This is a genomic window from Marinobacter salinus, assembly GCF_001854125.1.
Taxonomy (GTDB): domain Bacteria; phylum Pseudomonadota; class Gammaproteobacteria; order Pseudomonadales; family Oleiphilaceae; genus Marinobacter; species Marinobacter salinus.
In genome coordinates this window covers 918,326-975,996 of sequence record NZ_CP017715.1, presented here as the reverse complement: position 1 = coordinate 975,996, position 57,671 = coordinate 918,326, and the positions used below count along the sequence as shown (strand labels likewise).

Here is a 57,671-nt window from a genome sequence, read left to right as displayed (position 1 = left end):
GAAGAAAACTATCCGCAATCTGGAAGGCGACCTTAAGCTACTCAACATCTCCTATACCAACCTTGAATCAAAGGATCTGTTTGGCCTCATTCTCAGAAAAGCTGGCCTGAAGGTAGAGGATGACAGCAAGGTCGCCATGCTTTTTCAGATCACTGAATATCTTGAGCGCATGGCGTCGGCGGGCACGCCCGTTGTTCTGGCGATTGACGAAGCGCAAAACCTGACCCGGGAAAACCTGGAAGACATTCGCATGCTGACGGGCATGGAGAGTATGGGCGGCCCCTCCATGCGGGTGATTCTGCTTGGTCAGCCGGAGCTCAAGCAGGCCGTTGCCGCAATCCCGCAACTTTCCCAGCGGGTTAAGCTCTTCTTCCACCTCGAGGGATTGAGCCAGGCTGAAACCGCTGAATACATTGATTATCGCCTTCTGGTCTCGGGCCACGGTGGAAACAAACTTTTTGATGAAGATACGGTGCGCGAAATACATAAGCTGAGTAAGGGCATTCCGCGCCTGATCAACAAACTGTGCGACGGAATGATGATGTGCGCCTATTCGGAGGACCGCCCATTCATTGATCCCTACGACCTGCAGAGCATCCGGAGGGATTTGCTCGGCGAAGATCTTCCCAAGAACACACCCAAGCCGCAAACACGCAAAAAGAAATCAGCAAGCCCGGCACGTTCGCAAAGCACCGACCGGGATGAGTGGTCTAATGCTGCAACTGCGCTTGGCCGCATCGCCGATGCGCTTGAAAGAATCGACACCCGCCTGGCGAAGGTTTTTCCCGAGGAACCGAAGAATCGCGGCGAATCATTCAGGCCCGGGGATAATGTCAAGCCTCTGTCTCCGGGCAGAACCAAGTAACGGTGGTCTAACCGAGGTTGTTCAGGCCTTGCAGGCAGCGGACCTCCGACAGCTCACCGAATGCGATAGCACGGGCATAGGCTTCGCCACCGGCCAATGTTGTTGCCATGGGGACATTCAGCCTGGAGGCGAGTTTTCTAAGCTCGGCAGAAGCGGTAATTGTTGCCCGCCCGTCGCTGGTGTTGATCACCAACTGCACGTCACCATTCTTGATGATATCCAGTACGTGAGGACGACCTTCCTCAATCTTGTTAACCCTCAGGGCTGCAACCCCCCGCTGCTCAAAAAATGATGCTGTTCCGCTGGTCGCAACCACTTCAAAACCCTGATCTATCAAACACTTTGCGATAGCGACAGCGCCAGATTTATCTTCATCCCGAACCGACATAAAAGCCTTTCCTGAACGCGGCAGGATTTCACCGGCGCCCAGCTCTGCCTTGGCAAAAGCCTCATCAAAGCTGTCACCCAGGCCCATCACTTCGCCGGTCGACTTCATTTCCGGCCCGAGGATCGGATCCACCGCCGGGAACTTGTTGAACGGGAACACGGACTCCTTCACCGCGTAATAGGTGGGCACGATTTCCCGGGTGAAGCCCAGCTCTTTGAGGGTCTTGCCGGCCATCACTCGGGCCGCCACCTTGGCCAGGGAAACGCCAATGGCCTTGGACACGAACGGCACGGTCCGGGACGCCCGCGGATTCACCTCGATGACGTAGATCTCGTCATCCTGCCACGCCAGCTGGACGTTCATCAGGCCGATGACCTCAAGCTCGATGGCCATTTTCTTCACGGCCTCGCGCATCTCGTCCTGCACCGCCTTGGGCAAGCTGTACGGCGGCAGGGAACAGGCGGAGTCCCCGGAGTGAACACCGGCCTGCTCGATGTGCTGCATGATGCCGCCGATGACCACGTCGGTGCCGTCGGAGATGGCGTCGATGTCCACCTCGATGGCGGCGTTCAGGAAGTGGTCCAGCAGCACCGGGCTGTCGTTGGAGACCAGCACCGCGTTGCGCATGTAGCGCACCAGTTCGGTTTCGTCGTAGACGATTTCCATGGCCCGGCCGCCCAGTACGTAGGACGGACGCACCACCAGCGGGTAACCGATTTCCCGGGCCGCCAGTATGCCTTCCTCGTGACTGCGCACGGTGGCGTTTTCCGGCTGCTTCAGGCCCAGGCGGGTAATCATCTGCTGGAACCGCTCACGGTCTTCGGCGCGGTCGATGGCATCCGGGCTGGTGCCGATGATGGGCACCCCGGCCGCTTCCAGGCCACGGGCCAGTTTCAGCGGGGTCTGACCACCGTACTGGACAATCACACCCTTGGGCTTTTCGACGTGAATGATTTCCAGCACGTCTTCCAGGGTGATCGGCTCGAAGTACAACCGGTCGGAGGTGTCGTAATCGGTGGACACGGTCTCCGGGTTGCAGTTGATCATGATGGTTTCGTAGCCGTCCTCACGCATGGCCAGGGCCGCGTGCACACAGCAGTAATCGAACTCGATGCCCTGGCCGATCCGGTTGGGGCCACCGCCGATGACGACAATCTTCTCGCGATTGCTGGCGTCCGCCTCGCACTCCTCCTCATAGGTGGAGTACATGTAGGCGGTGTCGGAGGCGAATTCGGCGGCGCAGGTGTCCACCCGCTTGTACACCGGGCGGATGTCCAGATCGTGGCGCAGCTTGCGCAGGCTGACTTCGGAGAGACCCAGCAATTTCGCCAGACGGCCGTCCGAGAACCCCTTACGCTTGAGCCGGAACAGCGTGGCCTGATCGATGTCGGCCTTGCCGGCACTCTTGAGTGCCTGCTCTTCTTTGATCAGGTCTTCAATCTGCACCAGGTACCAGGGATCGACGTGGGTATTGGCGAAGACTTCCTCAACCGTCATGCCGGCGCGGAAGGCGTCGCCGATGTACCAGAGCCGTTCCGCGCCCGGCACATTCAGCTCCTGGGTGAGGGTTTCCTGCCCGTCAGTCGTGGCCAGATCCACCTTCTCCTCAAAGCCTTCGGAGCCTACCTCAAGGCCACGCATGGCTTTTTGCAGGGATTCCTGGAAGGTCCGGCCGATGGCCATGACCTCACCCACGGATTTCATCTGGGTGGTCAGGCGGGCGTCGGCCTGGGGGAACTTCTCGAAGGTGAACCGGGGAATCTTGGTGACCACGTAGTCGATGCTGGGCTCGAACGAGGCCGGGGTGACGCCGCCGGTGATTTCGTTGCGCAGTTCGTCCAGGGTGTAGCCGATGGCCAGTTTCGCGGCCACCTTGGCAATCGGGAAGCCGGTGGCCTTGGAGGCCAGGGCCGAGGAACGGGACACCCGCGGGTTCATCTCGATGACGACCATGCGGCCGGTGTCCGGATTAATCCCGAACTGGACGTTGGAGCCGCCGGTTTCCACACCGATCTCACGCAGGACCGCCAGGGAGGCGTTCCGCATGATCTGGTATTCCTTGTCGGTGAGGGTCTGGGCCGGAGCCACGGTGATGGAGTCACCGGTGTGCACGCCCATGGCGTCAAAGTTCTCGATGGCACAGACAATGATGCAGTTGTCCGCCTTGTCGCGGACCACTTCCATCTCGTATTCCTTCCAGCCGATCAGGGACTCGTCGATCAGCAGTTCGTTGGTCGGCGACAGGTCCAGGCCACGGGTACAGATTTCTTCAAACTCGTCCCGGTTGTAGGCGATACCGCCCCCGGAGCCGCCCATGGTAAACGACGGGCGGATGATGCACGGGAAGCCGATGTCGTCCGCCACATCCCAGGCTTCCGCCATGGTGTGGGCGATGGTCGCGCGGGGACACTCCAGGCCGATTTTCTTCATGGCCTTGTCAAAGCGGTCCCGGTCTTCGGCCTTATCAATGGTGTCGGCGTTGGCGCCGATCATTTCCACGCCGTGTTCGGCCAGAACCCCGTGCTTTTCCAGGTCCAGGGCGCAGTTCAGGGCCGTCTGGCCACCCATGGTGGGCAACAGCGCGTCCGGCTGCTCTTTCTCGATGATCTTGGCGACGGTTTTCCAGGTAATCGGCTCAATGTAGGTGGCATCGGCCATCACCGGATCGGTCATGATGGTCGCCGGGTTGGAGTTGACCAGAATGACCCGGTAGCCTTCTTCCCGCAGCGCCTTGCACGCCTGGGCGCCGGAGTAGTCAAACTCGCACGCCTGGCCGATCACAATCGGGCCCGCGCCCAGGATCAGGATGCTCTTGATGTCAGTACGTTTTGGCACACTTCCCTACTCAGATAACAAACAATGCTGCGAACTCATGGACAGGCGTATTCTCCAGAGTTTTCTGATCCTTGCATAGCTCCAAAATACGGTCACATTGCTGCGCCGGAAACCGGGTTGCAAGGTTGGCGATAAACTTTTCCTCCAGCAACGGCATCCCCTCCTTCCGGCGCCTTCGATGGCCTATCGGGTATTCCACGACGACCTTGTCTGTACTGGAGCCATCGCTGAAGAATACCTGAACCGCATTGGCGATAGAGCGTTTCTCCGGCTCAAGGTATTCCCGCGTATACCTCTCATCTTCAATCACCTCCATTTTGTCCCTGAGCTGATCAATGATCGGATTGGCCTTATGAAAGCTGTCTTCATAATGCTCCGCAGTGAGATTACCGAACACCAGCGGCACAGCAGTCATGTACTGCAGGCAATGGTCCCGGTCTGCGGCGTTAGCAAGTTTTCCGACCTTCGAGATAATGCGAATAGCGGATTCATGGGTTGTGATGTCGATTCTGTCGATCTCATCCAGTCGGTCTTTTACTTCCGGGTGTAGAGTGACTGCCGCTTCGGCGGCTGTCTGGGCATGGAATTCGGCCGGGAAAGAAATCTTGAACAGAATGTTTTCCATCACGTAGGAACCGAAGTCCTGCGGAATCGAAAACTGCCTTTGATCCTCGGGTTTGAGTTTCTGGTTTTTGTTAGTCTTGCTGAACAGTACATCATAGAAGCCCCACTGGGGCGCGGTCAGAACACCGGGAATGCCCATTTCACCGCGCATGGCAATGTCCGCAAGTCTTACCGCGCGGGAGGTAGCATCGCCCGCCGCCCAGGACTTTCTGGAACCTGCATTGGGTGCGTGGCGGTAGGTTCTGAGGGACTGTCCATCTACCCAGGCGTGGGACAGGGCCGAAAGAAGCTGCTCACGATCTGCCCCCAGTAACCGGGAGGCGACCGCCGTTGATGCCGCTTTTACCAGCACTACGTGATCCAGCCCTACCCGGTTGAACGAGTTTTCCAGCGCAAGCACACCCTGGATTTCATGGGCCATAATCATGGCTTCCAGCACGGCCCGCATGGTGAGGGGCTCTTTGCCTTCGGCAACTCGTTTTTGGGAAAGGTGATCGGCAACCGCCAGTATGGCACCGAGGTTATCAGATGGATGCCCCCACTCGGCTGCCAGCCAGGTATCGTTGTAATCCAGCCAGCGCACGATACAGCCGATATCCCAGGCAGCTTTCACAGGGTCAAGGCGAAAAGACGTTCCCGGCACCCGGGAACCGTGAGGTACGGTCGTCCCCTCAACCAGCGGGCCGAGGTGCTTCGTACACTCGGGAAAACGAAGCGCCAGCAAACCACAGCCGATGGTATCTATCAGGCAGAACCGGGCAGTCTTCCAGGCCTCGTCGCTGTCGATCCGGTAGGTGAGTACGTAGTCTGCAATTTTCTGCAGGATGTCGTCGTAATCAGGGCGTTCGTTGAGATCAAATGTGGCTGACATAGTGGGGCCTCCTTGCCCCAACTATAGGTTCAGTCAGAAGCTGTCGCCAGGCACCCTCACCCAACCTTCCATTAAAATCCGCGCACTGCGGCTCATAATGGCTTTGGTGGCGGTCCACTGCCCTGCCACCTGTTTTGCCTCGGCGCCAACCCGGAGGGTTCCGGACGGGTGGCCAAAGGTAACGTGAGTGCGGTCACCACCACCGACCGCCAGGTTCACCAGCGTTCCGGGCACGGCCGATGCGGTGGCAATCGCAACTGCTGCGGTCCCCATCATGGCGTGGTGAAGCTTGCCCATGGACAGCGCCCGAACCAGCACGTCTACGTCGCCTGCCCCGATGTTCTTGCCGCTGGACGCGATATAGCCCGAAGGTTTTGCCACGAATGCCACCTTCGGCGTGTGCTGGCGATTGGCGGCTTCTTCGATGTCCTGGATCAGCCCCATTTTCACCGCACCGTGGGCACGGATGGTTTCGAACATGGCCAGCGCTTTCGGATCGCTGTTGATGTCGTCCTGAAGCTCAGTGCCCTTGTAACCGATCTCGTCAGCATTGACGAAGATGGTCGGAATGCCGGCGTTGATCATGGTGGCTTTCAGAGTGCCCACACCAGGCACGTCCAGATCGTCCACCAGGTTGCCTGTTGGGAACATGGAACCCTCGCCATCGGCCGGGTCCATGAACTCTACCTGAACCTCGGCTGCCGGGAAGGTGACGCCGTCCAGCTCAAAGTCTCCGGTTTCCTGCACTTCACCGTTGGTGATGGGCACATGAGCAACAATCGTTTTCCGGATATTGGCCTGCCAGATCCGCACGGTACAGGTGCCATTTTCCGGGATACGATCCCCGTCAACGAACCCGCCGTTAATAGCAAACGCGCCGACCGCTGCGGTCAGGTTGCCGCAGTTACCGCTCCAGTCCACAAACGGCCTGTCGATGGAGACCTGACCGAACAGGTAGTCTACATCGTGATCCGGCCGGGTGGGCTCGGCCAGGATGACGGTTTTGCTGGTGCTGGAGGTGGCTCCTCCCATGCCATCCGTCTGCTTCTGGTAGGGGTCGGGGCTTCCGATCACTCGCAGCAGGAGCTTGTCCCGGGCTTCACCCGGGACCTGGGCCGGTTCCGGAAGGTCCTGCAACCGGAAGAAGACACCCTTGCTGGTGCCGCCACGCATGTAGGTTGCGGGGATTTTTATCTGCGATGCATAGCTCATGCAACACCTTCCGATTGCAGGAAATCCTCGGCAAAGCGCTGCAACACGCCTCCGGCCTTGTAGATCGACACTTCCTCCGCGGTATCCAGGCGGCAAATCACGGGCACGTGTTCGGTGCTGCCGTTCTTGCGATGGATAACCAGAGTCAGCTCTGCCCGTGGCGAAGGTTGGCCTTCAACGTCAAAGGTCTCAGTGCCTTCGATAGCCAGAGTCTTGCGGGTCGTGCCTTCCTCGAACTGCAGGGGCATAACGCCCATGCCGACGAGATTGGTACGGTGAATACGCTCGAAACCTTCCGCCACGATGGCTTCCACACCGGCCAGCGCAACGCCCTTGGCGGCCCAGTCACGGGAAGACCCCTGACCATAGTCCGCACCTGCAATGATAATCAGCGGCTGCTTCCGCTCCATGTAGGTTTCAATCGCTTCCCACATCCGGGTCACTTTGCCTTCCGGCTCGATCCGGGCCAGCGAGCCCTGCTTCACGTTGCCGTTTTCGTCCCGCACCATTTCGTTAAACAGTTTCGGATTGGCAAAAGTGGCTCTCTGAGCCGTCAGGTGGTCACCCCGGTGCGTGGCGTAGGAGTTAAAGTCTTCCTCCGGCACGCCCATCTTGTGCAGGTATTCGCCTGCTGCACTGTCCATCAGAATGGCGTTTGATGGCGACAGATGGTCGGTGGTGATGTTGTCTGGCAGCACCGCCAGCGGGCGCATTCCCTTGAGGGTCTTCTCGCCCACCATGCCACCTTCCCAGTAGGGCGGGCGTCTGATGTACGTGCTCTGAGGACGCCACTCGTAGTTCGGACTGACGTTCGCGTGCGCATCCCGGGTGATATCGAACATGGGGATGTAAGTGCTTCGGAACTGTTCCGGCTTCACACTCGCCTTCACGATCGCGTCGATTTCCGCATCATCCGGCCAGATGTCTTTCAGGGTAACGGGGTTTCCATCTTGATCGTAACCCAGGGCATCTTTCTCGATGTCGAAGCGGATGGTGCCGGCGATGGCGTAGGCTACCACCAGCGGTGGCGACGCCAGGAACGCCTGCTTGGCATAGGGGTGGATGCGGCCATCGAAATTCCGGTTGCCCGAGAGCACCGCGGTGGAATACAGGTCGCGGTCGACAATTTCTTTCTGGATCTTCGGATCCAGGGCACCACTCATGCCATTACAGGTGGTGCAGGCGAAGGCGACAACACCGAAGCCGAGGTTTTCCAGTTCGGAAAGCAGGTTCGCTTCTTCCAGGTACATTTTGACGGTTTTGGAGCCCGGCGCCAGAGAACTCTTAACCCACGGCTTACGGGTAAGACCCAACTTGTTGGCATTCCGGGCAATCAGGCCGGCGGCCACCATGTTGCGCGGGTTGGAGGTGTTGGTGCAACTGGTAATGGCAGCAATGATCACTGCGCCGTCCGGCATTTTGCCCTCCTCCTGTTCCCATTCTCCGGCAATGCCACGCTTGGCCAGCTCGGACGTTGGCAGGTGGGCATGGGGGTTGGAAGGGCCAGCCAGGGTTCTCTCGACCTTCGACAGGTCGAACTTGAGAACACGCTCATAGTCTGCGTTTTTCAGGCTGTCTGCCCACAGGCCGGTATGCTTGGCGTAGGTCTCAACCAAGGCCACCTGATCGTCTTCACGACCGGTCAGTTTCAGGTAGTCAATGGTTTGGCCATCGATGTAGAACATCGCCGCAGTCGCGCCATATTCCGGCGTCATGTTGGAGATAGTGGCCCGGTCCCCTACCGTGAGGCTGTCCGCGCCTTCACCGTAGAATTCAAGGTACGCCCCCACAACGCGTTCTTTGCGCAGGAATTCGGTGAGCGCAAGTACCATATCGGTACTGGTGATGCCGGGTTTCAATCTGCCCGACAACTCAACCCCAACGATATCCGGGAGACGCATCATCGAAGCGCGACCAAGCATAACGCTCTCGGCCTCGAGACCACCCACACCCACGGAGATAACACCCAGTGCATCCACCATCGGTGTATGGCTGTCGGTGCCAACACAGGTATCCGGAAAGGCGACATGCTTGCCTTCCCCGTCCGGACGGTTCTGTACAACCGGCGACATCTTTTCCAGGTTGATCTGGTGCATGATGCCATTGCCCGGCGGGATCACGTCCACGTTCTTGAACGCGGTCTTGGTCCAGTTGATGAAGTGGAAGCGGTCATCGTTACGGCGATCTTCAATCTGTCGGTTCTTCTCGAACGCGTCTTTCTCAAAACCGGCATGCTCGACCGCCAGGGAATGATCGACGATCAACTGGGTGGGAACCACAGGGTTGACCTCGGCAGGGTCACCGCCCTTCTCTGCGATGGCATCCCGCAGACCGGCAAGATCAACCAGCGCCGTCTGGCCAAGAATGTCGTGGCAGACAACGCGGGCCGGATACCAGGGGAAGTCCAGATCCCGCTTGCGTTCGATCAGTTGCTTCAGGGAGTCTGTCAACGCTGCCGGATCACAACGGCGAACCAGCTGCTCTGCCAGAATTTTGGAGGTGTAAGGAAGTTTTTCATACGCGCCAGGTTGGATGTCTTCCACTGCCTGGCGGGTATCAAAATAGTCCAGGTCGGTACCTGGAAGGGATTTACGGTATTCAGTATTCATGTGCTGGCACTCTGATTCGGGTTTGTCGGATTACGGCCGCTCGTCGATCGGCACCCACTTCGCATCTGCCGGGCCGGTATAATCGGCACTGGGGCGAATGATGCGGTTGTTTTCACGCTGCTCTTTCACGTGGGCTGTCCAGCCAGACACCCGGGACATCACGAAGATCGGGGTAAACAGCTCTGTGGGAATGCCCATAAAGTGATAGGCCGACGCATGGAAGAAGTCAGCGTTGCAAAACAACTTCTTCTCGCGCCACATCACAGCCTCACAGCGCTCGGACACCGGGTACAGCACGGTATCTCCCACTTCGTCCGCCAGCTTCTTTGACCACTGTTTGATAATGGCGTTGCGCGGGTCGGACTCTTTATAGATCGCATGACCGAAGCCCATGATCTTCTCTTTACGTTCCAGCATGCCCATCAGGCCCGCTTCCGCCTCTTCCGGCGTCTGGAATTTCTGGATCAGGGCCATGGCCGCTTCGTTTGCACCGCCGTGCAGGGGGCCGCGCAGCGTGCCGATGGCACCGGTTACGCAACTGTGGATGTCCGACAACGTGGATGCGCAAACCCTCGCGGTGAAGGTTGAGGCGTTGAATTCGTGCTCAGCGTAGAGAATGAGTGACACGTTCATCACGCGTTCATGCAGTTCGCTGGGCTTCTTGCCATGGAGCAGTTCCAGGAAGTGACCACCGATGGAATCTACATCGCTGTCAGTTTCGATACGCACACCTTCTTGGGCGAAGCGGTACCAGTAAGTGATGATTGACGGGAAGACTGCGAGCATGCGGTCGATCTTGTCGTCCTGCTCGCTGAAGTCCTGCTCGGTCTCCAGGTTGCCCAGCATGGAGCAGCCGGTACGCATCACGTCCATCGGGTGCGCGTCTTTGGGGATCTGCTCCAGCACGGTTTTCAGGGCAGCCGGCAGGCCACGGAGGCTCTGGAGCTTTTTCTTGTAGGCGTCCAGTTCCTGACGGTTCGGGAGTTTGCCGCGCAGCAACAGGTAGGCGATTTCCTCAAACTGGGCTTTTTCTGCCAGATCGGCGATGTCGTAGCCTCGGTAGGTGAGGCCTGCGCCGCTCTTACCGACGGTACACAGTGCGGTTTCGCCAGCTACCTGGCCGCGAAGGCCCGCACCGCTCAGTTTTTTTGCTTCAGCCATTGTTGTCTCCCATCTCTATCTTGTTTGGGTTGTCGGATTGCGCCTTTGGCTAATCCGACCTACTGATTTGTTACTGGATTTCGGGACTGGTTGTCGGATTAACCCTTGCTCTGCTGGAACAGCTGGTCCAGCTTCTGCTCAAACTCGTGGTAGTTCAGGAAATCGTACAGTTCCATCCGGGTTTGCATCAGGTCGACCACGTCTTTCTGGTCACCCTTTTCAAGAATGTTCTGATAAACCGTTACCGCTGCCTTATTCATGGCGCGGAAAGCGCTCAATGGATACAGGACCATATCGGCGCCTGCGTCGGCCAGTTCTTTGCGGTTATAAAGAGGTGTGGCACCAAACTCGGTGATGTTGGCCAGGATCGGCACGTCCAGCGCTTCGGAGAAGGCCTTGTAGTGTTCCAGTTCGGTCACCGCTTCGGCAAAGATGCCATCTGCACCGGCCTCAATGCAGGCTTTTGCTCGCTCAATGGCCGCCTCCAGGCCTTCCTTCTGAAAAGCGTCGGTGCGGGCCATGATAAAGAAGTCATCATCTTCACGGGCATCTACCGCCGCTTTAACGCGGTCCACCATCTCTTCCTGGGAAACAATTTCCTTGTTCGGGCGATGACCGCAACGCTTCTGGGCCACCTGATCTTCGATATGGACAGCGGCTGCTCCGGCACGTTCCATCTCTCGAATAGTGCGAGCAATGTTAAAGGCGCCGCCCCATCCGGTATCAATATCCACCAGCAGAGGCAGCTCTGACGCGGCGGTAATACGACGTACATCTTCGACGACGTCGTTCAGGGTGGTCATGCCAAGGTCCGGCAGACCGTAAGAAGCATTGGCTACGCCACCACCTGACAGGTAAATTGCCTGGTGCCCCACTTTTTCAGCCATCATGGCGGCGTAGGCGTTAATGGTGCCGACAATCTGCAGCGGCTGGTTTTCTTTCAGGGCCTTACGGAAACGTGCGCCCGGGGAAAGCTTGCTGGACATAATGCTTTTCCTTTTTTATCAGATGGTTAAAACGCCTTCCTGAATTCTTTTTTCAAAATTCTGGCGAGCGGCGTTAATGTGTCGTTTCATGAGGAATTCGGCGAGTTCACCATCGCGCTGGGCAATGGCTTCGACGATACGGCGGTGTTCACCAAGCGCCCGATGGGGGCGCCCGGTCGCGGTGCTTAACCGGTAACGATACATCCGCACCATGTAATACAGATCGCCCAGTAGCATCTGGGCCAGTTTGGTATTGCGACAACCGGTGGCAATCCGGTGATGAAAATCGTAGTCGCCCTCCGCCTGATAGTAGGCTTCGCCCCGGGCTTCTTCAATCATCTGCTCATGGGTATCGAGTGTCGCCTGAAGGTCCGCAATTTCTTCATCCGTCATGCGCTCTGCCGCCTGGCGGGCCGCCAAACCTTCCATCACCTCTCGTATCCGGTAAAGCTCCATAAGCTCTTCCGTACTCACAGAGACAACTTTGACACCGGCATGAGGGCGACGGACAAGCAGGCCACGAGACTCCAATCGGCCGAGCGCTTCGCGCAACGGTCCGCGGGTCAGATTAAAACGGGAACACAACTCCACTTCCCCGATTTTCTCGCCGGGCGCAAGGTCGCCTTTTACAATGGCTGTTTGCAGACAATCAAACGCTTCATCTGCTCGGGTCTGGGACTGAACTACTGGCTGAGACATCATTTTGTTAACAATTGACTAGTGAATGAGTGGAAAATTACGCCGGATAGCCCACATTGTCAACAATATCTGAAGAAGAATTCTTTGAAACCGTTATTGGATTTTAGGCATAACGCATTAAAAACAATATGTTATTCCGATAACGTAGAGAAAACCCTTCATTGTTAACAAAAAGCCCAAAATTGTTGGCCGAAATACCAGCGGTTGGGGAAACAAAAATGCACCATAATCGGGCAAAGAAAACGGGAATTTTCAGAAAACCAGAATACCAGCGCCAAAGCTGTGCAGATAACGACAGCATGCAACCGAGCACAGTCATCCTGTGTCTTCCGCCAAATCCCTGCCCGGCACTGCATTTAATCAATCAACTTGGTTACACTCGGCATACTTTGTGAATGTAGTATCAGATGCACAGCTGTGGCTCATGGCAGACACCAAAACCAAAGGACAATTCGTATGATCAAAAAATGCCTGTTTCCCGTTGCCGGTTATGGGACCCGCTTCCTTCCCGCGACCAAGGCCATGCCCAAGGAGATTCTGCCAGTCGTTAACAAGCCGCTGGTACAGTATGGCGTTGAAGAGGCCGCGGAAGCCGGCATTCATGAATTCGGGTTTGTCACCGGCCGTGGCAAGCGTGCCATCGAAGACCACTTTGACATCAGTTATGAGTTGGAGCACCAGATTGCGGGTTCCGGAAAGGAAGACCTGCTCGCTTCGATTCGCGACCTGATTGACCACAACAGCTTCGCCTTCACTCGCCAGAACGAAATGAAAGGGCTTGGGCATGCCATTCTGACCGGTCGTAATCTTGTGGGGGACAACCCTTTTGCCGTGGTGCTTGCGGATGATTTCTGCATCGGCCCTGAAGGGGACGACGGGGTGTTGGCGCAGATGGTGAAACTGTACAACCAGTTCCGCTGCTCTATCGTGGCCATCGAGGAAGTACCGGCAGACGAGACTCACAAATATGGCGTGATTGCCGGGGAATCCATGAAAGACGGACTCTTCCGAATCACCGACATGGTAGAGAAGCCCGCTCCTGAGGATGCCCCCAGCAACCTGGCGATTATCGGGCGTTACATTCTGACGCCGGACATATTCGAAATCATTGAACGTACCCCGGCGGGTAAAAACGGTGAGGTCCAGATCACCGATGCCCTACTGGAGCAGGCGAAAAATGGCTGCGTGCTCGCTTATCAATTCAAGGGCCGCCGCTTTGACTGCGGAAGCATCGACGGGTTCGTCGAAGCGACTAACTACGTTTATGAGAATATTTACAAGAAAAACAAGTAGGTCCGGATCGCCCCCGGTTAGCGCCCCAGTATCTGAAGGACCATACGCCGGTTTTCCACAGACGTTTTGCGGAACCGGCGTAGCAGTTCGCTCTCTTCATCGGATAACTGGACCCGGTTCAGTTCCTGTTCGAGTTCTTTTATTGCAACCGAGAGGTCGTCGCTGTTACTGAACGCCAGTCCGGGCAATTCAAGCTGTCCGCTATCTGCGGCCTCATCCAGGTCAAGCAGGCTCTCCAATGGTGTTTCGGTCCGGATACAGAAGTCGAGCAGCTGAGTCACGTCCGGATAGCTGCGCTGTCTGGCATCGATCGCCTCCCAGCTTCTGACCCGGGCTTCGTCCACCCCACACATCTGTGCCACATCCCAGCATGAGAGCTTCCCAGACTCACGCATCTGTCGGAGACGACGATTGAACGTTTGCAGGTACCGCATAGCTGATTGCCTCTACCCTCTGCAGGGACGCCAGGACACCTGGAGCCCGAAACGGTCCGAGAACCCGTGAAAAAAGTGAATCAAACAGGAAATGTAACGTACATATAGCTTTGCACACAATCTGCCTATAATGAATCAAAGGCAAAGGAACAGGATGTTTATGGCTGCACAACCGCTGGACACCGACGCTGCCTGGGAACTGGTGCTACAGGCCGTCAATCGCACGAACGTAACACTTCCAGCTGCAGGTGACGCAGCAATCAGTCTGAACGGCCATGGTAGCTGGCAGCTTTTACACCCGGCCACAGAAGCCGCAAAGAACCTGCTAACGGTGTTTCTGCCTCTTTGCAGGCCACTTCCCCGGGACTCGGCACCTCGGGTCGTGGGTCAGCTGGGACAGAGCCTGGACGGGAGAATTGCGACGGTTAGCGGGTGCTCCCGTTTTATCAATGGCGACGACGGCATTACCCACCTCCACCGCATACGGGCCGTATCTGACGCAGTGGTGGTCGGCGCAGGCACGGCAGAAACAGACAACCCACGCCTGACGGTTCGCCGCTCCAGTGGCCCTAACCCGGTGCGGGTTGTTATTGACCGCAATCGAAGGGTGCCGGAAAGCCATCACCTGTTTACCGATGGTGAAGCTCCGACACTCAGATTGGTTGCCGGGAGTTACCAGGCTTCATTCACCGAGCTGGCCCGGAATGCTGTGATGGAAGTGCCCTGTCTCGGAGATACCGGCGACGGCGTTCCTGCAGACCCCGCCATTATTCTCAGGGTGTTGAGTGATTTCGGCTTAAAGAAGATTTTTATTGAGGGCGGTGGAATTACCGTCTCTTCGTTTCTTAATGCCGGGTTACTGGACCGCCTCCACGTGATGGTTGCGCCGATGATTATCGGCAGTGGCCGCCCGGCATTTTCCTTGCCGGAAATAGACCTTCTGGATGACGCATTGCGACCAAAGGCGCAGCTGATAAACCTGGGCAGCGACATGCTGTTCGATCTGGACTTCTCTCACTGAATCTTTAGTCTTGGGCCGGTGGCCAGTCTCCGTCTTCCCAAAAGCAGAATCACAAGCCCCGGGAAGCCGGAAACAAACACCAGCACCCCATAGGCTACGCTTAAAGCCACGCCCTGTTCTGACGGCAGGCCAGCCAGGGCCCAAAGGACAGCAGCAGTACCTTCACGGACTCCCCAGCCGGCGACAGTGACCGGAATTACCATGCTCATCAGCAGGAAAGCACACAACGCGGTCAGCAATAACAGAGCGGGCATATCGTCGACATAGCCGGCACCGAATGCCAGCGTCAGAAACACGGCCAGATAACTGGCCAGTAAAAGTAGCGAACTCCCGAATTGAACCGGTAACGCTGGCCAGCTGAACAGTGAGCGCCTGAGGTCGACGCGAAGCTGATGCAGGTATTCGGCCAACCGTTTACTGGACTGACTCAGAAAAACAAGGCTGCCAACGGCCGCAACCAGCACAATAAGGACCAGCCAGACCCGGTTGAACGATGCAACCAGAAGGCGGTCTGTACTGATCAGCCAGACACTTGCGAACACAACCGTCAGGGCCAGCACAAGCTGGCCGGAAAGGCGCTCAATGGCGACGCCATGCAGAGCAGCAAGACGCTGGCCACTATTGGCACTATGGCGCCAGGCGCGATTGACGTCACCGAGCACGCCCCCTGGCAGGACCTGGTTCAGAAAGATTGCGAGATAGTACTCCCGGACAGCGAACCCGAAAGGCAATGACAGACCCAGTTTTGAAAGGGTATAACGCCAACGCCACGCGGAAAGGAAAACCTGGAATACGGTCATGGAAAGAGCAATCGCGAACACCGCTGGGGAAAGGTTCGCCAGCTCCTTCACCAGAAAAGGCACATCGATAGCTGACAAAACAACCCCGAGCAGCAGGACGGCGACAGCCCAGCGCAGCATCGGGTGGCTCCAGGTCCGCGGAGCCGTCACCGCGAGTCCTCACCATTTGGCAAAGCCAGCAGATCCTGGTGGTGAACGACGACTGAAAGCCCAACTCCGGCCAGCTGCTGCTTCCGTTCAGCAAGCCATGCAAACAACCGGCTTCGTTGAGCGGGATCCTGCTCAACAGCAGCGTCAACCCAACCCTCCATCAGCCGTTCTGTCAGTTCCGAATCTGCCGCACCCAAATGCCAGGGGCTCTCAGCGAGTGTCACGAGGTAGCCTGCCCGTTCCATTCTATTCTTTAAAACCAGGGTTGCCTCGGGCCCGAGTGCGGCCCCTGCGCCCTTGTCTCCATGCTGATGCTGGTTAACCAGATTCTGCAATAACCCGTCATCGGGGTGCGGCGGATCGAGCTCAAACGAACCACTGTAACTTAACACCACCAGCAATGCGGCCTGCCGCGCCCGGGTAGCACCGGCCAGCGCTTCAAGCCAGTCTTCTGAAACCAGGTCAATCAGAGCCGACGCGGTGATTAATTTTGCGTCACCCGGCAGGCACTCACCCAGAGAAGCCGCAGTGAGAGACGCCTGCACAATGCAATACGGTACATCCAGCCGCCTAAACCGCTTTTCAGCCTCTTTCAAAAGGTCCGCGTCCTGATCCAGTAACACCCATTGCTGAGGCAACTCGAGACGAGATACGAGGAAGGCTGCATTCGAGCCGCGCCCGGTGCCGATATCTACAATTTCTACCGGCGCCTGCCTGTTACTGCCGCTCTGTTCCGAATACGAAGCCTGAAGCCAACGATTCAGGGAGTCTGTGAGCAACGCTGAACGAGCTCTATGATCAGCGCCCTCACGCAACACCAGCCAACGACTGTCAAAAGTACTGTGTTCAGAGTACGGTGCGAAACGGGCTAAAGCATTTAAAACATCGGTTGCCGTATCGGCCCAACGTCTTACCTTCGAGGATTCCCGCACGGCCAGCTCGGTGGCATGCTCAAGCTCTTTCGGATTTTCCAGCCAGTCCCTGAGACGTGCAGCAAGAGCTCTTTCATCCCCGGCGCTATACTGAGCCACACCCGGCCGTGCGGACGTCTGCGCAAGCGCCCCACCGGTGGATGATATGATTGGCAAACCGGCCGCCAGCGCTTCATCAATGACCATCCCGTACCCCTCGTAAAGAGACGGCAAAACAAACAGCTGCGCCGATTGATAAAGCTGTGCAAGCACCTTGCTGCTTACTTCACCCGCAAGCACTATCCGATCCGTTAAACCACGTGCGCTAATCATGTCCTGCACTTTCCGGCTGTAGCGGGGATCTCGATCCAAAGAGCCAACCAGAGTACATTGCCAGTTCAAATCGGCCAGACTCGTGAGCGCCTCAACCAGCTGGTGTTGGGCTTTGCGCGGCGTGAAATGACCCACAGACAGAATTTGAGCCCCTTTACCGACGTATTTCTGGTCGACAGAGCCAACTGACCGGGAGCGTTTCTCTCCCCACCCCTCGACCCCGGGTTCGGCAATGCCAATATGTTCTGCACCGATACCAAAATCTGCCAGCCGTGCGGCGGTGAAACGGCTGGTCGTAATAACCTTACCCACCACGTCAAGAGCAGAGCGCTCAGCATCAAAAAACCACACCCTGTCGGCCTCGGAAAGGCCTGTTTCATCGGCGAGCGGGTGATGAATCATGGCTATCAGATTCAAACGGGCAGCGTGTTTTCTGAGAACCTCCGACGGCATGCCACTCATGGCCAGGCCATCCAGCATCACGACAGTACCCGGCAAAAAACCAGCCAGACACCGATCCATGGCGGCGATAGCCTGTTTATCCGGCCGAGGGAACCGACCGGGCAGGCCGGTGACGCGGGCGCCATGACCCGCTTCATTAAGCGCATGGGCCAGCATCCGGACATAGCGGTACCCGCCGGTATTCTGGTCCGGGTCACCCGGCACCACTAACACGACGGAAGGAGGTACCTCAGATGCTGGCATGGTAGCTTGCCCAGGCGATATGAGACTCCGACAAAGTAACTTTCAGGCTGGAAATGCCTTTGCCGGATTCTCCGAGACGCCCTGACTTCACTGCCTCTGCCAAACGGTCAAACACAACACCCGCCATGAACTCGGTGGTGGTGTTCCGCCCAGCAAAGACGTCCAGCTCATCCAGATTCTGCATGTTGAATTCGCCCAACACCTCCTTGAGCACTGTTGACGCCAGTCCGATATCCACGACCAGATCATCATGATCCAACTGCTCTCTTTCAAAGGACACATCAACCACATAAGTCGCGCCATGTGTCTTCTGGGCAGGGCCAAATATTTCACCGTTGAAACTGTGGGCAATCATCATGTGATCGCGCACCGTCAGGCTGAACATAGAATCTCCTCGGGCAATGGTTGAGAGTCAGTAAACAATTCGATGGCATAGGGTATGAGAGCCATCTGTCAGGATTTTTGACATCGTTTCGGGCATTTCTCCGAACCGGGTTTTACCACTGATCAATGCATCCAGGGTATCGTCCCGAAGCAAATCAAGTGCAAGTTCCATTCGCTTCTGATAATTCCATCGGGGCTGTCGCAACGGCGAGATCTGTCCGACCTGGCTGGATCTGATGGTTAAACGGCGTGAATGAAAAGCCTTGCCAAGAGGCACCTCAACCACGGCCTCTCCGTACCAGCTCATTTCCACGATCACCGATTCCGGGCCTGCCAGCTCAAGTGCCGTGTTCAGGCCGGAAGCGTGGCCGCTGGCGTGAAATACCAGGTCGTGATCATCCTGTTCGACGGTCGACGCAAACGTCAGCCCAAGGCGCTCAGCAACCGCCCTGCGGTCTGGATTAATATCAACAGCGGTGACACGGGTTCCCGGTATCCGGTTTGCAAGCCAAGCCACCAGCAGACCCACGACCCCAAGCCCAACAACCGCAATCCGGTCGCCAATGCCCGGCCCACCATCCCACAATCCGTTGATAGCGGTTTCCATATTCGCGGCCAGAACAGCCCGCGCCGGCGGAAGCCCCTCAGGAAGGCATGCTACGGCTTCAGCAGGAACCCGATAGCGGGCCTGATGTGGAAACAGACAAAACACGGCATTACCCTGGAAATGGGCCGGACCCGCCACGACCCTTCCCACGTTGGCATAGCCGTATTTTACCGGAAACGGAAAACTGCCCTGCTGGAACGGCGCCCGCATGCGACCGTATTCACTTTCGGGGACCTGGCCCTGGAAGACCAGTGATTCGGTCCCTCGACTAACACCGGAAAAGAGGGTTTCGACCGTCACAGCGTCCCCGTCAAAACCGGGAGGGCACGCATCAACCGGCGCAGCCAGAATGTCCCCCTTGCCTTGCCCGGTAATCCACCAGGCCTCGGAGTTATTTACGCTGCTATTATCAAGAGAATCGCGACTCAAAAATCTCTCCCAGTGTCTCGAAGGTATTTCGACTCACATACTGCTCTCAGGCAGGAGAGTCCGACCGCGGCAAGCGCTCGTAAATATGTCAGGGTAAGCACACTATAGACGTTGTGCTCCCGACGCAGTAGCACCGCATTGCCAATGCTATACGCTGGAGTTTGTTTATGGATCCTAACGAAAATTCAGGATCAATCGGCGTCCCACCCTCACTGGATTTGGTCTGGGGCCTGACCCTTACAGCTTTTCTTTGCCTGGGTGCGGTCTTTTTCTGGGCCTTGCCTGATTCTCTGCTTTACCTCGCTGGTGGCCTTTACGCCGCCCTCTCTGGCTGTGTGCTGAAATACTGGCCAACGGGTCGTGATTTTGGTTGGGCAAACAGGGTCACGCTTCTTCGCGGAGCGATGATTATATCGCTCTTTGCCATCGCCCCGTATGCCGGGCAACTTGGACCAGGGCTCTGGCTTTACAGCATAGTGGCGTTGGTCGCGCTCATTCTTGACGGGGTCGACGGAAGCATTGCCCGAAAAACCGATTCCCGGACGACCTTCGGTGCACGATTTGATATGGAACTCGATGCCCTGCTTATCCTCGGGCTCTGCATCGCCGTCATCGCGCTTGAGAGAGCCGGAATTTGGGTAATAGCACTTGGGCTCATGCGCTATGCATTCGTTATCGCCACGCTCTCCCGGGCGTGGCTCGACCAGCCCCTGCCAGACAGTTTCCGACGAAAAACCGTGTGTGTCTGGCAGGTTGTGACACTGATGGTGGCGATTGTGCCACCAGTCCCCCCCCTGTTCGCCAGTGCAACTCTGGCAATAGCACTCGTGCTGCTTGCCTGGTCATTCTTTGTGGATGTTCGCTGGCTTTACCAAAGGAGTTTTTACCATGAAACGGTCTAGCGCTGCGCTCTCGCCACTGGCTTGGGCGTGTCTTTCTTCCTCTTTGGCCATCTCGCCCCTGGCCCATGCAGAACCGACCAAGTTTACTGTTGATGATGAACACTTCTCCATGGCGTTCGAAATCATGCATATCGGGTACGCTCCGGTCATGGGCCTATTCAGAGAAGTTGAGGGTCAATTCGTGTATGACGAGGAAACCAGGGAGCTTTCCTTGGGTGAATTGGTGTTCAAGAGCGACAGTGTCTTCACCAACCACACAAAGCGTGACGAACACCTGAGGAAGGATGATTTTCTCCATTCCGGAAAATTCCCGGAAATCACCTTCACCATAACCGCGTTTGAAACAACCGGTGAAAACACCGGGACAGTAACCGGTGATCTGAGCATGCTGGGTCAGACCCACCCTGTTGAGCTTGATGTAACACTCAACAAGGCTGCGGTTTATCCAATTGGGCATGAAGATTACACCCTCGGTATAACCGCAACTACATCGCTGAAACGGAGTACCTGGGGAATGACTTATGGTCTTGACCCGGCTCTGGTGGGCGACGAGGTTTCACTCAAATTTGGCTTCGAGGCGAACAAGGACTCCGGCTGGTTCTGACCTGGATTTTCAGTTTTCCGCGATTTTCTGACGGCGGCTCACAGACGAGCCGCCCACCCCTCTGTAGTTTTACCCCTCTTTCTTTTTTAGTTCGCAAACTATACATTGTTCCGCTTTCCCGACTCACGGCTGATGGTTAGGCGGCTACACAATGTCCGATGCTCACAAATCCGATCTGCTTCTCGTTGCCGTTACGCTGCTGGCCGCCATCAGCTGGATATTTTCGAAGGAAGCAATTCTGCTAATGCCTCCCCTCCTGTTCATGGGAGTGCGCTTTCTGATCGCCGGCACGTTGCTGGCGATCGTAGCCTGGCGGCCACTGATGCGGCTCAGTGGCGATCAGATCCGGCGAAGCCTTGGCGTGGGCCTCGTATTCGGGGTGGCTATGAGCTTCTGGGTTATGGGCCTGTTCCATGGCACGAGCATGGGCGAAGGGGCATTTCTCACCAGCCTGGGAGTGGTAATTGTTCCCATCATCGCAAGAGCGGTATTCAAGGAAGAGCAGCCACCAAGTACCTGGCTGGCTATCCCCATCGCCGTGGCCGGACTTGCATTGTTATCGCTAAAGAACGGCTTTCAGCCGGAACCCGGACAGCTTTTCTTCGTTACCGCGGCTTCGATTTTCGCTCTGTATTTTACCCTCAACACCCGTGCTGCAAACCAGAGGACGATTACCAATCGCCGGGGTGAGACCATCGAAAAAAAGCGGGTACCTGCGCTACCCCTTACCGCGTTGGCGCTGCTGACCGTCGGTCTGGTCACGCTCGCGGAATCAGCAATTCTTGAACCCTGGCAGAAAGCGTTCACCGAGCCAAATCCCGTGCTGATCTGGTGGGTTCTGGGCAGTGCTGTCATTGGCACTGCGGGACGTTTCCTGACACAGACCTATGCCCAGAGTCTTTCCGCCCATAGCCATGGTGTGGTCATTCTCGTTCTGGAGCCGGTATGGGTAGCCTTGTTTGCTGCCGGTTGGTTTGGCGAAACCATGAGCCCGATGCAGTTGGGAGGATGTGGGCTGATATTCGCCGCCCTGGTTGTTAATCGTTGGGGCGTTTTGAGTAAAGCTCTCAAGACCTGGATGCGAAACCGGAAAACCGGGTAATCAGGGTTTACTAGCAACCGTCAGGAAACTATACACTTTCTTCAAGAAATCCTTCCTGGGAATTTTCCTACCCCCTAATACTCTGTTTTTTAAGCTTAAATTGAAGCCCACAACATGCGGGCACGTATCATGCTTGAGAAACACAGAGCTGATTTTCGGCTCGGGGGCGGGTTTCCCCGATATTGAAGTACGGCAAGATTCCTGCCATACACTCAATTTGGAAGAGATCACTATCATGAACCTGAAGAAATTATTTTCCGGGCTAATAGTCGGGGCCTCTATCATGGCAGCCCCGGTACACTCTGCGATTCTCAGTGACATCGTATTCGTTGTCGACGAATCCGGATCTATGGGAAATGTGCAGGCCAACCTCAGAACCAACATTGGACTGTTCGCCAGCATCCTTACAGGAACGGGCCAGGTGGACGCCCAATATGGCTTGGTGGGTTACGGCAATGGCAGCGTAGTGCCGCGACAAATAACAGATTTTACCAATGCGGCGGGTTTTGCCACTGCGGCAAATGGATTGGTCGCCTCCGGCGGCACTGAGCCTGGCTACACCGCTACAGCATTTGCCCTGAACGAACTGGATGGCCAGACGGATCTTTTTTCATTCCGGTCCAACGCCGTCAAGAATATCATTATTCTGACGGATGAACCCAGTAATGGCGACATCACAAGCTTCGGCACCGTCGGGGGCTCAGCCGTATCCGAGTCCATTCTGGATGGCATCCTCACTAGCAATAATGCTCTGTACAACGGTGTTCTAAGAGGCAGTTCCACAATCGCATCATATGACGACCTGATCGCCAACCACAGTGGATCCATTTTCGACCTGAATCAGTTCAATACAACGGACCAAACGATTGTCCAGAACTTCGTTACAGACTTTGCCAACAAGAAGCTTCAGGAAACACTGGATTTCTGTGACCTGAACCCGAATGATCCAGCCTGTCAGCCGACTCAGGTCCCCGAACCTGGCTCACTCGGTCTCCTGGGTCTGGCCTTGGGAGGGCTTGCATTCAGACTGCGCAGAAGCAAATCCAAAGCAAGCGCTTAAACTTTGGTAAAGACGGGGCCAGTTAGCCCCGTCTGCTTCTTTGCTCTTCTCTGTGGTTTAGCGCCTTTCTCATGGCCTGCACAAAGAACTGAAAAGCCGCTTAACAAAAGTGGTTGACCAGAAACGGGAGAATCAGTATATTGCGTCCCCGTTGCAGGACACAGGACCATAGCTCAGTTGGTTAGAGCGCTACCTTGACATGGTAGAGGTCCCCAGTTCGAATCTGGGTGGTCCTACCATTCCTGCTAGAAAGTCAGTTGCTTACGGGATACGTAAGAACTGGCTTTTTTTATGTCCGGCCACTTTCCGGAGCCGCCCGTGCGAAGCACCACTGACCTGACACTCGACCACCCTGCAATCGCAGTTGATGCCCTGGCCGAAGCCTCCGGCCTGCCTAAGCAGCGCATCAAGGACGCCATGAACAAAGGGGCGTGCTGGTGGACCCACAAGGGCAAACAAGTCAGGCTCCGAAAAGCAAAGCGGGAGGTCAGGGCCGGAACCCGTCTGCAGTTGTTTTACGACGATGTCGTGCTCGCCCGCAGCCCAGAGCCCGCCGAACTGCTTGATGACCGTGGCCGCTATTCGGTCTGGTTCAAACCCCATGGCATGCTTGCACAGGGCTCCCAGTGGGGGGATCACTGCAGCCTGTTGCGCTATGCCGAAGTTGAGCGGGGGCGAGAGTGCTTCCTGATACACAGACTCGATGCCGATGCCGCCGGCCTCATGCTGATTGCCCATGACTCAAAAGCAGCCGGAGCTTTGTCCCAGTGCTTTTCGGGCCGGACCATGACCAAGACCTACCGGGCGAGGGTAACCGGAAGCCTTGACGCCTCTGACCGGCTTATTGATGCGCAGATTGATGGTAAATCAGCAAAAAGCCGAGTCAGCACTCTGCGCATCGATAAAGAAAGCCAGACCACCCTTGTAACCGTCAACATCGAAACGGGCCGGAAACACCAGATTCGAAAGCACATGGCCGAACTCGGGCACCCCATAGTTGGTGACCGACTCTATGGCCACCCGGCGCCGGTTCCCCTGCAGCTACTGGCTTACGCGCTCGAATTCGACTGCCCTCTCAGCCGGCGACGAATGACGTTCGAACTGCCCGAGCGCCTGGACGACCTGACAGGAGAACAGGCATAAAAAAGCCGGCAACGATGCCGGCTTTTCGTATGACGCCTCGAGCAATCAGACCTTGTAGAAGTCCCGGTACCAGTCCACAAAGCTTGCGATGCCCTCCTCGACCGTCGTTGAGGGCTTATAGCCCACATCTGCAATAAGGCCATCGACATTGGCGTAGGTGGCCGGTACATCACCTGGCTGCAGAGGTAAAAGATTTTTCTCGGCCTTCTTCCCGACCCGCTCTTCAATGATTTCGATAAAGCGGGACAACTCCACGGGGTTGTTACTGCCGATGTTGTAAAGGCGGTAAGGCCCCTTACCAGTACCTGGATCCGGAGTCTGGCCGCTCCATTCGGAGTTGGGCTCCGCTACATGATCAAGCGTACGGATCACACCTTCGGTGATGTCATCAATGTAGGTGAAATCACGCTTGTGCTTGCCATGATTGAAAACATCAATGGGTTCACCGGCGAGGATTTTTTTGGTGAAAATGAACAGCGCCATATCCGGCCGGCCCCATGGGCCATAGACGGTGAAGAAGCGAAGCCCCGTGGTTGGAAGGTCATAAAGATGACTGTAGGTGTGGGCCATCAGCTCATTGGCCTTCTTGGAAGCCGCATACAGGCTCAGGGGGTGGTCAACGTTATCATGCACCGAGAACGGCATGGTTTCGTTAGCACCATAGACGGAGCTGCTGGAGGCATATACAAGATGACCAACGTTGTTATGACGACAACCTTCCAGGATATTCATAAACCCCACAAGGTTGGCGTCAACGTAGGCATGAGGATTCTCAATGGAATAGCGAACGCCCGCCTGCGCCGCAAGGTGCACCACCCGGTCCGGCTTCTGTCCCGCGAACAGTGATGCCATAGCATCACGATCCGCAATATCCTGACGAACCTCGGTGAATCCGGGCTTGCAGGTTAGTCGCTCGAGGCGTGCCTCTTTCAGGCTGACATCATAATAGTCATTGACGTTATCAACACCAATGACCTCATCACCCCGATCCAACAGACGGTGGGCCACATAGGAGCCAATGAAACCGGCCGTTCCGGTCACGAGAATCTTCACGTATTCGGCCCCTTAAAACGCAACACCGGCGCTGATGAAGGGGCCATCGATATCCACATCCAGGCGATCGTTACCATCTTCATAATCGATCGACATCTGGCGATAGCCTGCCCGCAACTGCAACATTGCGATCTCATACTGTCCATAGGCATTGAAGTCATAAAGGGAATCGCCATCGAAGCTGATAAAATTGCCATCAGCACCGACTGAAACTCCCGTCAGCGGCAGATCGAAACGAGCAGCCAGATACCCCATCGGAATCACTGCGTCGACACTGGTTTCGCTGGCGGGCACACCTGTTGTCGCTTCCCGCACGAGGAGATCGCCGGAGAGATCACGGGCTGTCAGCCCCAGATCGAGATTTACCCAGTTATCCAGAACTTCGTAGTACAGCGTCACGTCCAGTTGTTCGAGATCCAGATCAGAGCGAACATCACTGCCGATATTGATGCCACCAAAATCCGCACTCAATCGACCCCGACCACTCTGCTCTACCAGAGTGTAGTTCAGGCGCACATTCGGCAGCACGGGCACCGGATGCTCGATGTACAGCGACGCATTGACGTTGGAATCGTTATCGAGATTAAGGTCGTTCTCGACATCAACCACGTCACCGCTGTCCGCAGCTTTGCCGGAGAGGTCGGAGTCCCAGTAGCTAACGCTGGCACCCAGACCCACTACATCGGCATGCGCCAGCGGCGCCGCCAGAATCATTGAACCGCCGATAGCAGCCATCAGTTTACGCATAAAACACCTTTTGTTTTGGGGCTTTCTCTTTCAGTCGAACTGGATACCAAGCCGGCGCCCTACTTCTTCATAGGTCTCGATCACGTCACCCAACCCCTGACGAAACCGGTCTTTATCCATTTTCTTGCGAGTTTCCTTATCCCAGATCCGGCATCCGTCGGGGCTGAACTCATCCCCCAGAACAATGTCACCGTCACTGCGACCGAATTCCAGCTTGTAATCCACCAGCAGCATGCCGGCCTCGTCAAACAAGGCTTTCAACACATCGTTCACCTTGTAAGTAAGCTCTTTCATGCGTGAGAGCTCTTCGGCCTTCGCCCAGCCAAAACTGACGGCAAGCGATTCGTTCACCATGGGGTCATGCAGCTCATCGTTCTTGAGGAAGAGTTCGAACGTTGGCGGATTCAGCTCCTGGCCTTCTTCGACGCCGAGCCGACGGCATAGGCTACCGGCAGAAACATTGCGAACCACGCATTCCACAGGAATCATATCCAGCTTTTTGACGAGGGACTCGGTAGAAGACAGCAGGCCCTCGAAATGAGTTGGCACTCCGGCAGCTTCCAGCTTCTCCATGATGAAGGCATTAAACTTGTTGTTCACCATGCCCTTGCGGTTCAGCTGTTCCTTTTTTTCGCCATCGAACGCTGAGGTGTCATCACGGAATACCAGAACAAATCGTTCCGGATCATCCGTCTTGTAGACCGATTTCGCCTTGCCTGCGTACAGTTCTTCACGCTTTTCCATTAGGGGTCTCCGAGGTGGAAGCCGGTTTTACCGATTCCCACTTAATCAGTATAGGTAATCAAATAGTTGTGTCAGCAGGTCGGACGCGCTGTGATCGCCATCATAGCTTTCGATACGCTCAGCACTAATCACGACGCTTTCGTCGCGCTCTTCAAGCGTAATGGTGTGCGTGTGCTGCGGCTTTTCCTTGTCACTGAACCAGTCGAACCAGCCTGACTCGCGCTCATCTTCGGTTCGGAAATCAACGTAGAACCAGCCTTCACTGCGATTCAGATCCACTATACCCACGCTGGCCTCAGTTAATGAGCGGCTTACTTCCGCCCAGGAACGGCCATAGTCCAGCGTCATTCGGATAGCCACCGCTTCCTCGTTTTCGGACACAAGCTTAACCAGTGGATCGCTGACCATTCCAGAAGCAGCACGTGAGAAGGATTTGTTTTCTTCTCTGGCTTTCAGGAACTCCCCCATATCAGAGAGCACCCGTTTCTGAAGCGCCAGGGCATCCGGAGACGGATCGGTAATACCAGACCAGGGAATCAGCTCCTGCGGCTGCTTGTCGTCTGACAGCTTACGAACCTGGATTTCCGTTGTCTTACGCCTCACACCGGGCGCCATGCGAACCTGAATGACGACTTCCGGCTCCCGGGCGCCTGGATCGTCGGGTAACTCAACCAGCTGCCGCGCACGCTTGCTGAAGTTCACAAGCTCGCTTTGCAGGAGGCCCAGCTGCGGACTGTCGAACGCGACGCCCAGTCCCCGATTTGCCATGTAAGCATTGGCCACGGGCCAGATACGACCCGGCAATTCATTTACCAGCAACCAGACACGACCATCGAGTTCTTCGATAACGTAATTTTCCTCAAGAATCTCCGAGGTCATATCTGGTGGGCGGGGTATGTCCGACGGGTACATCTTGCTGGCGTCAGCTGCTGTGACATCCCGAATGGGCATCGCCTGGCTGAAACGGGATTCATCTGCACTTTCGGGCAACTCAAGGGGCTTGCCCTCGTCTGCGTTCACATAGCGCTCAGACCGGTCTTCCATCAGACCGCATCCGGAAATCGCTGTCAAAAACAGCAGCCCGGATGCGAGAGTGAGGGACTGGCGAAACAGGGTACTACGGGTTCTTTGAAGAACCGGCATCGGGTTACTCCGAATGAGAAATGGTTTCAACAAACTCAGAGCACACCTGAGGCTTTAAGAGCGTCTTCCACTTCGCCGTGGAACTTTTCACTCAGGGGTGTCAGCGGAAGGCGAATGCCCTCACTGATCATGCCCATGCGATGCAATGCCCACTTGACCGGGATCGGGTTAGCCTCAAGGAACAGCTTGCGGTTCAGTGGCATCAGCAACTCATTCAGGCGCTCAGTCTCTTCACGATCACCGGAAATAGCGGCTTCACAAAGCTGGGACATGCCTTTGGGAGCAACGTTAGCCGTTACGGAAACATTTCCTTTGGCGCCAGCCAGCATCAACTCGGCCGCAGTGGCATCATCACCGGAATACACCGCCAGACGGCCATCCAGCGCCTCAATCAGCTCGGCACCCCGGGGGATATTACCGGTAGCATCCTTGATGGCAACAATGTTTGGTATATCCGCAAGACGGAGCACGGTTTCGTTCAACATGTCACAGGCGGTCCGCCCTGGCACGTTATAAAGCATCTGGCTCATGCCCGGCACCGCCTCTGCGATCGCCTTGAAGTGCTGGTACAAACCTTCCTGCGTTGGTTTGTTGTAGTACGGAACCACCAGCAAGCAGGCATCAGCGCCAAGCTTATGGGCCTCGGTAGTAAGCTCGATCGCTTCCCGAGTGCTATTACCGCCGGTACCCGCAATTACCGGGATTCGGCCATTCACACGCTTGATAATGTGGCCCACCACCTGACAATGCTCGTCAGGATCCAGAGTTGCAGATTCACCAGTGGTGCCCACGGCGACAATGCCGTGCGTGCCGTTTTCAATATGAAAGTCCACCAACCTGTCCAGCTCTTCCCAGTGAATGTCACCGTTTGGATGCATGGGTGTGACCAGTGCGACAAGGCTACCCGTAATCATAAAAGCTCCGTCGGAATAAAACCGATATGGTAATGTTGGGCACGAACTGACACAAGGGAATTAAAGGAGATGTCATGTCATCCGTCGAACTGAATAAAACTGTACCGGACTTCGAGGTGCCTGCCACCGGAGACCAGACCGTTCGCCTGGCAGACCTTCGGGGACAGAATATCGTGATCTATTTCTATCCGAAGGACAACACACCGGGCTGCACAACCGAAGGCCAGGACTTTCGCGACCGCATGAAAGAGTTTGCCGAACTGGACACTGAAATCTTTGGAGTCTCCCGCGACGGCCTGAAAGCGCACGAGAACTTCAAGGCAAAGTACGAGTTTCCGTTCCACCTGATTTCAGACAAGGACGAAACGCTCTGCAAGCTGTTCGATGTAATCAAACTCAAGAAACTCTATGGCAAAGAACACCTGGGCATCGAGCGCAGCACCTTCCTGATTGACTCGGAAGGCGTGCTACGCAAGGAGTGGCGAGGCGTCAAAGTCAAAGGCCACGCTGACGAAGTACTGGAAGCCGTCAAAGCGCTCTGATTCGAGAAATCAGGACTGCTCAGTGGTCGGTGGAGGAACGGAATCCTTTACCGGCCAGGCAGCGAATACGGCTTTAAGCATGGTTGCCAGCGGAATAGCGAAGAACACCCCCCATAAACCCCAGATTCCACCAAAAAACAAAACCGCCACAATAATCGCTACCGGGTGCAGATTATTCACTTCCGAGAACAGGATTGGCACCAGAACGTTGCCGTCGAGTGCCTGAATGATGCCGTATACAGCCATCACCCAGATAAAGTGACTGCCCCAGCCGAAAGCAAATAGCCCAATCACGGCAACCGGAATAGTAACTACCGCCGCACCGATGTATGGAATGACGACGCTTAACCCCACCAGCAGGGAAAGTAGCGCAGCATAGGGCATACCAAGAAACTTGAAGGCTATGTAGGTGGCACCACCCACAATCAGAATTTCAAGGGCCTTGCCTCGAACATAATTCGCGCACTGAAGGTTCACCTCGTGCCAGATTCTCAGCATCATCGGGCGCTGTGGGGGCAACAGGCGCGAAATGGACCCAAGCAGCACTTCGCGATCCTTCAGGAAGAAGAACACCAGGATGGGCACCAGAACCATATAGATCAGAAGCGCCACCAGATCGGGAATGCTTGAGAGCGAAAACGACACCAGCCACTGGGTCATATGCCCTACTTCGGTCGAAACCTGCTGATACAACGTATTCACGGCCTCCGCCGAAATCAGCTGAGGGTACTCTTCCGGAAGCAGTTCAAGGTAGGACTGCAGCTCTCTGATAATTCTGGGGGTCTCTCCCGCCAGGTTACTGACCTGGGTCCATATCAGCGGCAGCAGACCAAAAATAAACCCTACCAGCACACCGAGAAACACCAGGAACACTGTCATGATGGACAGTGACTCGGGCAGACCAAGCCTGTTGAGCTTGGTGACAAGGCCCTGCAGGATAAAAGCAACAATCAGAGAAGCAATGGCCGGCGCTAGCATGGCACCAAACCAGATAACGAAAACCGTTCCCACTACAAGAATCAGGAAAAGAATAACCGCTTCTTCATCTGAAAAATATTTGTGCGCAAGACCGCGCAAAATCCTGATCATTGGTGTCTCCGAAAAATTAACCGCCGCACTTTATCACAAACCGGTACTGACCATTGCTCTCCGATGAGCTGACCAGGGCGTGGCTTGAGAGCGCAAGAAATGCCGGAATATCCCGAGCCGAGCCGACGTCAGTGGCAATCACCTCCAGTTCCTGCCCGGGTGACATGCCATTGAGTTCGAGCTTGGTTTTGAGCAAAGGCATCGGGCAGCGAAGCCCGGAAGCATCCAGAGTACGGTCAACCATAAAGCAGTGACACCATCGAAAAACAATAAGCGGATTTAACAAGCACGCATTATGCCGACAGTGATAATGTATTGCATCACAATACTGTTTAATCAGAATATCAGAACTTTCTATCACAACCCGCTGTCACAGGGGCGTTTGGAACTAAAGGCAAACTGCATTACATGAAAGTGTCCAGATCCGGGTTTTACCGTTCACACAGGCTAACCAGAGCTTGCATACTGGCTGTTGGCCTCGCAACCGCTCACGCCCCTGTCAGCGCACAGGAAACCACTCTGCCAAGTATCGGCGGCAGTGGTGGTGGCCTGATCTCCGGACAGCAGGAGTCCGACATTGGCCAGCAGGTAATGGTATCCATCCGGCGCTCTGCACCGCGAATAACCGACCCACTGGTTTACGACTACCTCAATGCAATCATCTACCGACTGGTTCCTTCAGCTCCGCTGCAGAACAGAGACCTTACCCTTGCCCTCATCGACAGTCCGGCGATCAATGCCTTCGCTGTTCCCGGAGGTATCGTTGGCGTAAACGGGGGCCTGTTCCTGAATGCAACCACAGAGCAACAGTTCGCCTCGGTTCTGGCTCACGAGCTTGCGCACCTCAGCCAGCGACATTTCGCCAGGCGCCTGGAACAACAGGAAACCAGTGCCCCGCTCACACTCGCGGGCATGATTGCCGGCATCGTACTCTCAGCAGTAACCCAGTCCGACATCGGCATAGCCGCCATTGCCGGGACCCAGGCCTTTGCTGCCCAGAATATGCTCGCTTACAGCCGGGCCAATGAACAGGAGGCTGACCGTGTTGGCCTGGACATTCTTGCTACCGCAGGCATGGACCCTCGGGGAATGCCCGAGATGTTCGAGATCATGATGCGCCAGAACCGGCTACAGGGTAATCAGGTTCCCGAATACCTTTCGACTCACCCTTTGACCCAGAGCCGGGTATCCGATACCCGAAACCGTGCAGAGCAATACCCTCATGAGGATATCCGTGACGGACAGGAATACCACCTGATACGCAGCCGCCTTCAGGTGCATTATTCCTCCTCTCCAGATGTCGCAGTGAAAACCTTTGAGGCCTACCTGAACCGCCCGGATGCACAACAAAACGATGCTATCCGGTATGGACTGGCTGTTGCTTATCTGCAAAACAATCAGGCGGACAAAGCGGAAGAGGTCCTGAGAGACCTGCTGGCACGAAACCCAGGCAGAATCACATTCCAGGTCACACTGGCCGAGGTGCTGATCAATCAGAAACACCTGAAGGCGGCCCGGGACCTGCTGCAGGATGCCCTGGCGAGAAATCCCGGGAACTACCCGATTACCTTTACGCTCGCTACGGCAGAGATCGCTGACAGTAACGGAAATGCAGCCGCAGAGCACCTGAGACAGCTTACCAGGCGATACCCCGGGCAAGAACACCTTTGGCTGAGATTGGCAGAGGCCGAAGGAATGGGCCGAAACATTGTCGGTGTCCACCGCGCGCGGGCGGAATATGATGCCTTGATGGGAGACCTGGAATCAGCACAACGGCAGCTCCGGCAAGCCCAGGAAAAACTCCCTGCCGGATCACCCCAGCGCCAGGTCGTTACCGAGAGACTGGCGGAGATAACCCGACGCCTGAATGCTCAGAAAAACAGATAGCCAAACGGGACAAACCGGGAAGGCTTGGGCGCTCCGCCCCCATCGATATCAGGCATTGCCCGCCGCTTTTAGATTCATATTTGCGGTGAAATCCAGCATCCGCCGTAGAGGCTTGAGTGCCCGCTCTCGAAGTGCCTCATCAACCAGGACCTCCTGGTCGCCAGTTTCCAGGACCCGCAACAAATTCTCAAGTCCGTTCATCGCCATCCACGGACAGTGAGCGCAGCTGCGACAGGTTGCTCCATTGCCTGCAGTCGGGGCCTCAATCAACGTTTTGTTCGGCGCCAACTGCTGCATCTTGTAGAAGATGCCATTGTCTGTCGCCACGATGAATTTCTCGTTTGGCAGGGTCTGAACCGCATGAATCAACTGCGACGTTGAACCTACCACATCCGCCATTTCAACCACGGCATCCGGAGATTCGGGGTGTACCAGGATCGCTGCATCCGGATACAGGGCTTTCAGGTCTTCCAACCCCCGGGACTTGAACTCTTCATGAACGATACAGGAACCATCCCACAGCAACATGTCGGCTCCTGTTGTCTTCTGAACGTAATGGCCCAGATGCTTGTCGGGCGCCCAGAGTATCTTTTCCCCACGAGCATCCAGGTCTTCGACAATCGCCTGTGCACAACTGGAGGTGACAACCCAGTCAGCCCTGGCCTTGACTGCGGCCGAGGTGTTTGCGTAAACGACAACCGTCCGGTCCGGGTGCTCATCACAGAACTCTGAAAACTCGTCGGCCGGGCACCCCACATCCAGAGAGCAGGTCGCCTCCAGCGTAGGCATCAGTACCCGTTTTTCGGGATTGAGGATCTTCGCTGTTTCACCCATGAAGCGCACACCCGCGACCACAACCGTAGATGCGGAATGCTGATTACCGAAACGTGCCATTTCGAGGGAGTCAGCGACGCACCCACCGGTCTCTTCCGCCAGGCGCTGCAAATCCGGGTCCGTGTAGTAATGAGCCACAAGGACAGCATCCCTGGCCTTCAGGCTAGCCTTGATGCGCGCCTCAAGGTCCGCCTTTTCATCCGCGCTGAGCGGTTTCGGCTCAGCGGCATGGGCAAGGTGTTCATGAACCAGAATACGATCTTCAGCTCGTGTCATTACTGCATCTCTTTATTGCATGGTCTATCGGGAGTATAGCACTTCAAATCCAGTTTTAAGGGTTCTGAAACATACAGGTAACGAACCTTTGAAACAGAAATTCATAGGTCTCTACAGGACTAGGTAAGAACGTATACGCAAAAAAAAAGAGCCCGAAGGCTCTTTTTTCACAAGAACCCGAGGGGCTCCTGTTATTTGGTGGGTCGTGAAGGATTCGAACCTTCGACCAATTGGTTAAAAGCCAACTGCTCTACCAACTGAGCTAACGACCCGTAACTGCTGATCAGCGCCTGAGACCCTGACCGATCCAGAAGTGCCTCAGCGCACTTCCGGATCCGTATTTGGTGGGTCGTGAAGGATTCGAACCTTCGACCAATTGGTTAAAAGCCAACTGCTCTACCAACTGAGCTAACGACCCAAACGAGGCGCATATAGTAATGATTTTTCGGCGTTGATCAACCCCTTTTTCCAGGTTTCTCAACATTTTTGCCGCGACTGTTGTTCAGCCATTACCAGACTTCAGGAACTTTCGGGCAAGCTCAGCAGCGCTACTGTCCGGATAGTCACTGATGACATTTTGCATCCGCCTTTTGGCTTCCTGCTTATCACCGAGACGATCAAGGGTAACGCCCAGCTTGAATACCGCATCCGGTGCTTTGCGATGGTCCGGATAACGGGTCGCCACAACAGTAAAAGCCTGCTTGGCCTGCTCCAGCTGCGGTTTGACGAGGTAAACCTCACCCAGCCAGTAATACGCGTTGACCGTCAGGTCTCCTTCCGGGTACTTGTCGATAAACTCATACAGCTGACTGATCGCCTGGTCGTACTTTTTCTGATTCTGGATCAAGTCCTGGATCTGCTCGTACGCCTTGCGCTCTTCAGCACCGGGCTGCCGATATTCCTTGGTGACCGGTCCGGGACTCGTACCTGCGCCACCGGCCTCAGTCGCTGGCGCCTTCGCTTTTTCCGCAACCTTTTCAGAAAGATCCAGAATCCGCTGATCAAGGTCGATATAGCGGTCTCTTCCCTGCTCCTGCAAACGGGTAATGAGGTGCCGTTGCTCCTCCACCTCGCCTTGCAGGCGGCGAACCTCCCCCTGCAACTGCTGGATCATGTAAAACAGTTCGGCAGTGGCCTGACTGCTATTCGCCTTCCGTTGCGCTTCCGAGGAATTATTCTGAAAAGCGGGTGTAGATGACTGCGCCAGCGCCACTCCCGCATGCGCAAAGGCAAACGGGAGAACCACTGTCGCCATGAGTCGTTTTCTCATGGTCTTTCCTGACATCAGGTGCGTTTACTCGAATACGAGCTCCACACGGCGGTTCTGAGCCCAGACGCTCTCGCTAGAGCCCATGACCGCCGGCTTTTCTTCACCATAGCTTACGGTTTCCATTTGGCCACGTGAAGCGCCGTTCACAATCAGGAAACGCTGCACCGCATTTGCACGACGCTCTCCCAGGGCCAGGTTGTACTCCTTGGTTCCGCGCTCATCGGCATGACCTTCCAGGCGAACCTGCTGGCCAGGGTTGGCGGCCAGGAACTGTGCGTGAGCAACCAGGACATCACGGGCTTCCGGCTTGATTTCAGCAGTATCGAAGTCGAAGTAAAAAGTCGTGATATCACGCAGCGCTTCCTGCTCGGCCTTCTGTTGCGCGGCCATTCGCTCTTCTTCAGTCAGCGCTGAAGAAGACACGCCACCCTGGTCATCACCACCGTAGACCGTGGAGCCACCTTCCTGGTCAATCGGCTCTACGTCAGAACCGTAAGCACCACCGTCCACAGTCTCGCCGGTAGAACTACAGCCGGCAAAGAGACCGACAGACAACAGCAGTGCAAATACCTTGGTTTGAGCTGACAATTTCATAATCACTTCCTTTCAGTTGGTTGACTTGGTTACGCAATTATTCACCAGACGGCCCTGAGCCATCTGTTATCGGGCCAGCGGACCCCAGGCAGGCTCCCTCACATCGCCTTCCGACGCAGGCAGACTGTAGGCAGCCCCGCCATCGGCGGAAATGACCGTGAGTACGCTGCTGCCGCCCTGCTTCGTGGCATAGATAAGCATGCGACCATTTGGGGATACGCTGGGAGATTCATCGGATTCGGTGCGAGTAAGAATGGTCTCCTCGCCGGATTTAAGATTGGTTCTGGCAATGTGAAAAGCCCTGTCCCGCTGATGCACGTAGTAAACGAATTTGCCACTGTTGTCCGGCCTTGGGCGGGCGTTGTAACGGCTGCCAAAGGTAATGCGCCGGGGCTCGGCCCCTGCATCTTCCTTATGATAAATTTGCGGGCCACCGGACCGGTCCGATGTAAAGAACAACCCCTTGCCCGTGTGATCCCAGCTGGCTTCAGTGTCTATTGCCCAGTGGTTGGTGATTTTAGTCAGTTGACGATTCTGCAAATTCATCCGGTAGATTTCGGCGTTGCCATCTTTGGATAACGTCATGAGCATCGACTGGCCATCGTCGGACCATGCCGGGGCCGAGTTGAGACCGGAAAAATCTGCGACTTTGGTACGCTTTCCGCTCGCCAGTTCGTGAACGAAAATCACAGGCTTACCTGTCTCGAACGACACATAAGCAAGCTTCTTCCCGTCCGGCGACCAGGCCGGAGAGAGAATGGGCTCTTCACTTTCCAACCGGATTCGTGCCCTCTTTCCATCCACGTCACTCACTTGCAGACGGTAACGGGGCTTTCCGTTGAACGAATCAAGTGTAATGTAGGCAAGCTTGGTGGAGAAGGCGCCTCGCACCCCGGTAATGGCTTCATATACCTTGTCGCTAATGTGATGGGCGAGCGTTCTCAAATTGGATGCGGGTGCCGCTGCCGTTTCTCCAAGAACTCTCTGTTCGGTGTTCACATCAAAGAGTTCATAACGCGCTTGCACGCGATCCGCACTACGAGTCAACTCACCGACCAGGACGTAGCGCTGCCCCAACAGTCGCCAGTCGCGGAAAAACACGTCCTCACGCTTGGAGGGAAGACTCAGCATTTTTTCAGGTGGCAGCGGTCGAAACTCGCCGCTCATGGTGAGGTCGCTTTGAACCACGCTGCTGACTTTGTCTCCCGGGGGGATGGCACCATTCTCGGCAAACGGGACAATAGAAATGGGGATAGCCGAATCCGCCCCCTCGGTAATCCGGATCAACAATTCAGCATGGGCACTGGCTGCCATCAGGAAGACCAGCGCCACCGTTGCCAGCGCTTTGTGTAACGACATAGTCCAATTCCGCTGTGTCATTTTGTTATCCGTTTCCTTATCTCAACCCGCTTGGGTTGAATTCAATAGTGAACTGACGAAAGTACCGTTCAAATGTATCCCGGTCGTCCGGAATCGGGTACCGGTTCAGAGCACGGACTGCACCCATGGCCGAATTATCAAATGCTGTGTTGCCACTGCTCCGAGTCAGTCTTACCCCGGAAAGCTCTCCGGTTGGCAATAAGGTAATTTGCAGGTGCGCCACCATCTGTTCAGTCGCCGAAGACGGCGGATACCATGCCTGCTGGAGCCTCTCCTTGATGAGTGCCAGGTATTTCTCACTTTCGGTCAGCATCTGAGCCTCGCGGGCGCGAGCCGCAGCTGCCTGGGCCTGCCTCTCGGCTTCTGCCTTCCTGGATCTTTCAGCCTCGTCCGCCAATGCTTCCAGCTGTTGCTCCCTTAACTTCCGTTCCGCTTCGAGACGCTTACGCTCCGCTTCCTGGCGCGCTTCCTCTTCCCGCTTTTTGCGCTCAGCCTCTTCACGTTTACGACGCTCTTCCTGAAGGCGCTTTTCTTCCTCCGCTTTCCGCTTGGCCTCCTGCTGTCGCTGCTTCTCCTCTGCAGCTTTCTTCCGCTCACGTTCTTTCGCTTCAGCTTCCGCCTTCTGACGGGCCGCTTCCTCTGCCCGCGCCTTTTCCTCTTCGCGTTCACGGGCCAGAGCCTGTTGGCGTTTTCGCTCCTCCTCAGCCTTCTGCTGGGCCGCCTCGCGGGCTTGTTGCTCCGCCAACTTGCGTGCCTCTTCCTTTCGCTGCTCCTCTGCCTTGCGCTTCTGTTCCGCTGCCCTTCGCTCTTCCTCACGATCGGGTTGGTCAACGGGTTCCACAATCGGGCTAGGTTCCGGAGTCTGGGAAATCAGTCTCGCCGAGATACTCCGGGGCGGTGGCTCATGCTCCGGACTTGTCCACGACCAGCCGGCCAGTGCAATGCCAATAATCAGCAGATGCAGGGTGACCGACAATACAACCGGCGACTTCCATGGGGGCTTGCCCGTGCTGGTTAATTCACGCTCGTGACCTTTCACAACAACTCTGCCCGCACTGGTCTCACTTCTCGTCCAAAGGCGATTCGGTTATCAGGCCGATGCTGCTTGCTCCGGCCCCCTGTAATTCCGCCATCAGCCGAACCACGGTTCCATATTCAACATGCTCGTCGCCACGCACGAGGATCTCGCTATTGGTCCTCTGCGAGAGGATTTTGGCAATTTGCTCCCGAACTTCACCCAGAGACATCGGATCGCTACCTTTATCACCGACTTCAAGGTAATACGCGCCGTTGGTGTCCACCGATACAACAATGGACTCCACATTCTTATCAGGCTGAATCGGGTCAGAGGTTGTCTCGGGCAGATCCACCTTTACACCTTGGGTAAGCATCGGTGCCGTTACCATGAAAATCACCAGAAGCACCAACATCACATCAATGTACGGGACAACGTTTATCTCCGACATCGGCTTACGCCGATGCTCCGGCATCATTCCCATGCCTTTCATTGCGTTATGCTCCAGTCTTTAGGTAAACAGGCATTACGCCACACTCTTTTCGCTACTATGCACCCGACGGTGCAGAATGCTGGAAAACTCCTCAGCAAACGTCTCATAATTCTTCAGGAGCGCGTCCGACATGGCGGAAAAACGGTTATAGGCAATTACTGCCGGAATGGCCGCGAAGAGGCCCATGGCAGTCGCAATAAGCGCCTCGGAAATACCCGGAGCGACCGTTGCGAGGGTCGCTTGCTGCACCTGAGCCAGGCCACGGAACGAGTTCATGATGCCCCAAACCGTCCCGAACAGACCAATATAAGGGCTGGTGGAGCCCACCGTTGCAAGAAACGGAAGGTGCGTTTCCAAACGCTCCTGCTCCCGGGAAAAAGCCACTCTCATTGCCCGCTGGGAACCTTCCATAACGGCGTCTGCGTCGCGACTTTGCTGGCGGAGACGTGAAAACTCCTTGAACCCTGCACGGAAAACAGACTCCATCCCCGAGAACGCCGTTGGTTCCGCATTCACTTCCCGGTAGAGCTGCCCCAGATCCATGCCCGACCAGAACCTTTCCTCAAAGGCGAGCTGAGCCTGTCTGGCTTTTCGGAAGACCTGCAGGCGCTGAAAGATCAGAGCCCAGGACATGACAGATGCCAGTGCGAGCAACAGCATAACCAGCTGCACCAGCACACCGGCGTTGGAAACGAGATACCAGACTGAGACTTCTGATTCCACCTTTTACTCCTGGCTTGTTCTGTTGGTCGTTTCGATGATTCGGATATGCTTCCTGAGCAATTCCTGCATATTTTCGGGTAAACGCCGTGGGCGACCGGTATCCAGCGCCACACATGCCACCCTGACATCTGCCTCGCACAGCAGTTTCCGGTCAATTGCCCGGAAAACCCGCTGCCGAAACTCCATCCACACCCGGCCGGATGCGACTGGCTCAGCGGTCACCATCAACTGGTCGTCGAGGCGGGCCGGTAACGAATAGTGGACTGCCAATCGCTGAACAACATAACTGATATTGTCGGCAAGCCCGGCGCGCAACCCAACGCCACAGCTGCGCACCCACTCAGTGCGGGCACGCTCCATATAGTGAAGGTATTTTGCGTGGAACACGATGCCACCGGCATCGGTGTCTTCGATATAAACACGGATGGGTAGCTCAAAAAAACTGCCCGCTTCCTGCTCAGCCAAAAAGATCGTCCTCCCTGCCGGATTTCGGAGGCACAACACCGAAATGCTGATAAGCATTGGAGGTCACCATTCGACCCCGAGGTGTCCGCAACATGTACCCCTGCTGGATCAAAAATGGCTCCAGAACATCTTCGATGGTGCCGCGCTCTTCACTGATTGCAGCAGCCAGGCTTTCTACGCCTACCGGGCCACCGTCAAATTTTTCAATCATTGCGAGCAGCAGGCGACGATCCATATGATCGAACCCCTGACTATCCACCTTAAGCATATTCAGGGCCTGGTCGGCTATATCGACGCTGATATGCCCGTCCGAACGAACTTCCGCAAAGTCGCGAACCCTGCGCAACAGTCGATTGGCGATTCGTGGAGTACCACGTGACCGGCGCGCAATTTCAAAAGCCCCTGCTTCATCAATATTCACGGAGGACAGGCGCGCAGATCGCGTGATGATACTGGTGAGATCTTCGGTGTTATAAAACTCCAGTCGCTGGACAATACCAAACCGGTCGCGCAAAGGTGATGTGAGCAAACCCGCACGGGTGGTGGCACCAACGAGCGTAAACGGGGGGAGATCCAGCTTGATGGAACGGGCTGCAGGCCCTTCACCAATCATGATATCCAGCTGGTAGTCTTCCATCGCCGGATAGAGAACTTCTTCCACAGCCGCGCTGAGGCGATGGATCTCGTCGATAAAAAGAACGTCGCCTTCTTCGAGATTGGTAAGCATTGCGGCAAGGTCGCCGGCCTTTTCGAGAACCGGGCCGGAGGTTGTCTTGATAGAAACCCCCATCTCGTTGGCAATGATATTGGCCAGCGTAGTTTTGCCAAGCCCAGGCGGACCAAAAATCAACACATGATCCAGTGCTTCCTGGCGACCACGAGCTGCGGAGATGAAAATATCCATCTGCTCCCGCACGGAAGGCTGACCGACGTACTCAGCCAACAACGTGGGACGAATAGCCCGGTCATGCACCTCTTCGTATTCACCGGCCCGTGCTGAGATCAGTCGGTCGGATTCGATCATGGCATTATCCGTTTTCTGGGAATCAACATCATGCCTGTGCGCCCGCCTCTGTTTAACGTTGCCCCAATTGTACAAACGGGCCCGAGGGTGTCACGTTACGCTCTCTACAGGTTTGGCGCTACACAGGCGACACATTAAACTGGCGTCATCATGCCGGTATCATATTACGCAGAGCCAGGCGGATCAGGGTTTGGCTGGACATCCCCTCTTCCGCAATCTTGTTGATCGCCCTCGCCGCCTCTTGTGGCTTGTAGCCCAATGCGATAAGAGCCTCCTCCGCTTCCTCTCGGGCATCAGGACTACGAACCGGGACTGCCGAGAGAGCCGCTGCGGACCCGGCGCTCTCAGGAGATGCCGGTACAAACTGCCCTTCAAGTTGCCCTATCCGATCTGCCATTTCAATAAGCAGGCGTTCAGCGGTCTTTTTGCCAACGCCGGGAAGTTTAACCAGAGCATTCGCATCACGGGCCTCAACACAACGGATGAACTGGTGGGCATCAAGACCCGAGAGGATCCCCACGGCCAGTTTTGGACCCACGCCATTCACCTTGATGAGCAAACGAAACAAATCCCTGTCCAGACGCGACGCAAAGCCGTAGAGGCTCTGGGCATCCTCACGCACCGCAAAATGGGTATGGAGAACGACCTCCTCTCCAATCTCGGGAAGGTGGAAAAAGGTGGTGTAGGGAATGTCGATTTCGTAACCAGGCCCGGAGCATTCCACCAGAACATGACCAGGCGCTTTTTCTATCAAAATGCCTCGGATACGACCTATCAAGGGAATCTCCTGTTGCTCCTGAGAGCGAATTATTGTTGTCGCACTCGCCCGCTACGCACCTTTCCGCCACCACCTGCCACACGGAGAATGCTCTGGCTCATGTGGGCATGGCACAAGGCAATGGCGAGTGCATCGGCAGCATCCGCCTGGGGCTTGCGGGAGAGAGCCAGCAGCACCTGCACCATGTGCTGGACCTGGGCCTTATCTGCACCGCCCTTACCCACGACCGCCTGTTTGACCTGCCGCGCCGAGTACTCATGAACAGCGAGCCCGCTGTTGGCAGCACTGACAATGGCGGCGCCCCTTGCCTGACCGAGCTTCAGCGCAGAGTCCGGATTTCGCGCCATGAATACCTGCTCAATGGCAAATTCTTCCGGGCGGAACTCACCTATGAGCGTAGCCAGACTCTGAAAAATCGCCTGCAGCCGCTCAGCCATGGGCTTTTCGCCCACCCTGATGCAGCCACTGTCAATGTACTCGATCGTACGACCTTCCGCCCGGATAATCCCGAAACCGGTGATTCTCGACCCGGGGTCAACGCCCAGAATGATCGCCAAATCGATACCCCTGTCGCTTCAGTACGATTCCATGATTGCGCCGGTGCACCTGAGTGGTCACCGGCGCATCAGAATTTACTCGCTTTTCTGCCCCTCGTTCTCCGCCTTGTTACCTTCAAGCGCTTTGGCCGATTTTCGCAGGCGGATATGCAGTTCACGCAGCTGCTTCTCATCCACCTCGCCGGGCGCCTGGGTCATCAGGCAGGTTGCACTCTGGGTTTTCGGGAAAGCGATCACATCACGAATGGACGTGGCCCCTGTCATCAGCATAACCAGACGATCAAGACCGAAGGCCAGGCCACCGTGCGGCGGGCAACCGAACTTCAGTGCATCCAGCAGGAAGCCAAATTTGGCACGGGATTCTTCCTCGCCAATGCCGAGAATACCGAATACCGCTTCCTGCATCTTCTCATCATGGATACGGATCGAACCACCGCCGAGCTCGGTTCCGTTGAGTACCATGTCATACGCACGGGACAGAGCAGTAGCCGGGTTTGCCGCCAGCTCTTCGGCACTGCAGGAAGGTGCAGTGAACGGATGGTGGATCGCGGTCAGGCCACCGTCAGGCAACTCCTCGAACATCGGGAAATCCACAACCCATAAAGGGGCCCACTCGCAAGTCAGCATGCCCAGGTCATGACCAACCTTGATACGCAGTGCACCCAGAGCCTCGTTAACCACCGTGGTTTTATCTGCACCGAAGAACACGATATCACCGTCTTCAGCACCAACGCGTTCCATGATGGCCTGAGCTACGTCGGCACCGAGGAACTTGATAATCGGCGACTGCAGACCGTCAACACCCTTGGACAGATCGTTTACCTTGATGTAGGCCAGACCTTTGGCGCCATAGATGCCCACAAACTTGGTGTACTCATCGATTTGCTTACGGGTCAGCTCCCCACCCTTCGGCACGCGCAATGCAGCAACACGACCTTTCGGGTCCTTGGCCGGCCCTGCAAATACCTTGAAATCAACGCTTTCAACCAGGTCCGCCACATCAATCAGCTCAAGCGGGATGCGCAGGTCTGGCTTGTCGCTGCCAAAGCGCTGCATCGCCTCCGAGTGCGGCATACGCGGGAATGTCGGCAGTTCGACGTCCAACACATCCTTGAACAGGGAACGAATCATGTCTTCGTTCAGCCCCATCAGGGTCTCTTCGTCAATAAACGATGCCTCGATATCCACCTGAGTAAACTCGGGCTGGCGATCGGCCCGCAGGTCTTCATCACGGAAACACTTGGCAATCTGGTAGTAGCGGTCTACGCCAGACACCATCAATAGCTGCTTGAACAGTTGGGGGGACTGGGGCAGCGCGAAGAAGGAGCCTTCGTGAGTCCGGCTTGGAACCAGGTAGTCACGGGCACCTTCGGGAGTTGCACGGGTCAGGATCGGAGTTTCCACATCCATAAAGCCGTTGCTGTCCAGGTAGTTACGGATGTAACTGGTCACACGGGAACGGAACCGGAGGCGATTGATCATTTCCGGGCGACGCAGATCGACGAAGCGGTAGCGCAGACGCACATCCTCGCCCACGTCGACATGCTCATCCAGAGGGAACGGTGGCGTTGCGGCCGCGTTCAGGATACTCACTTCCTTACCCAGGAGCTCAACCTGGCCGGTCGGCATGTTGTTGTTCTCGGTGCCTGCGGGACGGCGACGCACCCGGCCGGTTACCTTGACAACAAACTCACTACGGACCTTCTCTGCAAGAGCAAAGCTTTCCGGGGTGTCAGGATCGACAACCACCTGGGAAATACCATCCCTATCCCGCAGATCAAGGAAAATAACACCCCCATGGTCACGGCGGCGGTGTACCCATCCGCAGAGTGTGACTTCCTGATCAATGTGGGATTCATTGATCCCACCGCAATAATGACTGCGCATACCGGTTCCCGTTGTTTCTGATGTGTGCGTAATGTCTGGCCAAGCATGTGACGCTTATTTGCTACTCAAATCTGGCCCGCAAAAATTTCGTCGCGACCTTACTGGAAAAGCCGCCCATTATAAACACAATGTCGCGGAAAATCAGGCGTGATTCTCGGTGACTCTCCGGGCTGGATGACTCCCTGCCCACAGATCGCTAGAATGCTCGGTTCATGCAGTATAGGGAGCCGCACTTTGTCGTCCAGAGCCGAGCAAAAACTCCGAACTCGTCGTGCCCTGATGGATGCCGCACTGGCACAACTGAGCGCTGATCGTGGCTTTGGAAGTCTCAGTCTTCGGGAAGTTGCACGGGAAGCGGGAATTGCGCCCACCTCGTTCTATCGTCATTTTTCCGAACTCGACGAATTGGGTCTTGCCCTCGTTGATGAGGGCGGTGTCGCGCTGCGCCAGCTGATGCGTCACGCGAGAAAGCGGATCGCCCGTGATGGCAGCGCCATTTCCACGTCGGTGGAAACATTCATGGAGTACCTCGGCAATAACGCGAACCTGTTCCGTCTGATGCTCCGGGAGCGAACCGGCGTGTCCAAGCCCTTCCGGACGGCAATCAAAGCCGAGATTGATCATTTTGCAACCGAGCTGGCCGATGACCTTCACAGAGTTGCCGAGGAGCGGGGGAAACCACTTTCCGACGCCCGACTTGTCGCCGAAGCGATGGTGACACTGGTTTTCAATCAGGGCGCCGAAGCTCTGGACACAACAGCGAAAGAACGAGAGGAGTTAAAGATCAAGCTGAAAACAGAGCTTCGGATGATTCTTATGGGGGCACAGACCATGGCCAGGCGCGCATCCAGAAAGTAACTCATACCGCAGCCTGACCAGACCTCATGTAAGCAGCGACAGCACAGGTTCAAGCTTACGCCTCATACCGACAAGCTCGTCATCCGTGTAGGGCACAGGGCTTTGCTTGCCCCACACCGGCCCCGGCCAGGCAGGATCCCCCTCAAAACGAACAATATGATGCAAATGGAGCTGAGGCACCATGTTGCCGAGCGCAGCCACGTTCATCTTGTCGCCCGAAAACTGCGCCATCATACCGCGACTCAAAGTGGAAGATTCTTCCATCAACCGCTGTTGCTGCTCACCGGTCAGCTCGTAGATCTCCCGGATGCCTGCAAACGCAGGCACCAGAAGCACCCACGGCCAGGTACGATCATTCATCAACCGGATTTCGCATAATCGGCTCCGGCCGAGACTGATCGTGTCCGCCGCCAGCCGCTCGTGGAGCTGAAACTCCGGTTTCTCCATCATGGTTACTCCGAATGGAACTGATTTCTGCCGCGGCCGATCGCGTAGTAAATCAGCCCATAACGATCCAGCATCTCAGGCTCGTAAAGATTCCGACCATCAAACACGACCGGCTCCTTCAAAGCAGACGCAATCATATCAAAGTCCGGAGAACGGAACTCCTTCCACTCGGTGCAAATCACCAGAACATCCGCGCCCTTGAGAGCCTGCTCCTTGGTGCCGCAGAGCGTCAGGCCGGCCTGATCACCGTAAATGCGCTGGGTTTCTTCCATCGCTTCAGGATCGAAAGCCTGGACTACAGAACCCGCTTTCCAGAGGTCCTCCATCAGTCTGCGCGAAGAGGCCTCACGCATATCATCTGTATTAGGTTTGAACGCAAGCCCCCATAACGCCACAACCTTACCCTTAAGGTTCCCCATGAAGTAATGACTGATCTTGTCAAAAAGCACGTGCTTCTGGGCATCATTTACGGCTTCTACAGCATTCAGTAACGGGGCATCGTAGTCGCAATCCCTCGCCGTCCGCGCCAGCGCCTGAACATCTTTCGGGAAACAGGAGCCTCCGTAGCCGCAACCCGGATAAATAAAATGATACCCAATGCGCGGGTCGGACCCGATGCCACGACGAACTGCTTCAATGTCCGCACCAAGGCGCTCCGACAGGTTTGCGATTTCGTTCATGAAGCTGATTTTGGTCGCCAGCATGGAATTGGCAGCGTACTTGGTGAGTTCCGCAGACCGGACATCCATAAAAATCATCCGATCATGGGAACGGTTGAACGGGTAATACACCTCCCTCAGAAGTTCGGCCGCCTTTTCACTGTCGGTACCCACAACAATCCGGTCCGGCTTCATGAAGTCATTGATCGCCGCACCTTCCTTCAGAAACTCAGGGTTCGATACCACATCAAACTCCAGCTCAAGGCCACGACGGTCAAGCTGGGCACGGACAGCCGCCTTTACCTTGTCCCCTGTCCCCACAGGCACAGTCGATTTGTCGACTACTACCTTGTATTCATCCATGTACTGGCCGATGGATTTCGCAACGGCAGTCACATACTGCAGGTCGGCCGACCCATCTTCATCCGGAGGCGTCCCCACGGCAATAAACTGAAGTATGCCGTGGCCCACCGCTTCTTCGGTATCGGTTGTGAATGACAGCCGCCCTGCTTCTACCGTGTGCCTGACGATGTTGTCGAGACCCGGCTCGTAAATCGGAATCTGTCCGTTTTTCAGCTTTTCAATTTTGTGTTGGTCAACATCCATGCACAGCACATGGTGACCCACATCGGCAAGACATGCACCGGTTACGAGGCCCACGTAACCGGTACCAAAAATCGTTATTTTCATCCGTTAAATCCCGATCAGAAAGAAAAGACTAAAACTCAGTTTGCGTTGGCAGTTTTCTTTTTCTGCCAGATTTCTTCCCAGGCAAGCGCCGTCCCGACAATGGTGTCCAGATCATCAAAATCCGGTTTCCAACCGAGTGTTGCCCGGATTCGCGAATTGTCCGCCATCAGCGCCGCCGGATCCCCGGCCCTGCGCCCGGTTTCAGTCACCGGGAACTCTCGACCGGAGTGTTTTTTAACCACGTCAATCACTTCCCGGACAGTAAAGCCACGGCCATACCCACAATTCAGAACCCGGGAATCGCCGCCACGCGCCATGTAATCCAGCGCCATGACATGAGCCTTTGCCAGATCTTCCACGTGAATGTAGTCACGAACACAGGTACCGTCCCGGGTCTCATAGTCGGTGCCAAACACGCTCATGCCCTCACGCTGACCTGTGGCGCACTCGCAGGCAACCTTGATCAGGTGCGTTGCTTCCGGCGTAGCCTGCCCCAGCAGTCCCTCCGGGCTGGCGCCTGCGACGTTGAAGTAACGAAGTATGACGTAATTGAGCTCCGATGCCGCGGCAAGATCCATGATCATCCGCTCACTCATCATTTTGGAGGCGCCGTAAGGATTGATAGGCGCGAGCGGGAGCTCTTCGGTTAACACGGTTTGCTCTGGCATCCCGTAAACCGCCGCCGTTGAAGAAAATACCATGAAAGGAACGCGATATTTTTCAATAGCTTTAAGCAGATTCAAGGTATTGCGGGTATTGTTACTGTAGTACTTGAGAGGATTCTCAACCGATTCCGGCACGACGATGTTGGCAGCGAAATGAAGCACAGCCTCAAACTCATGTTTTGAAAACAGCCCCTCGATCGCGGCTTCATCCGCCAGGTCGCCGACAATCAGTTCGCCCGCTGTGACTGCCCAGCGATATCCGGTTGAAAGGTTGTCAAAGACAACAATATCGTGACCCGCCTGCGCGAGCTGGCGAACAACGTGGCTGCCAATATACCCGGCACCGCCGGTAACAAGTACTTTCATGACCGAAGTCTACTCCTTCCCTGATAGTTGCTTCCGCTGACGCCGGATCTGTTCACGGCGCTGACTGAAAAAATCACTTATTATCTGGCTGCATTGATCCTGGAGAAGGCCTGAAACAGCGGTCACTTCCCAGTTAAGGTATGGCTCATCTAGCGTTCTCCGGGCCGACTCCACAGCGCCCGCTTTTGGCTCGGGAGCACCGTAAACCAACCGGCTTATACGGCCGTGGATAATGGCTCCGACGCACATGGTACAGGGCTCAAGCGTTACATAAAGCGTCGCCCCGGACAAACGGTAATTACCCACGCGCGCGGCCGCGTCTCTGAGTGCCCGGATTTCAGCGTGGGCTGTTGGATCACAGCCGGTAATGGGGGCATTGAAACCGGCACCGACCTCGCGCCCGTCAAGAACCACCACTGCCCCAACCGGCACTTCTCCGATACTGGCTGCCTGGGCCGCCAACGCCAGCGCCCGGCCCATCCAGTGTTCATCTGTAGCCTTAGAAAGATGTGTCGTGGACTCACCAGCCATACCGGAAACCCGTTAAAAAACGGAACTATAACAAGTGAGATGTCATATCGTCACGGAATAACCATTGGCCGCGCCTGAGGTTTGACAAATTTCAATGCCCGAATCCAAAAGCGATGTCAGTGTTCAGCCAGTGATTGACAATGAAAGTCCCGAGCAACACCGAGGCGCTACCCGATGACTCAAACCGAACCAACAAACGCGGCGGAAACCGGGAAGGCCTTCCGCATAAAAGATTGTGCTTTGGTTGTTCTGGCCACCGGAAAAAAAGCGAGAATGTTGCAGGAGTTCCGCAGTGAGCTGGCCAATATAGATACGGCAAGCATCTACCACCATTTTTGGGGCGGATTACTTCAGCCGCGCTTTGAAGAGCGTGAATATAACAACGACTTCGCCGCCTGGGTCAGGCACGGCATTCACGACGCGGTACTTGCAGAACGACTTTCAGCTTTGGCGCCCACAAGCTTTCCTGACCTTGATACCCTCCGGCAGGAAATTAAGGAGCTTGTCGATACCCGACTGGACGAAGTTGAATACTTGTTATGGGCCCGCGCCACCCAGCAATTTGAATTCGTCCGTTCCCAAATCGTCGTATTCAATACCGAAAAACAATTGCAGGAACCGCACGAACTTCTGCCCGCCATAAAAGACATGTCCATAAGCAGTGTTTTTTACCATTTTATTGATGCCCGGCGACGGACCTCTGATGGTCGTGACGACTTCAGTGACTGGCTGATGGTCTTTGGCGACGAATTCACTCCACTGCAAGAAAAACTCGCGGGCATCGATCCCTACTTTGGTTCGCTAAGCGAGTTACGGGATCAGCTTGCAAGTGTGTTCACCTCATACTTTCAGAGGGAATCACAATGAGTCTATTAGAAGCCTATGCGGACGTTGTCGGGCCAGATGTTATTGCCCATCTGCGGCAACTCGCCCGCCCCCTGGCCGGCGCGAAAGTTGTACATGTCAATTCAACCCGTGTTGGCGGTGGCGTTGCAGAGATCCTGACCAAACTGATTCCGTTGACCCGTGAGCTGGGCATTGATGCTCACTGGGAAGTCATATCCGGAGAGGAGCAGTTCTTCGAGTGCACCAAGGGCTTTCACAATACCCTGCAAGGTAACCGCACTCCGATAAGTAACAACCTGCTCAATGTCTTTGAAAAAACCAATGAACGTAATGCTGAAACGTTAAGGCCCACCCTTGAGGATGCGGATTTCGTGTTCATCCACGATCCGCAACCAGCGCCACTCCTCAGGTATTGCCCTGACCGCAAAGGTAAATGGATATGGCGCTGCCATATCGACGCAAGCCACCCTTACCGGCCAGTCTGGAAATATCTACGGAATTTCGTCGCCCCATACGATGCCAGCATCTTTTCTTTGGCAGCGTTCGCCCAGGAATTACCGCACCCGCAGTACCTTATACCGCCGAGTATCGACCCGCTGAGCGAGAAAAACATAGAGCTGGAGCCGCAATATATACAGAGCATTTTAGACCGTTATCAACTCGATCCACAGCGCCCCCTGTTGGCTCAGGTCTCACGTTTTGATCGGTTCAAGGATCCGCTTGGTGTCATCCAGGCCTATCAGCTGGCGAAGCAATTCCTGCCTTCGATTCAGTTGGTACTCGCTGGCGGCGGCGCGTCGGATGACCCGGAAGGGAGCGCGGTTCTCAGCGAGGTGCAAGCGGCCGCCCAAGGTGACCCGGACATCCATGTTCTGTTACTGCCCTCAGATGCCAATCTTGAGATCAACGCATTGCAGCGCTCCGCCGACATCGTTCTGCAAAAATCGATCCGTGAAGGATTTGGCTTGACCGTCACCGAAGCGATGTGGAAAGGAAAGCCCGTTATCGGAGGTGATGTCGGTGGCATTCGACTTCAGGTCATCAATCACCACACGGGTTTTTTGGCGAACACACCGGAAGGTGCCGCCCTGAGAATCCGGTACCTTTTGCACCAGCCTCAAAAAATTCAGGCAATGGGTGAAAAAGCGCAGTCGTTTGTTCGCGACAACTTTCTTATAACGCGCCATCTGCGGGAATATCTGACGCTAATGGCCGCCCTGTTTTATGGCTCCAGGGACCGCATAGAACTTATCTGAAAAGCATCATCTTTTAATGAGTGAGACTACGCAGCAGTCACATTACATGCCATTTGGCGCTGAACTCCGGAAAGATGGACGCGTCCGGTTCCAACTCTGGGCGCCGTCCGCACAGCGGGTCGAGGTGTGTCTGAACGCTCCTGCTACGGGTAGCGAACGCGTCCCGGACCTGCGGGAGGCAGTCTTGGTGCCAATGGAGGCCAAACCCGGGGGCTGGTTCAGCAGCATCACCGAGCTGGCCCGTGTCGGCAGTCTTTATTACTTTCGCATTGATGGCGACGTTTTGGTGCCAGACCCTGCCTCGCGTTTTCAACCCGGCGATGTGCACGGGCCCAGCGAGGTGGTGGATCCGGGCACCTGGTCATGGCGAAACGCAAGCTGGTGCGGTCGCCCATGGGAGGAGGCCATCATCTATGAGCTGCACGTTGGCTGCTTTACCAGGGAAGGCAACTTTGCGGCGGCGATGGACAAACTCGACTATCTGGCAGAACTAGGCATCACCGCGATCGAATTGATGCCGGTGGCGGACTTCCCCGGTTCCCGTAACTGGGGCTATGACGCTGTCCACCTCTTCGCTCCCGACAGCCAGTATGGACGCCCCGACGACCTGAAAGCGCTCATCGATGCCGCTCATGGGCGCGGCCTGATGGTTTATCTCGATGTGGTTTACAACCATTTCGGGCCTGAGGGCAACTACCTTATGCATTATGCGCCCCAGTTTTTCTCTGATCGACATGAGACTCCCTGGGGCGCGGGCATCAATTTCGACGGTAATGACAGCGAGCCGGTGCGGCAGTTTTTCATCCACAATGCGCTGTTCTGGCTGCAAGAATACAATCTCGACGGGTTACGCCTGGATGCTGTTCACACCATAACGGACGATTCGACGCCGGACATTCTTACTGATCTGGCACAGCGAGTTCGCAGCCATTTTGGTGACACCCGACATATTCATTTGATCCTTGAGAATGATCACAACGCAGCGCATTTCCTGCCCCGCGACAGGAACGCAAGACCACAACTTTACAACGCTCAGTGGAACGACGATTTCCACCACGTCCTGCACCTGCTGCTAACAGGTGAGTCGACGGGCTACTACATGGATTACACCCATGAGCCAGTTCAGCTTCTGGGAAGATGCCTGACCGAGGGGTTTACCTATCAGGGAGAGCCTTCGGCTTATCGCGAGAAGCGCCGCAGAGGCGAACCCAGCGGCCATTTACCCGCCACCGCCTTTGTCTCATTTCTGCAAAACCATGACCAGGTAGGCAACCGGGCTTTCGGCGAACGCATAGCTTCGCTGGCCAGTCCGGAGCAGCTCAGGGCAGCGACGGTCCTGCTCCGGCTTGCCCCCTCAGTGCCTCTGTTATTCATGGGTGAAGAGTGGGGCTGCATTCAGCCATTCACCTTTTTCTGTGACTTCGGGCCGGAGTTGGCGGAAAGCGTCATTAACGGTCGTCAGCAGGAGTTCGCTGGATTTCCACAATTCAGTGACCCCGAATCACGAGAATGCATACCCAACCCGATGGCTCCGGAAACCTTCACACAGTCTGTACTCGACTGGACCACCTGTGACCTGAAGGAGCATACATACTGGCTGACGCTAAATCGGGAACTTAACGCCCTTCGACAACGAGAACTGATACCCCGGCTTGGTAAAATGGCCGGCCATCAGAAACCCTCCCTGAAACTCGGCGATCGAGCTCTGGCAGCACGCTGGGTATTGGGCGACGGCTCCGAGCTTTTCCTCATCGCCAACCTTGATAGCAAAGGCATTGCAGGCATCAAATGGCCACCGGGCGAGGTCCTTTACGCCACTCACACACCGCTGATCGGGAAACACGGCGACGTGGAGCTACCCCCCTGGTCAGTAGCCTGGTTACTGAAGGCCGGGAGCACCTCTGCATGAGAGCGCCTGTAGCACCCTCTGCAACCTATCGCCTGCAGTTCAATCGTGACTTCACCTTCGCCGCTGCCACCAAAATCATCCCTTATCTCCACCTCCTCGGCATCAGCCACATTTACGCTTCACCGTTTCTGAAAGCACGGGCCGGCAGCCCTCATGGCTACGACATAGTCGATCACAATGCTCTGGACCCGGAGCTCGGAGACGAAGCCAGTTTCGCCACCTACGTCCAGGCGTTGCAGGAACATGGAATGAGCCAGATTCTGGATATCGTTCCGAACCACATGGGCGTCGGAGGTGACGATAACGCCTGGTGGCTCGATGTTCTGGAAAACGGCGAGTCTTCTGCCTACGCCCGGTATTTCGACATTGACTGGCACCCTGCCAATCCTGCTCTGCGCAACAAGGTCCTGCTGCCCTTTTTGGGTGATCACTATGGCGCCACCCTTGAGCAAGGCGAGTTGACGCTTGTATTGAATGCTGACGAGGGCACCTTTGGCGTACGCTATTACGAGCACCTGTTTCCGGTTGACCCTCGCAGCTACCCGCAAATCCTCAGCTTTGGAATCGAGCTGCTAGAGCACCAACTGAGCAGAGATCCTCAGGTTTTCAGTTCGTTTACAGCGCTTATTGCCGATTGCCATGCTCTGCCACGGCGGACGGAGCTAGCCAGTACCCGGCGAACAAAACGGACCAGGGGCATTGCGGCGTGCAAAGGTCATCTAACCGAACTATACCGCCATTACCCCGAAATCCGGGCGCATATAAACAGGAACCTCAGACACTTCAACGGCACTTTGGGCCAACCAGAAAGCTTCGACCCGCTTGACCGCTTGCTGGAGAAGCAGGCGTATCGACTGGCGTACTGGCAGGTGGCATCAGACGAGATCAATTACCGTCGCTTTTTTGATATCAATGAACTGGCGGGCATCCGAATCGAAGACGACGACGTGTTTAGCGCCACTCATCGCCTTGTCCAGAGGCTTATCGATAATGGTGAGATCAGCGGTTTACGCATTGACCACCCGGATGGTTTGTCTGACCCCTTCAAATACTATGGCGACCTTCAGGCCATGATCGCCAGCACGCTGGACGCCAAGGTGCAAGAGCCGACGGAAGCCAACTATTATGTGCTGGTAGAAAAGGTACTCACCTACCCGGAACACCTGCCTGTTGAATGGCCAGTTTCCGGCACCACAGGATACGAAGCCGCCCACCTCCTCAACGGCTTGCTGATCTGTCCGGATTCAGAGCATGCGCTTAGCCGATTCTACCGACAGTTCACGGGCCAGAGTGACGACTTCAGCGAGTTGTTATACAAGCGGAAAAAACTCATCATTCACGGCGCGCTGGCGAGTGACCTGACTTCCCTCGCCAAGCTGGCCAGCAGCATTGCGCAGACTGACCGTCACACCCGCGACTTCACCTACCAGGCCCTGCGTGCAGCCACCGCGGAGATCGCTGCCTGCTTTCCGGTCTATCGGACGTACATCACCCGGGAGCGAAGCTCCGAGACAGATTATCATTACATCCGTCAGGCCATCACTCAGGCCAAGAAGCGCAGTCCTGCAAATGACATACAGATCTTCGATTTTCTGGAAGAGTTAATAACCCTTGGCGAGGTCAACAGGTATAGCCCGAGAATAAGGCAGGAAGTGGTAAGGTTCGCCCTGCGTTTTCAGCAGTACACGGCTCCGGTTATGGCCAAGGGCCTGGAGGACACCGCACTCTATAGTTACAACCGGTTGGTTTCGATGAATGACGTTGGTTTTGACCCGCGAGCATTCGGTGTGTCCGTCGACACATTCCACCAGGAAAACCAGCGCCGTTTGTCGGCATGGCCTCAATCGATGGTCACGACATCCACCCATGACAGCAAGCGCAGCGAGGATGTCCGTACCCGCATCAACATCCTCTCCGAATTGCCCCGTGAATGGCGCCAGCACGTGTCTCGCTGGAGTCGAATGAATCGCCACAAGAAACGCCTCGTCAATGATATCCCAATGCCCTCCCGCAATGATGAGTATCTGCTCTATCAGATTCTGCTGGGCGCCTGGCCACCGGGAACAACACCCGAGTCTGACCTGGCGGGAATCAGAGGCCGTATCGAAGCTTACATGCTCAAGGCTGTCAGAGAAGCCAAGGTCTTCACCTCCTGGATCAATCCGAACCCTGAATACGAAAGTGCCATGCAATTGTTTGTGCGCGCATTGCTGGACAACTCAAGGAACAATGAGTTTCTAAAGGATTTTATTCCCTTTCAACAACGTTTGGGATGGTTCGGTTTGCTCAGCAGCCTGTCACAAACGCTGCTTAAACTCACGATCCCTGGCGTTCCGGACATCTATCAGGGCAATGACCTCTGTGCTTTCAATCTCGTTGACCCCGACAATCGAGCCCCTGTCGATTTTCATCGTCGGCAGCGAGCACTGCAGGCGCTAACAACCGAATATCGGAACAACTCAGACCCTCGGGCCCTTTTGCAGGATTTACTGACCCAAATCGAAGATGGACGAGCCAAGCTGTTTCTTACATGGCGGACACTGACCTTGCGGCGCCAGCAATACTCCCTGTTCATTGAGGGTGAGTATTTTGAACTGAAAACCCGGGGGCACAGAGCTAACCACATCTGTGCTTTCGGCCGGCGCCTCGGAGATAAAGAGGTTATAGTTGCGGTTCCACGCTGGTTCGCGAGGCTGACTGACGGAAACGACAGCATGCCACTTGGCAGTCCTACGTGGGATGATACGTGGATTGAGGCTGGGGGAGATGCCAGCACAGGCAGTTTCCACAATGTGCTTACTGATGAGGTTCCGCAGGTCTCCCGGAACGACAATGGCCTCTGGTTCAGGGCTGCAGATCTTTTCCGATATTTCCCCGTTGCCTTACTCACCAGAAATTGTGCGCCACTCTGACTGGCCCAATGCCGGACCGGTTCCTGCTAATAGTCAACCGGCTTCAGACACATACCTAATTAGAGCCAGCGAGCGGGGCTGTGCGAAAAACGGGTTTTTGACCTCTCGCTCAACAATCCCGCCCTCTTCACCCTCAAACGCAGTGTCTATTATGACTGCCTGGTGACTAAAGTGCTCCACCTCCGGTAAGGCGAACTCCACAGTTTCGGCCAATGCATTGAGGATGAGCAGAAACGTGTCATCCGGTTCCCTCTCACCGTGTTCCGTCAGGTGATATTGACCCGCCTCACCACTGATTAACACTGCCACACACTTTTCTGTTTCCGATTCCCAGTTTTTCTTGTCCATCTCCTCGCCATTCGGCATTAGCCATGTGATGTCTTTGGTCTTAGTGCCAGGGATTTCTTTACCATGGAAAAACCGGTGCCGATGGAAAACAATGTGCTGGCGCCGCAATTGAATCAGGCTCTGAACAAAGGCCAGTAGTGCACGCCCCTCAGCATCAATTCCCGTCCAATCCAGCCAGCTGATCTCATTATCCTGGCAATACGCATTGTTATTGCCGTCCTGGGTATGCCCGAACTCATCACCGGCCAGGAGCATTGGCACGCCTTGCGAGAGCATCAGCGTTGCCAGTAAATTACGCTTTTGTTGTTCTCTGAGGTGTATGACCTCAGGGTCGTCCGTCGGCCCTTCGACACCACAATTCCAGCTGTAATTATGCTCATGACCGTCTTGGTTGTCCTCCTGATTGGCCTCGTTGTGTTTTTCGTTATAGCTCACCAGGTCATGTAACGTGAAGCCATCGTGGGCGGTCACAAAGTTGACGCTTGTCCAGGGGCGTCGCCCGCGAACGTCATAAATATCACTGGAGCCGGATAACCTCGACGCAAGCTCCGGCAACTGGCCAGGATCACCACGCCAGAACTTGCGCACACTGTCGCGATAGCGATCATTCCATTCCGCCCAGCCGGGTGGGAACCGCCCAAGTTGATACCCCGCGTCACCGGCGTCCCAGGGTTCGGCGATCAATTTGACCGTAGATAGGAGCGGATCCTGGGCTACGGAGTCAAGAAAGCTCGCATGCTCGTCGAACTCGCCATTGACTCTGGCCAGCGTGGTCGCCAGGTCGAAGCGGAAACCGTCCACGCCCATTTCATTGACCCAGTAACGAAGCGAGTCGGTAACCATGCGCAGTACCGAAGGGTGGCGCAATTCCAGAGCATTACCGGTGCCGGTGAAATTATTATAATAACGGGCCTCACCGCCCATCAGATAATAATAGGATTTGTTGTCAATGCCCCTTAATGAAAGCGTCGGCCCGAGATGGCTACCCTCCGCAGTGTGGTTATAGACGACATCCATAATGACCTCAATGCCCGACTCATGCATCAGTCGGACAAAGGCCTTGAATTCATCAATACAGCCACTGCCCAGATACTCCGGGTGCAACGCAAAAAAACCGATGGGGTTGTACCCCCAATAGTTTCGTAGCTCACTCTCTACCAAGTAGCGATCGTGCAAAAAGGCATGAACGGGTTGCAGCTCGATGGCAGTCACACCCAGTTCCTTCAGATAACCCACGACCTTTTTGTCAGCCAGGCCGCGAAAAGTTCCTCTGGCTTCTTCCGCAACATCGGGATGGCGTATCGTGAAGCCTCGCACGTGCAATTCATAGATGATCGATTCATGCCACGGTCTTGCAATCGGGCGGTCCAGATGCCACTCGAATGAGGGGTCGATAACCTGGCACTTGGGCATATAGGGAGCGCTGTCCCGTTTATCGAATGACAAGTCTGCTTTGTCATGCCCTACGACATAGCCGAAAAGCGCATCATGCCATTCAAGGGCGCCGGACAGTGTTTTTGCGTAGGGGTCCAGCAACAATTTGTGATGGTTAAACCTGTGCCCTTCCTCGGGGTCATAGGGGCCGTAAACGCGGTAGCCATAGAGTTGCCCGGGACCCAGGTCGGGGAAATAACCATGCCATACCTCATTCGTGTACTCAGGAAGCGCGATGCGTTCGAGCTCTTGCTTTCCCTCGCGATCAAACAGGCATAACTCCACCCCCTCCGCATACGCTGAAAAAAGAGCGAAGTTGGTTCCCGAACCGTCCCAGGTTGCACCCAAAGGATAAGGATGACCCGGCCATACTCGCTGTTTATGGCGCTCCATTGTGCCCTCACTCGGTCGGTCAGTGATGCGCGGCTGCTGCTTCAGACAATAAACATGACTGGACCTTTATCCTCATTGAATTTTGTCAATGACATCTTTCCCCCACGATCTAACATGATTGCTAAGAGGTCAGAATTGTAGGGTTCCTCTTGTGAGGTTCGCCTCAACTTACAATACCGGTTCCCTGATGAACTGAGCGGGCTTGACGAGGGTTTTCATGATAAACGTTGCAATCAATGGCATGGGCCGGATCGGCCGGGCAGCCTTAAAACTGCTCGAGCAAACGGATAATTTCCAGGTGGTGGCTATCAATGATCTGACGCCTCTGGGCAACCTGATCTACCTCCTGCGCTACGACTCGGTTTATGGTCGGTTCGAAAGGGGCATCGAAGCGTCAGAAAATGATCTCGTGATTGATGGTCGCCGGATTCGCTCGTTCGCAGAGAAAAATCCAGGCAATTTGCCCTGGAAGGACATGGATATCGATGTCGTTTTTGAATGCACCGGCGCCTTTCGGCAACGAGATGATCTGGCCAAACACCTTGATGCAGGCGCCCGACATGTGATTTTGTCGGCTCCCGGTAAAGGTGGAAATCTGCCCTCTGTCGTTTTTGGCGTAAACGAGCTCGACGAAGCGAGCTCGTCCGCCTTTTCCACCGCGAGCTGCACAACCAACTGCATTGCCCCGGTCGCAGAAATCATGGCGAGGCGAATCGGTGTGCTTAAAGCGGTAATGACTACCATTCACGCCTACACATCCAGCCAGGGAATCGTCGACTCTCCCAGCAAACAGGCAGAACGTGGTCGCGCCGCG

Annotated in this window: 52 protein-coding genes and 3 tRNA genes (2 of these 55 running past the window's edge); 17 read left to right on the top strand and 38 right to left on the bottom strand. The window is 55.6% G+C overall.

Features of this window, described 5'->3' with window-relative positions; genetic code table 11:
• Positions 1-865 carry the 3' portion of an ExeA family protein gene (locus BKP64_RS04515; protein WP_070966570.1) on the top strand. 179 nt of this gene lie to the left of the window's left edge, so the window shows 865 of its 1,044 coding nt (coding positions 180-1,044); its start codon lies off the left edge, out of view; it ends in the stop codon at positions 863-865.
• A gap of 7 nt (positions 866-872) precedes the next feature.
• Here the strand turns inward: BKP64_RS04515 and carB are convergent, their stop codons facing one another.
• The 7 genes from carB to BKP64_RS04480 form a co-directional block, all read right to left on the bottom strand.
• Complete coding sequence (carB, locus tag BKP64_RS04510; RefSeq protein ID WP_070966567.1) at positions 873-4,088, bottom strand: carbamoyl-phosphate synthase large subunit; 3,216 nt, start codon at positions 4,086-4,088, stop codon at positions 873-875.
• 10 nt (positions 4,089-4,098) lie between these two features.
• Positions 4,099-5,583 (bottom strand): 2-methylcitrate dehydratase, encoded by a 1,485-nt coding sequence (prpD, locus tag BKP64_RS04505; RefSeq protein WP_070966564.1) that lies wholly within the window; start codon positions 5,581-5,583, stop codon positions 4,099-4,101.
• Positions 5,584-5,616: 33 nt separating this feature from the next.
• Complete coding sequence (gene prpF / locus BKP64_RS04500; protein ID WP_070966562.1) at positions 5,617-6,795, bottom strand: 2-methylaconitate cis-trans isomerase PrpF; 1,179 nt, start codon at positions 6,793-6,795, stop codon at positions 5,617-5,619.
• The gene (gene acnD / locus BKP64_RS04495) at positions 6,792-9,404 is read right to left on the bottom strand and encodes a Fe/S-dependent 2-methylisocitrate dehydratase AcnD (RefSeq protein WP_070966559.1); all 2,613 of its coding nucleotides are present in this window, start codon (positions 9,402-9,404) and stop codon (positions 6,792-6,794) included. The genes prpF and acnD overlap by 4 nt, the downstream gene beginning before the upstream one ends.
• Before the next feature lie 30 nt (positions 9,405-9,434).
• The gene (gene prpC, locus BKP64_RS04490) at positions 9,435-10,565 is read right to left on the bottom strand and encodes a bifunctional 2-methylcitrate synthase/citrate synthase (RefSeq protein WP_070966557.1); all 1,131 of its coding nucleotides are present in this window, start codon (positions 10,563-10,565) and stop codon (positions 9,435-9,437) included.
• A gap of 98 nt (positions 10,566-10,663) precedes the next feature.
• Complete coding sequence (prpB, locus tag BKP64_RS04485) at positions 10,664-11,551, bottom strand: methylisocitrate lyase (RefSeq protein WP_070966554.1); 888 nt, start codon at positions 11,549-11,551, stop codon at positions 10,664-10,666.
• Between the two features lie 18 nt (positions 11,552-11,569).
• Complete coding sequence (locus BKP64_RS04480) at positions 11,570-12,250, bottom strand: GntR family transcriptional regulator (protein WP_070973550.1); 681 nt, start codon at positions 12,248-12,250, stop codon at positions 11,570-11,572.
• Positions 12,251-12,706: 456 nt separating this feature from the next.
• Here BKP64_RS04480 and galU point away from each other — a divergent pair, with 456 nt between their 5' ends.
• Positions 12,707-13,543 carry a UTP--glucose-1-phosphate uridylyltransferase GalU gene (gene galU / locus BKP64_RS04475; protein WP_070966551.1) on the top strand — a complete coding sequence of 279 codons (837 nt, stop codon included), beginning with the start codon at positions 12,707-12,709 and terminating at the stop codon, positions 13,541-13,543.
• 17 nt (positions 13,544-13,560) lie between these two features.
• On the opposite strand, the gene BKP64_RS04470 is transcribed toward galU, so the two are convergent.
• On the bottom strand, positions 13,561-13,977 hold the full coding sequence (locus BKP64_RS04470) for a transcriptional regulator (RefSeq protein ID WP_070966548.1): 417 nt from the start codon (positions 13,975-13,977) through the stop codon (positions 13,561-13,563).
• Between the two features lie 160 nt (positions 13,978-14,137).
• Here BKP64_RS04470 and BKP64_RS04465 point away from each other — a divergent pair, with 160 nt between their 5' ends.
• Positions 14,138-14,998, top strand: a complete 861-nt coding sequence (locus BKP64_RS04465; protein WP_070973549.1) for a RibD family protein — start codon at positions 14,138-14,140, stop codon at positions 14,996-14,998.
• Here BKP64_RS04465 and BKP64_RS04460 read toward each other — a convergent pair.
• Genes BKP64_RS04460 through BKP64_RS04445 form a run of 4 tightly spaced genes read right to left on the bottom strand, consistent with a single transcriptional unit; the run spans position 14,992 to position 19,317 of the window.
• Positions 14,992-15,918 carry a lysylphosphatidylglycerol synthase transmembrane domain-containing protein gene (locus BKP64_RS04460; RefSeq protein WP_070966545.1) on the bottom strand — a complete coding sequence of 309 codons (927 nt, stop codon included), beginning with the start codon at positions 15,916-15,918 and terminating at the stop codon, positions 14,992-14,994. The two genes, BKP64_RS04465 and BKP64_RS04460, sit on opposite strands and share 7 nt — an antisense overlap.
• A gap of 26 nt (positions 15,919-15,944) precedes the next feature.
• The gene (locus BKP64_RS04455; protein WP_070966542.1) at positions 15,945-17,897 is read right to left on the bottom strand and encodes a glycosyltransferase; all 1,953 of its coding nucleotides are present in this window, start codon (positions 17,895-17,897) and stop codon (positions 15,945-15,947) included.
• A complete protein-coding gene (locus BKP64_RS04450) occupies positions 17,884-18,282 on the bottom strand; it encodes a 6-pyruvoyl trahydropterin synthase family protein (RefSeq protein WP_070966540.1) in 399 nt (132 codons plus the stop codon). The genes BKP64_RS04455 and BKP64_RS04450 overlap by 14 nt, the downstream gene beginning before the upstream one ends.
• A 27-nt stretch (positions 18,283-18,309) precedes the next feature.
• A complete protein-coding gene (locus tag BKP64_RS04445; RefSeq protein ID WP_070966537.1) occupies positions 18,310-19,317 on the bottom strand; it encodes a zinc-dependent alcohol dehydrogenase in 1,008 nt (335 codons plus the stop codon).
• Between the two features lie 167 nt (positions 19,318-19,484).
• Here BKP64_RS04445 and BKP64_RS04440 point away from each other — a divergent pair, with 167 nt between their 5' ends.
• The 6 genes from BKP64_RS04440 (at position 19,485) to BKP64_RS04410 (ending at position 24,128) form a co-directional block, all read left to right on the top strand.
• On the top strand, positions 19,485-20,219 hold the full coding sequence (locus BKP64_RS04440) for a CDP-alcohol phosphatidyltransferase family protein (protein ID WP_070966534.1): 735 nt from the start codon (positions 19,485-19,487) through the stop codon (positions 20,217-20,219).
• On the top strand, positions 20,206-20,823 hold the full coding sequence (locus tag BKP64_RS04435) for a YceI family protein (protein ID WP_070966531.1): 618 nt from the start codon (positions 20,206-20,208) through the stop codon (positions 20,821-20,823). The genes BKP64_RS04440 and BKP64_RS04435 overlap by 14 nt, the downstream gene beginning before the upstream one ends.
• Before the next feature lie 151 nt (positions 20,824-20,974).
• Positions 20,975-21,925: a DMT family transporter gene (locus tag BKP64_RS04430; protein ID WP_070966528.1), complete on the top strand. Its 951-nt coding sequence runs from the start codon at positions 20,975-20,977 to the stop codon at positions 21,923-21,925.
• A gap of 283 nt (positions 21,926-22,208) precedes the next feature.
• Positions 22,209-22,985: a VWA domain-containing protein gene (locus BKP64_RS19380; RefSeq protein ID WP_070966523.1), complete on the top strand. Its 777-nt coding sequence runs from the start codon at positions 22,209-22,211 to the stop codon at positions 22,983-22,985.
• Between the two features lie 162 nt (positions 22,986-23,147).
• A tRNA-Val gene (locus BKP64_RS04415) sits at positions 23,148-23,224 on the top strand.
• A gap of 79 nt (positions 23,225-23,303) precedes the next feature.
• Positions 23,304-24,128 carry an RluA family pseudouridine synthase gene (locus BKP64_RS04410; protein ID WP_070966520.1) on the top strand — a complete coding sequence of 275 codons (825 nt, stop codon included), beginning with the start codon at positions 23,304-23,306 and terminating at the stop codon, positions 24,126-24,128.
• A 45-nt stretch (positions 24,129-24,173) separates the two neighbouring features.
• Here BKP64_RS04410 and BKP64_RS04405 read toward each other — a convergent pair whose 3' ends face one another.
• Genes BKP64_RS04405 through dapA form a run of 5 tightly spaced genes read right to left on the bottom strand, consistent with a single transcriptional unit; the run spans position 24,174 to position 28,729 of the window.
• Positions 24,174-25,181, bottom strand: a complete 1,008-nt coding sequence (locus tag BKP64_RS04405) for an NAD-dependent epimerase (protein WP_070966517.1) — start codon at positions 25,179-25,181, stop codon at positions 24,174-24,176.
• A gap of 12 nt (positions 25,182-25,193) precedes the next feature.
• Complete coding sequence (locus tag BKP64_RS04400; RefSeq protein WP_070966514.1) at positions 25,194-25,928, bottom strand: TIGR04219 family outer membrane beta-barrel protein; 735 nt, start codon at positions 25,926-25,928, stop codon at positions 25,194-25,196.
• Between the two features lie 30 nt (positions 25,929-25,958).
• Positions 25,959-26,672, bottom strand: coding sequence for a phosphoribosylaminoimidazolesuccinocarboxamide synthase (gene purC, locus BKP64_RS04395; protein WP_070966511.1), 714 nt, complete (start codon positions 26,670-26,672; stop codon positions 25,959-25,961).
• A 45-nt stretch (positions 26,673-26,717) separates the two neighbouring features.
• Positions 26,718-27,815, bottom strand: a complete 1,098-nt coding sequence (gene bamC / locus BKP64_RS04390; RefSeq protein ID WP_070966507.1) for an outer membrane protein assembly factor BamC — start codon at positions 27,813-27,815, stop codon at positions 26,718-26,720.
• Between the two features lie 35 nt (positions 27,816-27,850).
• Positions 27,851-28,729 carry a 4-hydroxy-tetrahydrodipicolinate synthase gene (gene dapA, locus BKP64_RS04385; protein ID WP_070966504.1) on the bottom strand — a complete coding sequence of 293 codons (879 nt, stop codon included), beginning with the start codon at positions 28,727-28,729 and terminating at the stop codon, positions 27,851-27,853.
• Between the two features lie 74 nt (positions 28,730-28,803).
• On the opposite strand from dapA, the gene BKP64_RS04380 reads away from it, so the two are divergent.
• Positions 28,804-29,271 (top strand): peroxiredoxin, encoded by a 468-nt coding sequence (locus BKP64_RS04380; RefSeq protein WP_070966501.1) that lies wholly within the window; start codon positions 28,804-28,806, stop codon positions 29,269-29,271.
• Between the two features lie 9 nt (positions 29,272-29,280).
• Here BKP64_RS04380 and BKP64_RS04375 read toward each other — a convergent pair whose 3' ends face one another.
• Together BKP64_RS04375 and BKP64_RS04370 are read right to left on the bottom strand one after the other, a co-directional pair.
• The gene (locus BKP64_RS04375; RefSeq protein WP_070966499.1) at positions 29,281-30,360 is read right to left on the bottom strand and encodes an AI-2E family transporter; all 1,080 of its coding nucleotides are present in this window, start codon (positions 30,358-30,360) and stop codon (positions 29,281-29,283) included.
• A 16-nt stretch (positions 30,361-30,376) separates the two neighbouring features.
• The gene (locus tag BKP64_RS04370) at positions 30,377-30,604 is read right to left on the bottom strand and encodes a sulfurtransferase TusA family protein (RefSeq protein ID WP_070966497.1); all 228 of its coding nucleotides are present in this window, start codon (positions 30,602-30,604) and stop codon (positions 30,377-30,379) included.
• A 164-nt stretch (positions 30,605-30,768) separates the two neighbouring features.
• On the opposite strand from BKP64_RS04370, the gene BKP64_RS04365 reads away from it, so the two are divergent.
• Entirely contained in the window at positions 30,769-32,247 is a 1,479-nt protein-coding gene (locus BKP64_RS04365) for a M48 family metalloprotease (protein WP_083329142.1), read from the top strand.
• 48 nt (positions 32,248-32,295) lie between these two features.
• Here BKP64_RS04365 and nadA read toward each other — a convergent pair whose 3' ends face one another.
• The 14 genes from nadA to aspS all read right to left on the bottom strand — a co-directional run bounded on the left by nadA (position 32,296) and on the right by aspS (position 43,543).
• On the bottom strand, positions 32,296-33,357 hold the full coding sequence (gene nadA, locus BKP64_RS04360; protein ID WP_070966496.1) for a quinolinate synthase NadA: 1,062 nt from the start codon (positions 33,355-33,357) through the stop codon (positions 32,296-32,298).
• Between the two features lie 196 nt (positions 33,358-33,553).
• Positions 33,554-33,629 (bottom strand) — tRNA-Lys (locus BKP64_RS04355).
• A 70-nt stretch (positions 33,630-33,699) separates the two neighbouring features.
• Positions 33,700-33,775: transfer RNA gene (locus BKP64_RS04350), tRNA-Lys, on the bottom strand.
• A gap of 84 nt (positions 33,776-33,859) precedes the next feature.
• The gene (ybgF, locus tag BKP64_RS04345) at positions 33,860-34,627 is read right to left on the bottom strand and encodes a tol-pal system protein YbgF (RefSeq protein ID WP_070966492.1); all 768 of its coding nucleotides are present in this window, start codon (positions 34,625-34,627) and stop codon (positions 33,860-33,862) included.
• A gap of 24 nt (positions 34,628-34,651) precedes the next feature.
• Positions 34,652-35,221 carry a peptidoglycan-associated lipoprotein Pal gene (pal, locus tag BKP64_RS04340; RefSeq protein ID WP_070966489.1) on the bottom strand — a complete coding sequence of 190 codons (570 nt, stop codon included), beginning with the start codon at positions 35,219-35,221 and terminating at the stop codon, positions 34,652-34,654.
• A gap of 66 nt (positions 35,222-35,287) precedes the next feature.
• Positions 35,288-36,580: a Tol-Pal system beta propeller repeat protein TolB gene (tolB, locus tag BKP64_RS04335; protein WP_227515502.1), complete on the bottom strand. Its 1,293-nt coding sequence runs from the start codon at positions 36,578-36,580 to the stop codon at positions 35,288-35,290.
• A 37-nt stretch (positions 36,581-36,617) separates the two neighbouring features.
• Complete coding sequence (gene tolA, locus BKP64_RS04330; RefSeq protein WP_227515501.1) at positions 36,618-37,640, bottom strand: cell envelope integrity protein TolA; 1,023 nt, start codon at positions 37,638-37,640, stop codon at positions 36,618-36,620.
• A gap of 22 nt (positions 37,641-37,662) precedes the next feature.
• A complete protein-coding gene (gene tolR / locus BKP64_RS04325) occupies positions 37,663-38,109 on the bottom strand; it encodes a protein TolR (protein ID WP_070966480.1) in 447 nt (148 codons plus the stop codon).
• 33 nt (positions 38,110-38,142) lie between these two features.
• Positions 38,143-38,832 carry a protein TolQ gene (gene tolQ, locus BKP64_RS04320; protein WP_070966478.1) on the bottom strand — a complete coding sequence of 230 codons (690 nt, stop codon included), beginning with the start codon at positions 38,830-38,832 and terminating at the stop codon, positions 38,143-38,145.
• Between the two features lie 3 nt (positions 38,833-38,835).
• Positions 38,836-39,297, bottom strand: a complete 462-nt coding sequence (gene ybgC / locus BKP64_RS04315) for a tol-pal system-associated acyl-CoA thioesterase (RefSeq protein ID WP_070966476.1) — start codon at positions 39,295-39,297, stop codon at positions 38,836-38,838.
• Positions 39,290-40,321, bottom strand: a complete 1,032-nt coding sequence (gene ruvB / locus BKP64_RS04310; RefSeq protein WP_070966473.1) for a Holliday junction branch migration DNA helicase RuvB — start codon at positions 40,319-40,321, stop codon at positions 39,290-39,292. Before ruvB ends, ybgC begins: the two co-directional genes overlap by 8 nt.
• A 148-nt stretch (positions 40,322-40,469) precedes the next feature.
• On the bottom strand, positions 40,470-41,099 hold the full coding sequence (ruvA, locus tag BKP64_RS04305) for a Holliday junction branch migration protein RuvA (RefSeq protein ID WP_070966467.1): 630 nt from the start codon (positions 41,097-41,099) through the stop codon (positions 40,470-40,472).
• Positions 41,100-41,128: 29 nt separating this feature from the next.
• Positions 41,129-41,656 carry a crossover junction endodeoxyribonuclease RuvC gene (gene ruvC, locus BKP64_RS04300; protein WP_070966466.1) on the bottom strand — a complete coding sequence of 176 codons (528 nt, stop codon included), beginning with the start codon at positions 41,654-41,656 and terminating at the stop codon, positions 41,129-41,131.
• A 75-nt stretch (positions 41,657-41,731) separates the two neighbouring features.
• Positions 41,732-43,543, bottom strand: a complete 1,812-nt coding sequence (gene aspS / locus BKP64_RS04295; RefSeq protein WP_070966464.1) for an aspartate--tRNA ligase — start codon at positions 43,541-43,543, stop codon at positions 41,732-41,734.
• 234 nt (positions 43,544-43,777) lie between these two features.
• On the opposite strand from aspS, the gene fabR reads away from it, so the two are divergent.
• Complete coding sequence (gene fabR / locus BKP64_RS04290) at positions 43,778-44,401, top strand: HTH-type transcriptional repressor FabR (protein WP_070966462.1); 624 nt, start codon at positions 43,778-43,780, stop codon at positions 44,399-44,401.
• Between the two features lie 24 nt (positions 44,402-44,425).
• Here fabR and BKP64_RS04285 read toward each other — a convergent pair whose 3' ends face one another.
• Genes BKP64_RS04285 through tadA form a run of 4 tightly spaced genes read right to left on the bottom strand, consistent with a single transcriptional unit; the run spans position 44,426 to position 47,759 of the window.
• The gene (locus BKP64_RS04285) at positions 44,426-44,848 is read right to left on the bottom strand and encodes an HIT domain-containing protein (RefSeq protein ID WP_083329282.1); all 423 of its coding nucleotides are present in this window, start codon (positions 44,846-44,848) and stop codon (positions 44,426-44,428) included.
• A 5-nt stretch (positions 44,849-44,853) separates the two neighbouring features.
• Positions 44,854-46,197: a UDP-glucose dehydrogenase family protein gene (locus BKP64_RS04280; protein WP_070966458.1), complete on the bottom strand. Its 1,344-nt coding sequence runs from the start codon at positions 46,195-46,197 to the stop codon at positions 44,854-44,856.
• Positions 46,198-46,232: 35 nt separating this feature from the next.
• A complete protein-coding gene (gene galE / locus BKP64_RS04275) occupies positions 46,233-47,228 on the bottom strand; it encodes a UDP-glucose 4-epimerase GalE (protein ID WP_070966456.1) in 996 nt (331 codons plus the stop codon).
• 9 nt (positions 47,229-47,237) lie between these two features.
• Positions 47,238-47,759 carry a tRNA adenosine(34) deaminase TadA gene (gene tadA / locus BKP64_RS04270; RefSeq protein WP_070966453.1) on the bottom strand — a complete coding sequence of 174 codons (522 nt, stop codon included), beginning with the start codon at positions 47,757-47,759 and terminating at the stop codon, positions 47,238-47,240.
• A gap of 174 nt (positions 47,760-47,933) precedes the next feature.
• Between tadA and BKP64_RS04265 the strand changes: the two genes are divergently transcribed.
• From BKP64_RS04265 to treY, 4 genes are read left to right on the top strand one after another with little or no spacing between them, the layout of a single operon-like run.
• The gene (locus BKP64_RS04265) at positions 47,934-48,626 is read left to right on the top strand and encodes a DUF5752 family protein (RefSeq protein WP_070966452.1); all 693 of its coding nucleotides are present in this window, start codon (positions 47,934-47,936) and stop codon (positions 48,624-48,626) included.
• Positions 48,623-49,861: a glycosyltransferase gene (locus BKP64_RS04260; RefSeq protein ID WP_070966450.1), complete on the top strand. Its 1,239-nt coding sequence runs from the start codon at positions 48,623-48,625 to the stop codon at positions 49,859-49,861. The genes BKP64_RS04265 and BKP64_RS04260 overlap by 4 nt, the downstream gene beginning before the upstream one ends.
• Positions 49,862-49,877: 16 nt before the next feature.
• Complete coding sequence (treZ, locus tag BKP64_RS04255) at positions 49,878-51,770, top strand: malto-oligosyltrehalose trehalohydrolase (protein WP_070966448.1); 1,893 nt, start codon at positions 49,878-49,880, stop codon at positions 51,768-51,770.
• The gene (treY, locus tag BKP64_RS04250) at positions 51,767-54,682 is read left to right on the top strand and encodes a malto-oligosyltrehalose synthase (protein WP_083329140.1); all 2,916 of its coding nucleotides are present in this window, start codon (positions 51,767-51,769) and stop codon (positions 54,680-54,682) included. Before treZ ends, treY begins: the two co-directional genes overlap by 4 nt.
• A gap of 33 nt (positions 54,683-54,715) precedes the next feature.
• Here the strand turns inward: treY and glgX are convergent, their stop codons facing one another.
• A complete protein-coding gene (glgX, locus tag BKP64_RS04245) occupies positions 54,716-56,857 on the bottom strand; it encodes a glycogen debranching protein GlgX (protein ID WP_070966445.1) in 2,142 nt (713 codons plus the stop codon).
• A gap of 217 nt (positions 56,858-57,074) precedes the next feature.
• On the opposite strand from glgX, the gene gap reads away from it, so the two are divergent.
• Positions 57,075-57,671, top strand: the 5' portion of a protein-coding gene (gene gap, locus BKP64_RS04240) for a type I glyceraldehyde-3-phosphate dehydrogenase (protein WP_070966443.1). It continues 399 nt past the right edge of the window; the window shows 597 of its 996 coding nt (coding positions 1-597); it begins with the start codon at positions 57,075-57,077; its stop codon lies beyond the right edge, outside the window.

What these genes read in the sequence shown, in the direction of transcription:
- BKP64_RS19380 (WP_070966523.1), top strand. Translation starts at nt 22,209, where the DNA reads ATGGCAGCCCCGGTACACTCTGCGATTCTCAGTGACATCGTATTCGTT.
- galU (WP_070966551.1), top strand. Translation starts at nt 12,707, where the DNA reads ATGATCAAAAAATGCCTGTTTCCCGTTGCCGGTTATGGGACCCGCTTC.
- BKP64_RS04380 (WP_070966501.1), top strand. Translation starts at nt 28,804, where the DNA reads ATGTCATCCGTCGAACTGAATAAAACTGTACCGGACTTCGAGGTGCCT.
- prpD (WP_070966564.1), bottom strand. Translation starts at nt 5,583, where the DNA reads ATGTCAGCCACATTTGATCTCAACGAACGCCCTGATTACGACGACATC.
- treZ (WP_070966448.1), top strand. Translation starts at nt 49,878, where the DNA reads ATGAGTGAGACTACGCAGCAGTCACATTACATGCCATTTGGCGCTGAA.
- acnD (WP_070966559.1), bottom strand. Translation starts at nt 9,404, where the DNA reads ATGAATACTGAATACCGTAAATCCCTTCCAGGTACCGACCTGGACTAT.
- galE (WP_070966456.1), bottom strand. Translation starts at nt 47,228, where the DNA reads ATGAAAGTACTTGTTACCGGCGGTGCCGGGTATATTGGCAGCCACGTT.
- ybgF (WP_070966492.1), bottom strand. Translation starts at nt 34,627, where the DNA reads ATGAGAAAACGACTCATGGCGACAGTGGTTCTCCCGTTTGCCTTTGCG.
- tadA (WP_070966453.1), bottom strand. Translation starts at nt 47,759, where the DNA reads ATGGCTGGTGAGTCCACGACACATCTTTCTAAGGCTACAGATGAACAC.
- BKP64_RS04455 (WP_070966542.1), bottom strand. Translation starts at nt 17,897, where the DNA reads ATGCCAGCATCTGAGGTACCTCCTTCCGTCGTGTTAGTGGTGCCGGGT.
- aspS (WP_070966464.1), bottom strand. Translation starts at nt 43,543, where the DNA reads ATGCGCAGTCATTATTGCGGTGGGATCAATGAATCCCACATTGATCAG.
- prpF (WP_070966562.1), bottom strand. Translation starts at nt 6,795, where the DNA reads ATGAGCTATGCATCGCAGATAAAAATCCCCGCAACCTACATGCGTGGC.
- BKP64_RS04280 (WP_070966458.1), bottom strand. Translation starts at nt 46,197, where the DNA reads ATGAAAATAACGATTTTTGGTACCGGTTACGTGGGCCTCGTAACCGGT.
- BKP64_RS04470 (WP_070966548.1), bottom strand. Translation starts at nt 13,977, where the DNA reads ATGCGGTACCTGCAAACGTTCAATCGTCGTCTCCGACAGATGCGTGAG.
- tolB (WP_227515502.1), bottom strand. Translation starts at nt 36,580, where the DNA reads ATGTCGTTACACAAAGCGCTGGCAACGGTGGCGCTGGTCTTCCTGATG.
- BKP64_RS04460 (WP_070966545.1), bottom strand. Translation starts at nt 15,918, where the DNA reads ATGCTGCGCTGGGCTGTCGCCGTCCTGCTGCTCGGGGTTGTTTTGTCA.
- ruvB (WP_070966473.1), bottom strand. Translation starts at nt 40,321, where the DNA reads ATGATCGAATCCGACCGACTGATCTCAGCACGGGCCGGTGAATACGAA.
- BKP64_RS04370 (WP_070966497.1), bottom strand. Translation starts at nt 30,604, where the DNA reads ATGGTTGACCGTACTCTGGATGCTTCCGGGCTTCGCTGCCCGATGCCT.
- prpB (WP_070966554.1), bottom strand. Translation starts at nt 11,551, where the DNA reads ATGTCCAGCAAGCTTTCCCCGGGCGCACGTTTCCGTAAGGCCCTGAAA.
- prpC (WP_070966557.1), bottom strand. Translation starts at nt 10,565, where the DNA reads ATGGCTGAAGCAAAAAAACTGAGCGGTGCGGGCCTTCGCGGCCAGGTA.
- BKP64_RS04440 (WP_070966534.1), top strand. Translation starts at nt 19,485, where the DNA reads ATGGATCCTAACGAAAATTCAGGATCAATCGGCGTCCCACCCTCACTG.
- purC (WP_070966511.1), bottom strand. Translation starts at nt 26,672, where the DNA reads ATGGAAAAGCGTGAAGAACTGTACGCAGGCAAGGCGAAATCGGTCTAC.
- BKP64_RS04480 (WP_070973550.1), bottom strand. Translation starts at nt 12,250, where the DNA reads ATGTCTCAGCCAGTAGTTCAGTCCCAGACCCGAGCAGATGAAGCGTTT.
- treY (WP_083329140.1), top strand. Translation starts at nt 51,767, where the DNA reads ATGAGAGCGCCTGTAGCACCCTCTGCAACCTATCGCCTGCAGTTCAAT.
- BKP64_RS04375 (WP_070966499.1), bottom strand. Translation starts at nt 30,360, where the DNA reads ATGATCAGGATTTTGCGCGGTCTTGCGCACAAATATTTTTCAGATGAA.
- BKP64_RS04400 (WP_070966514.1), bottom strand. Translation starts at nt 25,928, where the DNA reads ATGCGTAAACTGATGGCTGCTATCGGCGGTTCAATGATTCTGGCGGCG.
- bamC (WP_070966507.1), bottom strand. Translation starts at nt 27,815, where the DNA reads ATGCCGGTTCTTCAAAGAACCCGTAGTACCCTGTTTCGCCAGTCCCTC.
- BKP64_RS04450 (WP_070966540.1), bottom strand. Translation starts at nt 18,282, where the DNA reads ATGTTCAGCCTGACGGTGCGCGATCACATGATGATTGCCCACAGTTTC.
- BKP64_RS04430 (WP_070966528.1), top strand. Translation starts at nt 20,975, where the DNA reads ATGTCCGATGCTCACAAATCCGATCTGCTTCTCGTTGCCGTTACGCTG.
- BKP64_RS04435 (WP_070966531.1), top strand. Translation starts at nt 20,206, where the DNA reads ATGAAACGGTCTAGCGCTGCGCTCTCGCCACTGGCTTGGGCGTGTCTT.
- dapA (WP_070966504.1), bottom strand. Translation starts at nt 28,729, where the DNA reads ATGATTACGGGTAGCCTTGTCGCACTGGTCACACCCATGCATCCAAAC.
- BKP64_RS04285 (WP_083329282.1), bottom strand. Translation starts at nt 44,848, where the DNA reads ATGGAGAAACCGGAGTTTCAGCTCCACGAGCGGCTGGCGGCGGACACG.
- BKP64_RS04265 (WP_070966452.1), top strand. Translation starts at nt 47,934, where the DNA reads ATGACTCAAACCGAACCAACAAACGCGGCGGAAACCGGGAAGGCCTTC.
- nadA (WP_070966496.1), bottom strand. Translation starts at nt 33,357, where the DNA reads ATGACACGAGCTGAAGATCGTATTCTGGTTCATGAACACCTTGCCCAT.
- pal (WP_070966489.1), bottom strand. Translation starts at nt 35,221, where the DNA reads ATGAAATTGTCAGCTCAAACCAAGGTATTTGCACTGCTGTTGTCTGTC.
- BKP64_RS04465 (WP_070973549.1), top strand. Translation starts at nt 14,138, where the DNA reads ATGGCTGCACAACCGCTGGACACCGACGCTGCCTGGGAACTGGTGCTA.
- BKP64_RS04365 (WP_083329142.1), top strand. Translation starts at nt 30,769, where the DNA reads ATGAAAGTGTCCAGATCCGGGTTTTACCGTTCACACAGGCTAACCAGA.
- tolR (WP_070966480.1), bottom strand. Translation starts at nt 38,109, where the DNA reads ATGAAAGGCATGGGAATGATGCCGGAGCATCGGCGTAAGCCGATGTCG.
- BKP64_RS04260 (WP_070966450.1), top strand. Translation starts at nt 48,623, where the DNA reads ATGAGTCTATTAGAAGCCTATGCGGACGTTGTCGGGCCAGATGTTATT.
- glgX (WP_070966445.1), bottom strand. Translation starts at nt 56,857, where the DNA reads ATGGAGCGCCATAAACAGCGAGTATGGCCGGGTCATCCTTATCCTTTG.